Origin of the sequence: Prosthecobacter dejongeii, assembly GCF_014203045.1 — a bacterium.
GTDB lineage: Bacteria > Verrucomicrobiota > Verrucomicrobiia > Verrucomicrobiales > Verrucomicrobiaceae > Prosthecobacter > Prosthecobacter dejongeii.
This window is the reverse complement of record NZ_JACHIF010000001.1, coordinates 517654-574687: the sequence shown is the minus strand read 5'-3', so window position 1 is coordinate 574687 and position 57034 is coordinate 517654. Positions and strand designations below refer to the sequence as shown.

Here is a 57034-nt window from a genome sequence, read left to right as displayed (position 1 = left end):
GGGGTGAATTGTTTGGAAGGGGTCAGATATCGTTGTTTATGAAATTCTCTTTTTCACTTCTCGCTCTGGTTTGCTGTGTGACCGCACAAGCTCAAGAAAAAACCGAGCCTAACCAGTTGTTCCGCCAAGGGGTGGCGGCTTTTTATGACGCGAAACCGAAGGAGTCGGTAGCGGCTTTTGACAAGCTCATTGCGCTAGCGCCTGAGGCCAAACCACAGCTCTGGCAGCGTGGTTTATCGCTCTATTACACGGGCGATTACAAAGCCGGTAGAGAGCAGTTTGAGGTGCACCAAACGGTGAACACGGCCGATGTGGAAAATGCCGCTTGGCATTTCATCTGCGTGGCCCGGGCAGAAAGTGTGGAGGCGGCGCGCAAGGCGCTGATCCCCATCGAAGGCGATGCCCGCATCCCCATGAAAGAGGTGCATGAGCTCTTTGCCGGAAAAGGCAGTGAAGAGGCGGTGCTGAAGGCGGCCGAGTCAGGTGAGGGCGAGGACCTGCGCAATCATCGCTGTTATGCCCACCTGTATCTGGGATTGTATTTCGAGGCTTTGGGAGATGAAGCTAAGGCCAAAGATCACATGCTGAAAGCCGCGAAAGACTACGCCATGGACCATTACATGGGCACCTGCGCTCAGGTGCACGTGAAGGTGCGCGGGTGGTAGTCAGAGACAGCATGTTGCTTTTGGAAAAGATCTAATGAGCTCATTTCCGATTAACTTTAGAAGGGACCTTGGGTGAGAATTGACCCTTTAAAGTGACGAATTGCTGCCTACATGCCCTCACGGTTTGGATCAGGGATTGGATATCTTCCGAAGCTAGAGTGATGCGCCCCGATGTGTCTTCTTTAATGAGGCCAGTCTTCGCAAAGGGGTCTCTACCTCGCTGCAACGACCCCAAAGCGGATAGGATCTGCATCATACTATCCATTTCAGCGCGACCACTCCCCGAGCGATAGTCCACGCCAAGGAGCGAGCCCATGGAGCGGGTGCGCACCACAGATTCGAACATGTCGAGTTGACTGAGACAAGCCTGTTCCAGTTGCTCCTTCAGCGCTGGAGTAGGTCGCGAACCATCATCGAGTCGCATGTTGTATAGGTCTATTTGAAGCGTCAGGTGGCGTGCAAAAGATTCGAGGCTCTCTGCTAGCGGACACAGATCATTCCTTGCTGCAGTCTTCTCCGGGGTCTGACCTGTGGCCATGACTTGCGCGAATAGAAGGTAGAGAACCAGGCAATAGAAAAGGCGGCTCATAGATGTACGATTGGAGTGGATTTTACTATCATTGAGCTCCTGTGGCCAGAAGGGATGATCTTTAATGCCGCCATCTCTTTTCACTTTGCCCGGAGATTGGCAGTCATCTTATTTGCCCATGCGCACGACGGGCATGGGGTGGCCGTTGACCAGGGAGATGTCAAAGCGGTCCAGAACGGCGTAACCACAAGCGTGGTAGAGGGGTTCGCCTGCGAGGGTGGCGATCATTTCCAGGCGCTGAAATCCCGCTTCATGAGCGGCGTCTTCGCAGAGGTGGAGGAGGTGACGACCGATGCCTTCACGGGCATGGTCAGGGTGGACGAAAAAGGCGCGAATCATGGCGGGCTCGGTCTGCGGGTCGCGTAGGGGATCGGGGCCGGTTTTATTTTGATCGCTGCCGTATAGGGTTCGGCGGCGGCTCCAGCCTCCGCAGGCTACGGGGAGGCCGTCCGTTTCGGCGACAAAGTAGGTGCCGTCATGGATCAACTGGCTGTCCACGCCGAAGACGGTGCCCAATGCGCCGGCGATCTGCGCGGGTGAATAGTAGGCGGCCTGCAGGGTGCGCGTGGAGAGAGCAATGAGAGCCTCCAGCGCGGGAATATCGCTGAGTTGAGCAAGGCGATAAGTAAGGCTCATAAGATGTGTGGTGAATCACGAAATAACTGGAGCAAAAAAAACGCCCCAGAGCCAGGGGCTTTGGGGCGTCTCAAGAGGAGAAAGTAAGAGGCCGAGTGGCAGCTTACTTCTTCGGTTTTTCAGGCAGGCCCTGGCCGGGTTTAGGGTCCAGGTTGGCCTTCAGATCGGCCTCGGTGACAGTGGAGGCGACGCCGCCGGCAGGAACTTCGGCCTGGGCGGTCCAGAGGATGGCGTTGAGCACCAGCTTGCGCTGTTCGTCATTGCCCCAGCCCTGGTGGAAGTGGCCACCGGTGAAGCCGAAACCGCGACCGCCGCCATCGCGTTCAGCCGCCCAGGCGACGTGTTGCTTTTCCTTGTTCTTCACGGACTCACGCACGGTGGGGTTGCCGCTGTGGTGGCCATCGGGGCGGGACATGGTGGAATCTGGTGCCACGGCGCTGAGCACCGGCGTCACGCGGTCCATGCCTTTGCGAAAGCGCATGTAGAAGTACCACTCGTCATTGGTGCCAAAGGGCTTCACACCGCTGGAGATGGGGTGGGCAGGGAATTCGCTGAAATTGGCATCCCAGTGCGGGTTGACGCTCCAGTTGATCTCAAAGCAGCCGCCCATCCAGTCAATGAACTCCTTGCCACCCAGTTCGATGGTGGGCTCCACGGCGTAGTGGAGGGTGAGGAAACCGCAGCCGCGTTTCATTTCTTTATCGAGCTGTTGGAGGCGATCGGCCTGCAAGGCGGGGTGGCCTTTGCCGCCATCGGAGTAGATCACCACGGTAGCGGCTTTCGCCAGTTCATCGGCGCTGGGCCATTCGCCATTGAGGTGGTGCTTGATTTCCACTTGGTCGGCGGCGCCTTGTTCCAGGCACTTTTTCAGCAGCAGGATGCCTGCATTGTGCTCATGCTGGCCAGGGCCATGGGAGGGCTTGCCGGCGATCATGACGATCAGTTTTTTATCAGCAGCGGAGGCCGTGGCGGCAAGGACCAGGGCGAGAGAGTAAAGGAGAAATTTCATCAGGGTTGGGGGACGGAATGCAAACGCCGCAGAGGGCACAGGCATTTCATGCAGTGAGGTGGAATCCGCAGCAATCAAAAAACCGCAGGCCCGTGGTTTGGGCAGCGGTGGGAGCGCCAGGCGAGTAGCCCGCACAGGCCAAAGCCGAAGGTATTCAGCGTGCCGTGGATGGCCCACATGGTGGGCATGGGCAAGGCCCAGGCGGGAAACAGGCTGCGCAGGCCAAAGGTGAGCGCCAGCAGCATGGCCACCAGCAGGCTGAGACCGGAGATGAAAAACAAAGTGCACACGCCAGCGGACTGGCCTTTTTTAAAAGCCATGCGCATCTGCAACAGCGCCACGCCAAGAGCCCCAGCGACGAGAACGCTAACGGCCACGGGCTCGATCCACGGCAGCACTTTAAAATGAGTGCAGGTGATGCCGATGGCCACCAGGGGTACCCCAGCTAAGATGAGCCCGCAGCAAAGGCGGGAGGCGTGGCCCGGCAATGCCTGCCCACACAGGCCCGCCATCAGCGGCAGGGTGTAGCCCGCGTGATGAAAATGCGCCGCCGTGAGCAGGACGATGAGGGCATCAAAGCCCCAGGGCATCCAGTTGGCGCGATTGGCCACCAGCCATGCCGCGCCGATGGCCGGAAAGAGACGTGCGCCATCCAGGCAGATCTGAGCCAGGGAAAAGCGGCGCATTTGCAGGCCCAGCCAGAGTACCTCTACTGCGATACCCAGCCGATAGACCAGCCAAACTGCGGCGAGCAGGGCCATTTCGAGTCCTGGCGGTCTCACCAGCGCCTGCCAAAGGAGCAGCAGAAAACCCAGGCCGATGAAGGCAAAATGAGGACGATCACGGGCCGCTGCACGCATGGCCAGCGGCTCCCCCAGGGGCAGCAGCAGGCCGATGGAGATGAGCAGCATCCAAGAGATCCAGCTTGGCTGCCAGGGATTGTGTCCCAAGGCCCCGCCGATGAAAAGCAGCAGCACACTGGTGCCCTGCGCCACCTTTTCCCACCGCTGGCAGGTGGGCTCAGTCATGGCAAAAAGAGTGCTCATGCGCACATGCGTTTCATGATGGCCTGGGAGTCCCGCACAAAGCGGAGCTGCCATCAGCGGGCGAGGGGGAATCCTAGCCAGGCCATCCAATGACGTGGATGAGAAAAAGCGCGGATCTCATACCACACGCTGCCATCGGGCCGCCGGACGACCTGGAAACGCTCTTCACCACACTCCGTGTGCTCGGGCAGGGTGCCATAGACAAAACCGTGGCTGTGGGCAGTATCGCAGCGCTGCAGGATGCGGCAGGGATTCACCCACCACAGGCCGCAGATGTAAGTGACCATGGCGACGACTTGCCCTGGCACCTGAGGGGCCTCCAGGGGATGCACCACGGCCCAGGGGGGAAACATGTACCAGGCATCCAGCGCGGCACAGGCACGCTGGTAAACCTCTTCACCCCGGCCTAACAGGACTTGGTGTTCATCGTCGATGAAATCAGCTAAAGGGGGGCTATCCACTCCCAGCCGATGCCGATAACTCAGAGGAGCCTCATGCCAACTGGCGAGGTGCTGTTGCAACTCCCGAAGAGTGAGTGGCCGATAGGCGATCATGGAAGCAATGTCGCGAGGTAAGGGCAGGGGACAAGGCTCGAAGTTCCCCAATAAATCGTTTGAAGCCACCCTTATCCTCCGTGTGAGGTGGGGCCTGCATTCTTGTTTTGCTGAGCGACTCTCTCCAGGCCATAGTTTGACGATGCCCCCCATTCGCGCCATCCTTTTTGACTTCGACGGACTCATCGTGGACACGGAAAGTGTCGGCTATCACACTTGGCGGCAGCTCTATGCAGAGCATGGGCATGAACTGGCAGTGGAGACGTATGCGCAGGCCATCGGCACGGAGTTCAATGATCTCTATGATCCCCGCCGGGATCTGGATGCCCTCATGGGGCGTGCCTTGTCTTGGCCCGCATTGGAGGTGAAGCGCTTAGAGCATGAGCGGGAACTGCGCAAGACATTGAACACCCTGCCTGGAGTGGTGGACCGTCTTACGGAAGCGCGCGAGCTGGGCCTGCCCTGTGCCGTGGCCAGCAGCAGCCCCCTGTCCTGGGTGGGAAACTGGATCGAGCAACTGGGACTCCGCCAGCACTTCCACCACCTCACCACCGTGGATGATACAGGCAAGGTGAAGCCAGACCCCAGCCTCTTTCTCCATGCGGCCAGTCGCCTGGGCGTGCACCCGCATGAGGTGCTCGTGTTTGAAGATTCCCTCAATGGTCTGCGTGCCGCCCGTGCGGCGGAGATGCGCTGCATCGTGGTCCCGGGGCCGATGACGCAGCATCTGGACTTTGAGGGTGCGCTGCAGCGTGTGGGCTCGCTGGCGGAGGTTTCTCTGCGTGAGCTGGTGGGGTGAGTTTTGCTGCTTTTTGTTAGGCTGATTTTAACAATGATTGTTCATCCTTCATGATCTCGCCCCTGCCACTCGCTGCGCGTTACACCCGTTTTCGGGATGAGGTGTTCTCTGGCCTGGAGGAGATCACTCTGCCAGGTTTTGCGCAGCCTCTGGGCGAGCTGGATGTGCAGAGCCTGTGGTTCGGTGGGGCCTTTGGCAGTTCCTTCACGAGTGTGGATGGTAAGCCCGTGCACATCGTGGACTATGGCATTTGGAATTCCAGCGCCGGGCCTGACTTCACCGGCTGCACGGTGGAGGTGGATGGGCAAAGGCTGAGTGGTGACATCGAGCTAGATCCCGATGCACGTGACTGGGAGCGCCACTCGCATGGGGCCAATCCGGACTACACCCGTGTGGTGCTGCATCTGTTTTTAGATGGGCCTGAGGAACGCTTTTTTACCCGCACGCGAGAGCATCGAGAAGTCGTGCAGGTGCGGCTGGACGCCACCACTTTACCCGAACATGCCCAACCCAACCGCAGCCTGGCCGCCGCACGTCTAGGCCGCTGCCACACTCCTCTGAGTGAAATGGCCCCCGCACACATCCAGTCCATGCTGGAATCTGCCGCGCAATATCGGTTAGAACGTAAAAGCCTGCGCCTGCATCGCTATGTGGCAGCGCATGGTCGGGAGCAGGCCATCTATCAAGCCCTGGCGCAGACGCTGGGGTATCGGAATAACCAACAGTCTTTTAACGTTCTGGCTCAGCGCCTCCCCGTACAGAGGTTGCAAAAAATGGCGGCAGAGGAGAGTGAAGCGCTGCTTTTCGGCGTCAGTGGTTTTTTAGAAAGCGTGCGTTATGAAGACACCCTGCCAGAGACCCGCACCTACCTGCGGGGTTTATGGTCAGCCTGGTGGAAGCAGCGGGATGCTGCGCAACGCTGGCTGCAGCCGCCCCAGGCTCTTTCATGGAAGTTGGCAGCCATCCGGCCTGGGAATCATCCGCAACGTCGGTTAGGTGCCCTGGTGGCGATGCTGAAGCAGTGGATACGCATCTCCGGTCCGCTGATGGATGCGGGGCGTTGGTCCCAGGAAGGCTGGCGCGAGACGCTGCTGTCCCTCACGCATGATTTCTGGTCCACCCACTACACACTGCTGGCGGAAGGGGCTACAAAACCACTGGCGCTCATCGGTGAAAGTCGTGTGCAGGAGATGCTGGCGAATGTGGCCTACCCCCTGCTGATGCCGGAACGCACCCGTCTGTGGGCCGAGTATCTGGAGTTGCCCGCTTTGCTGGATAACCAAAAGGTGCGACGCGCGGTGCAGCGTCTGTTTGGCGAAAGTGCGGTGGGTGCTGCCTTTCAAAAGAAGCTGCACCATCACCAGGGTCTCTTGCAGGTCTATGAAGACTTTTGTCTGGAAGATGACTCGGCCTGCGCGGACTGCCCCTTCCCAGAACGGCTCAAACAGTGGGCGTGAATAGGGAGTGGGAACGGATTTCCTTCTCGCCTAACCCAAAGTGAAACTTGGTGCCGCTCTTCAACTTTCCGACTTAGGCCATGGGGCAGCTCAGCCAGAGAGTCGTCGTATTGTTCTCTGAGGCGATGCCGATTTGCAGATTCATCTGGTGGGCCAGCATGGAGGCAATGGTGAGGCCCAGGCCGAGGTGATTGCTGTTTTTAGAGCCGTGGAAAGGGCGAAAAACTTCGGCCAGTTTGTCCTGGGGGATTTGTGATCCGATATTGCTGACGAGGATGTCCACGCGGCGCTGCTCCACGGGGGTAATGACGCCTGGACCGGCGATCTTCAGCATGGCGCGTCCATTGGCCTTGCCTGCTGCTTCGGCGGCGTTTTTCAGCAGCTCAATGAGGATGTCTTTAAACTTGGTGGGGTCCACCAGCACGGGGGGGAGCCCTTGCTGCACGTCGGCTTCCAGTTGCACGCCGTTTTTGCTGAAAGGTTCCAGCAGGGCACCTTCGACAACGGTGAGATACTCGTTCAAACTCAGCGGTTGCAGGGTAAGTTTGGCACAGCCACCCGCAGAGCGGATGCGCTCACTCAGGGCCGACACACCTACGGAGGCTTCGCGGATGTGCTGCATGTTTTCTGCCACGCCTGGGTCCAGATCATCCGTCATCAGGATGAGGCTGCTGAATCCCTGGATCACGGCCAGCAAGTTATTCAGTTTATGGGTCAGCCCACGCAGCAGTTCCTGGTGAAACCCATCGCTGTGTTCATGACCAAGTTGAAGAGTGCTAGGGAAAACGAATTGCATGGGGGGAGACAGATGGCGCAGTTATGCAGCTTAGCATCGGCCTGAGCAAACGCATTTTCGGTCAGGTTCAGGGATGAGTGCGTGAAAAAAAGGTGAAACGACACGGGCTAGGGCGCTACAGTGTGAGCACAGAAAGCTGGAAATGAGGGGTTTAAGATCTCGATTTCCATAAAAATCCATATTTTTAGGTATTTCTGTGTTTATAATTATCAGATTTACTGGAATTTTTTTGCCAAATTGACGGATTGCCCTACAGTATTTTGCAATCTGTGATCGTTTCGTTTTGAATCTGGCTCAGTCTGAGCTTCGCCGTGACGATCCTGCTCCCTGTTTCTGTTCACTCTCAAATGGTCCCTGAAATCGAAAGCTTTGGTCATCTGATGATCGCTCGCCGCGCCGGTGGAGAACCGGTGGGGTTGGTGCGTTCACCTGACGAAGTGGTATTTCTGGCATTTGATGCCTCGATCAAGCGACTGGTGGAGTTGCATATCCTGCGCAGTGGTCGCACGCTGGATTCAGTCGCGAAAAAGTCCGCTTTTGAACGGGCTAAGCAGGCCTCGGAGATTCGAGGCCCGTCCTTCATGCGCATTTTGGACGTGGGGGAGGACCAGGGGCTGGTCTTTTACACCAGCAACCTGAACGATGGCGAATTCATCGAGGACTACATCAAGCGTCGTGGTCCCTTGCAGCCTGCAACGGTGTTTTCCCTGGTCTTTCAGCTTTTGGATGACTTAATGCAGTTGAAAAAATATCGCCGCCTCATCTCCCAGATGCGGCTGGACCGGGTGGTCATGACCACCTTGGAGGATACCTTTCTGCAACTACGGATCTATGATTACGGCCTGTCCACACCCGAAAGTGAAGAGGTGACGGGCGCTAATCTAGTCATCCAAATTTGTGAGCTGATGTTCTTGATGCTTACGGGCAAACCTTTTGCAGGAGATCATCCAGACCGCTTTCCCTCCCTGACGGCCCTGCCCATGAGCCTGCGCACGACCATGCGGGCGGCACTGACAGATCCAGCTAATTGCCCCACCTCCATCGAACGCGTGCGAGATGATGTGAGGGAGGCCATCGGTGCTTTTGTCAGCAGCATCAATGCACGTAACCCACGCAAGCAACTGGTCATCATCACCGCCCTGCAGCCGCGCTCGCAGCTCCAGGACATGCTGCTGGAAAACGTGCCTGTAGAGGTCATTTTGGGCAATCGCTTTCGTGCTGAGGGGGAGGATCATGTGCGCCGCTATCCCTTTTCCATTCCTTGTTTCAATACGAAGAATGAGCAGCCTGTGACGGTGCATCTCCTGCCGCCGGCCCGCATTGTGGAAAAGTCTCAGTATGAGGCGGTTCCTCTGCAAACTTGGCGGTTCAATGCAGAAAAGCACCCCAACATCCTGCGCAGCCTCAGCCTGTGGGAGAGCCCGGACTGGACCTTCCTTACGGAGGAAAGGGAGCCAGGCTTTTCCCTCAGCCGCCTGCTGGCAGAGCGCATCACGCTGAATCACCAAGAAGTGGCCGTGCTGCTGCGGCAGATACATGCCGGTCAGGAGCAGGCCCTGGAGTGCGGAGTGCAGCGGCTGGATCTTCACCCTTCAAACATCGTCCTGCGGGTCGGGAAAAATGGACCTTTGATGAGCCGAGAGCATGATCGCCTCATGCAAAAGCGGCTGGATGCCTGGCCTGTTTTTCAGGTGAAGCTGCGCGCGCACCTGACGATGCGGAATCTCTATGAACCGCCGCTGGTGGATAAACCCGAGCATGGGGAGCACAGTGAGGTGCATCTGGCAGACCGTGACTACCGCAGCCGCGCTTTTGTAGCCCTGGCGGCCTACCTTCTCACCGGTCAGCGCCAGACCAGCGGGCATTTGAATTTTCCAGAGGCTATGCCAGAGCTTTTGGCAGACTTCATTCGGGAGTGCTTGGAGAAATCTCGCCACCATGGCCAGGTGCCCAGCCCGGCAGATTTTCTGGCCCAATACGAAGGGCTCATGAATGCCACGACCTCTGGCCCAGACCTCGCAGCGCGCCTACGAGGCAGCAACGTCCGGCTGGAGGACATGGAAAGTGTGGGCAGTGTTTCAGACTTCGACAACGAATGGGCAGGGGATGACGATGTAGAGACTGAGGGGGAACTGCTCACGACGCCCATTTCCCGGCGGCTCAAGCCCACAGATTTTAGCCGTCCAGCCTCGTCGAATTCGCTGGGCTGGCCCGTGTGGGCCGCTGCCGCAGTGGTCATCTTAGGCCTTGCAGGTTGGTGGCTTTTCGCTGGGAATTCATCGGCATCTCCAGCACCCGTGCAGGGGAAAGTGGCTGCCGCAGTAGAGCCTCCTAAGGTAGCTGAGCCTGCTCCTGCAAAGATACCTGAGGGCCCTCCAGCCACAGCCACCCTCGCCACCGCTGTTCCAAGTCCAAAGCCAGCTCCTGAGTCCCCACCCGTGGTCAAAGTGCCGCCTGCGCCAGTGGTGAGCACACCTGCTGCGGGGAAGCCTGCGGCCGAAATGCCGACTCTTACAAATCCTGCGAAGGAATTCCCCCCCGTCAAAGCCAGCACGGCGGCCACCGCTTCACCCGCGCCAGCGCCCCCTGCTCCTGCCCCTGCCCCTGCCCCTGCCCCCAAAATCACCCCTCCAGCGCCACAGGTGGTGCCAAATCCCGTCATCATTCGCAAGGCTCTAGTGCCTTCACCTGAAGAAATCGCCCGTTTTAAGCAAGGTCTGGCACCACCACCGCCACCCCAGTTGCCTGCCCAGGTCACGCCACAGACCCCCGAAAAACCGAGGTCTGGATCCATCCCTACGATCAATGTCGCCCAGCCTATGAGCGGCCCTGAGACTGCCGAGGCACGCCAGTAGTGGAGTGCCCATCTCCCTCTCATTCGAAAGGGAGCTTAGTGTTGAAAATGGTGGTAGGGCTTAGCCCAGCCCTGGTACCTGCCATCCCTCCCGGTAGGCACGTTTCACCAGCTTGTTCGCAGCTTCGTGGTTGCTGATCTGGCAGGTCTCGCGGTCAAATTCCAGCCACTGGCCAGGGAAGCGATCCGTAATCGTGCCCACAAGCACACTTTCGGTTAGGGGGCCGCCATGGCTGAAATCGGCGCAGCTCTTTTTACCGGCCAGGATGGCGTCCACCCAGTCATGGTAGTGATCCTGCCCTTTTAGCCCTTTCGGGTATTTTTCAGCCGGGAAATTTTCCTCCGGAAGCACGAAGGGGCGCTGGCCGTAGGGTTTGAAGATGCTGCCTTCTGTGCCCACCCAAAAGGTGCCGGACTGGGGAAACTTGGTCAGCACTTTCGGCATCTTCACCTTGGTCATGTCAGGGTCCATGCCGCCGTCATACCAGGTGACACGCAGAGTATTTTCCGCCGTGTATTCGCTGCCGGGGAAGTCCAGTTCCACGATGCGTTTTTCACCCCAGAGTGCGCCCTGGCTACCACCATGGGTCAGCCGTGCGCGGGTGGGGGTGGTGAGCTTCAGTGCGTCGAAGGTGGTATCAAAGTGGTGGCAGCCCATGTCCCCCATCTCCCCGCAGCCGAAGTCGAACCAGGCACGCCAATTCTGGGGGTGGTAAGTGTCTTTCAGGTAAGGCACCGGATTGCGCACGCCGCACCAGAGATCCCAGTCCAGCCCTTCGGGCAAGGCATCGGCCTGGGGGCGCAGCTCGGTGTTTTTGGGCCACCAGCTCAGCGGTTTGTTTTCCCACATGATGACCTCCTTCACTTTGCCGATGGCCCCGCTCTGGATGATTTGCACCGTCATGCGGGCCTCAATGCTGGAGCGCCCCTGGTTGCCAAGCTGCGTCACCACGCCTGCTTTTTTGGCCTCCTCCGTGATGACCCGGCACTCGTGCAGCGTGGGGGCCATGGGCTTTTGCAGATAGACATGTTTTTTAGCGCGGAGTGCGGTCACACAGGGGCCTGCGTGGCTGTGATCCGGCGTGCCGACGGTGACTGCATCAAACTTGTCTCCCAGATTCGCCAGCATCTCCCGCCAGTCTTTGTGCTGACTAGCATTTGGGAAAAGCTTCACGGCCTGCGCTAGATGGGCCGCATCCACATCGCATAGGCCGACGATCTTCACCTTCTCATGCGTGGCTACGCTCTGCAGAGTCCTGCCGCCCATGCGGGCCACGCCAATGCTGGCGACCTGAAGCATGGAATTTGGCGAAGCACTGCGCAAGATGGCAGGAAAGCCGAGGGCGGAAGCGGCGGTGGTCTGGAGAAAGCGGCGACGATTCATAGGTCGCCAAAACAAACGCCGTTCCAGGGTGGGTTTATCAACTCACAAGATCGGTGCAGCATCAAACAAGCTGCGGAGAGCATAGGAGGCAGCCTTCGGCTTCCTTGGTCGCAGTATGGAAGTCTTCGCTGTCACCATTTTCATGAGCCTCGCTTTTGCGGTGCTTTTTGCCGTCCTGTTTTTTGCTGAACGCACCCAGCGGCAGCGTCGCTCACTCGAGCAGATGTCCCTCATGCCTTTGGAAACTGATGCTGCCGACCGCTGATCTGCCATGAATACTCACGCTAGAAAACAGCTCATCACTTTTGATGATCAAATCGTCCGTCAGTTCATGTGGGCATCCATTCTATGGGGCATCGTGGGCATGCTGGTGGGCGTGGTCATCGCTTCCCAGCTCAATTTTCATCAGCTCAATCTCACCTCTTGGCTATCCTTTGGTCGCCTGCGCCCGCTGCATACAAATGCGGTGATCTTTGCCTTTGTGGGGAACATGATGTTCGCAGGCATCTACTACTCCACCCAGCGACTGTGCAAAGCACGCATGGCTTCCGATGTGCTGTCGAAGCTGCACTTCTGGGGTTGGCAGGGTATCATTGTGGCGGCGGCCATCACACTGCCGCTGGGTTTCACCCGTGGGCAGGAATATGCGGAGCTCATCTGGCCTATCAACATCGCCGTGGCTCTCATCTGGGTGGTCTTTGCAGTTAACTTCTTTTGGACTTTGGCTCGGCGCAATGAGGCATCGCTCTACGTGGCGCTGTGGTTTTACATCGCCACCATCATCACCGTGGCGATGCTCTACATCGTCAACCACCTCTCGATCCCCACCAGTTGGACTCATAGTTATACTCTTTTCGCAGGGGTGCAAAATGCGTTGGTGCAGTGGTGGTATGGGCACAATGCCGTAGCCTTCTTTCTCACCACGCCCATCCTGGGCATCATGTACTACTTCCTGCCCAAGGCAGCGGAGCGGCCTGTGTACTCTTATCGCCTGTCCATTGTCCACTTCTGGTCACTGGTCTTCATTTACATCTGGGCGGGTCCGCATCATTTGTTAAACACGGCCCTGCCGAAGTGGCTGCAGATGCTGGGCATGTTCTTCAGTCTCATGCTTTGGGCCCCGAGTTGGGGTGGCATGTTGAATGGGCTGCTCACACTTCGTGGGGCCTGGGATAAGCTGCGCACAGATCCCGTGGTGAAGTTCTTCATCGCCGCCGTGACCTTTTACGGCATGGCCACCTTCGAGGGTCCGCTGCTTTCCATTCGCGCGGTCAATGCCCTCTCGCATTATTCCGATTGGACCATCGGCCACGTCCATGCCGGGGCTTTGGGCTGGAACGGCCTCATGGCTGCGGGCTTGTTTTATTGGCTCACTCCAAGGCTTTACGGCACGAAGCTACACTCCGTCTCGATGGCCAATTTCCATTTTTGGATCTCCATCGTCGGCATCCTCCTCTACGTCGCGGCCATGTGGGTCTCCGGCATCATGCAGGGGCTGATGCTAAACTCCACCAACGCCGCAGGCACCGCGCTGACGTACCCAAATTTCATCGAGACCCTCACCGCCATCCGGCCCATGATGGCCTTCCGCACCATCGGCGGTGGCATGTATCTGGTGGGTATGGGCCTCATGCTGTGGAATCTCTGGATGACTGCCCGCAGTGGTCAGCCAGTGAATGAAAGCCGCGAAGTGGCTGTCATCGAGCGCGCGAGCGTGGATAACATGGGTGCAAAGGAAACCTTCCTTTCAGATCCGGTGACCTATTTCTTTGGCGGTCTGTTCCTCCTCATGGGCTGGATTTTTCTTCCTCGTGGGGCTGATATCACGGCCCTGGTCTGCGCCCTCATCTTTGGTGCCATCGCCGTGCGCAAGTTTGCCACTTCCCATCACACCTGGTCCCAGTGGTATGAACGTTTGTTAGAAAACTGGTTGCCCTTCACGGTGCTGACCTTCATCGCCGTGGCCCTCGGTGGTCTCATCCAGATCATCCCCACCGTTATGGTGAACCGGGCCAAGAACATGGAGGACCGTATCCAGCAGGTCTATACGCCGCTGGAACTTACAGGCCGTGACATCTACGTGGCGGAAGGCTGCTATAACTGCCACAGCCAGATGATCCGCACCATGTTGCCGGATGTTCTGCGCTATGGTGACTACAGCCGCCTGGGTGAGAGCATCTACGATCACCCTTTCCAGTGGGGATCCAAGCGCACAGGGCCAGATCTAGCCCGTGAAGGTGGGAAGTATCCCCATAGCTGGCACTACAATCACATGATGGAACCCCGCAGCACCTCGGTCGGCTCCAACATGCCCGCTTACCCGCATCTCTTCACGGAAAAGTTCGACCAAAAGACGCTGCCGAAAAAAATCGCTGCCATGGTTCATCTCGGTGTGCCTTACCCGATGATGACAGCGGTGGAGATCAAGGAAAACGCCATCAAACAAGGCATCGAAATCGTCAATACTCTGAAGGCGGACAAGATCAACGCGCTGCCTGATACGAAGATCGTCGCCCTCATCGCCTACCTGCAAAAGTTAGGCAAATACGAGACGCCTGAGGTGGAAGGGAAACTGCCTCCTATACCTGCGAAGCCCGAGCTCATCCCCGGTCCTATCAATCCTGACAAAGGCCGCTCCACGGCGACTGGAGAATAACCTCCACGCATTCTCTGCCATGTACAAATACGTCATCTACGAAAGCTGGCTCGACTGGGTGCCCTACGTCGCCTTTGGCGTCACTGCCCTCGTCTTCATCACCTTTTCCATCCACGCCCTCATCATGCGCAAAGACCGCGCCGAGCATCTTTCCAGCCTGCCTCTGGACAACTAGCCATCTTTCCTCGCCATGCCCCCAGACCCCTCTCATCAAGGCCCTATCCTCCGTCCTCATGAATACGATGGCATCCAGGAGTATGACCAAAAACTGCCTAACTGGTGGTTGTTCAGTTGGTACATCACCATGGTCTTTTTTGTCATCGCCTGGGTGGGTTATTACCAGTTTGGACTGGGCATGTCCGATGAAAAAAACATCGAGACGGCCATGGCCAAAATCGCCGACTACCAGAAGAAGGAACTGGAGCTGATAGACGATGACAAGCTCTGGGAAATGTCGAAGGATGAGAAGATCATCGCCGCCGGGGCCGCCACCTACAGCACCACCTGCGTGGCCTGCCACGCGGCCGATCTGAGTGCCCATATCGCTGGGGCGAAGTTGCCAGGACTGCCCCTCAATGACCAAGAATGGAAGCACGGCGGCACCCCCACGCAGCTCCTCACCATCGTCCGCAAAGGAGCGCCCGATGTCACCAAAGGCATGCCCCCCTGGGAACCCCAGCTAGGCCTCCAGCGCGTGGTCGAAGTCGTCGCCTTTGTCCTCAGCAAACATCAAAAAGGCGAGCCTGTAACGCTGGCCACCGACTCGCCATTGAAGGTGGCTAATCCGTGAAGAGGCTTGAGTTATAGGGGGAACTTTTGGGAGAGGTTGACTAAATTGAGAGTGGATTTTTGAGGATTATCGGTGATGATTGATTCATCATGAGTATGGCTACATTAACCGAGACACTGTTTGCCCTGCCGATTGCCGAACGGGTGGCCATAGCAGATCGACTCTATGCGAGTGTGCCCGAAGATTGGCAAAAGACGGTGGATCATGCATGGTTAGAGGAGGCCGAATGGCGGGCTGCTGAAATGGAGACGGATTCCTCCACCGAGCTCTCTCATGAAGAGTTTCTCGCAGGAATTGACATCCATCGCACGCGTCAATGAGACTGACCTTCCACACCCGTGTTCAGGGTGAAGTGAACGAGGCTGTGGGATGGTATGAGAAACAAAGTGAAGGTCTAGGAAGCGATTTTTTCACCAAAGTTCTGGAAGGTCTCAAGCAGGTCGAGGCACATCCAGAAAGATGTGGTTTTTGGCTGACATCTAAAAGTGTTCGTCGGTTTAAATTGAAAAGATTTCCTTACGATCTCCTTTACGAAATCAGGAAAGACCGAATCAAGATTCTCTGCCTCCGTCACGAGAAACGTCACCCCAACTTTGGAGCTCAAAGACATTAGTTTTGAAGCGCTATTCTAAAACGGTTTTGGCCTGGAGAGCGTGATGGGCGCTGGCAAAAACCGAAGAGTCCTCACAAGATCCGCCCTTCCATCCGCAAGGTGCGCGGAGCAAAAAAGGTGGCTTCACCGAGGGTGAGGCCACACATGAAATCCCCCTCTTTGGAATCGTTGTCATCCATTCATGAAGATGGATCGCACCGCACGATTCATCCGGCAGATGTGCAGGGTCGTTTCACGGCTTGGCGGCGTTGGTCCGCTTTGCTCCTTTTGGTCATTTACATCGCGTTGCCGTGGATTCCCATCAATGGTTACCCGGCTGTGTTTTTAGACGTGCAGGAACGCCGCTTTCATTTCCTGGGTCTCACCCTAGCCACGCAGGATCTGTGGGTGGGCTTTTTCCTCATCACGGGCCTGGCCTTCTCGCTGTTTTACATCACGGCACTTTTTGGGCGCATCTGGTGCGGGTGGACCTGCCCTTACACCGTATTTTTGGAGCATGTCTATCGCCGGATCGAGAGATGGGTAGATGGCGATGCCACGGCCCGCCGCAGGTTGGACGAGGCTGCCTGGTCCATGGGTAAAGTCACGCGCCGGGTGGTGAAACATGGTATTTACCTGCTCATCTCCGCCATCATCGCACACATCTTTTTGAGCTACTTTGTTTCTCTGAAAAAGCTCTATCAAATGATGCAGGGTTCTCCCACCCAGCACCTCACCGTGTTTGCGGTCATGGCTTTCCTAACAGGATCTTTGTACTTCGCCTTCAGTTGGTTCCGTGAGCAATTTTGTGTCATCCTTTGCCCCTATGGCCGTCTTCAATCCGCGCTCACAGATGATCACAGTGTGGTCATCGGCTATGACAGAAAGCGCGGTGAGCCACGTGGAAAAGCGGGCAGCACTGCCGGAGCCTGCCTGGACTGCCGCCGCTGCGTGCAGGTGTGCCCCACGGGCATTGACATCCGCAATGGTCTGCAACTGGACTGCATCGGCTGTGCGGCGTGTGTGGATGCGTGCGATGACATCATGCTGAAGCTCAAGCGCCCGACGGGACTCGTGCGATACGATTCCCATGCTGGCCTGCAGGGCGGTCAAACAAAGTGGCTGCGGCCTCGCATCCTGCTCTACACGGGCCTGCTTTTTCTCGGCGTGGGAGCGTTCACTTTATCTGCCCTGCAACTTTCACCCCTGCGCGCCAGCGCTGTACGCATGGTGGGTGCACCGTTCTATGTAGCCAATGGCACGCTGCGTAATCAGTTCCTGGTGCGGGTGATTAACAAACGTAACAGCCCAGCCTCTTACCAACTCAAATTGGTCGGCTCACTGCCTGCGCAACTCGCCACCATTGGCCTCACGGAAACGCTGTCGCTAGGGCCCCTGGGCGAAGAGCAAAAGACCCTCGTTTTGTCCCTGCCTGAAGCCAGTTTTACCCAGCCCTTCAAGCTTCAGGTCCAAGTCACCGATATCAACCGTGGAGATACCGTGACCACGCGTGTCATGGAATTCCTGGGTCCCGATTCACACCTCCAATCCGATGCCCCTCTCAATCCGAAAGATTTTATTCAATAAGCCCTGGCTACTGCCCGTGCTAGCCTTCATCACCTTTGTGACAGGCTGGCTGGCCTTCATCATTTTCGCCATCCAAAACCGCCCGCAGGAAGTGGAGCGTGTCTTGCAACTGGCCCGCTGATTCCCGCCCTCCCAATGCCTGTCATTGATACCAGCGCCGCCGCCTTTTTAGCCGGGCTCGTCACCAGTGTCCACTGCGTGGGCATGTGTGGTCCGCTGTCCTGCTCCTGGGCTGTTTCGTCCAAGCCGGGTGCGGCAGGTTTCCTGCGAAACACCGCCCTCTATCACGGGGGGCGTCTGCTGTCTTACGGCCTGGTTGGGGCCATCGCAGGTGCTGCCGGGTTCATCCCGCTGAGCTGGTTCCAGCACGGGGCAGGCATCGTCTTGCCCTGGCTCATGGTCATCGCCTTTGCCCTGGTTGGCATGGGTTTGGACAGATACCTGCCCAAGCCGCAAGTCCTCAGCCGGGGCTTGCGGCACATTCAGACAGCCGCTTTCCGGATGAAAAGTGGGTGGCGGGCCAGTTTGTTAGGCCTGGCCACTCCCTTGCTTCCGTGTGGACCTTTGTATGTCATGTTCGCTCTAGCCATGGCCAATGGGAGCTCCTTTAAAGGGGCGGAGTTTGCCATCGCTTTTGGCCTCGGCACGCTACCGCTGCTCTGGCTGGCCCAAACGCAACTTCATTGGTTAGGTGGTCGCCTCCAGCCCGTCACCCTGCGCCGGGTGCAGCGGGGCCTCGCCCTCATTGCCGCCGTGGTCATGGCCTGGCGTCTGCGCGGCACCCTGGACTTCGGCAGTGATGCTGTGCCCAGTTGCTGCCATGCGATGATGTAGATCACAAACTCCGCAGCATCATCAAGGCTTCCGTTAATTGCTTGTGGCCTTGTCGTTCGTTCAGGCGAGGAAATTTACCGTGCACCATCACCATTTGGCCATTCCGCGTTAGCATCAGTTTACGCTCTTTGATCTCCACATCGGTGATGCCGGCATGGGCGGCGGCTAGGCGGATGGAGGCGCAGGTGATGAGGTTCTGCACGGCGTGGGGCAGCTTGTCGCCGAACTGGTCGCGCCACTGGCTTTCCAGCTCGTCCAATTCCCTGCGCGTCATCACCTCGCCCAGTTGACGGTAGGCCGTGATGCGCAGCCGGGTGTCTTCCATGAAGGTGCTGGGCAAAAACGCAGGGGTGGCTCCAGGCGCAGCCTGCACCATGAGGGCCTCCGTTTGGACCAGGAAATCAGCCCGCAGCGCCACCTCGATCGGGCGTGCCACGCGGCGCCCCTGCATCTTGTTCACCGCCTGCTTCAGCATCTGGCAGTACATGTCAAAACCCACCGCAGCGATGTGGCCGCTCTGCTCCGTGCCCAGCAAATTTCCAGCGCCACGGATCTCCAGGTCGCGCAGGGCGATCTTGAAACCACTGCCCAGTCCCGCATACTGCTTGATGGCATTCACGCGCTTGCGGGCATCGCCCGCAGTCACGGCATCGCGCGGCAGCAGCAGGTAAGCGTGCGCCTGCTGGCCGCCACGGCCCACACGACCCCGGAGCTGATAGAGATCCGCCAAGCCAAACCGATCCGCGCGGTCAATGATGATGGTGTTTGCATTGGGGATGTCCACGCCGCTCTCGATGATGGTGGTACACACCAGCACATCCGCGCGCCCATCCACAAAGGTGTGCATCACATCCTCCAGCAGTTCTTCATCCATCTGCCCATGGCCGATGATCACCTTCGCCCGAGGACAAAGCTCGCGGATGCGCTGAGCCACTTTCTCGATGGTCATGACCCGATTGTGCAGAAAAAAGATCTGCCCACCCCGATCCAGTTCCATGTCCACGGCTTGTTTGATCACACGCTCGTCATACGGACAGATAAGCGTTTGGACTGCTTGTTTGTTAGGCGGCGGCGTCTCGATGGTGCTCATGTCCCGCATGCCCATGAGGGCCAGATAAAGCGTGCGCGGGATGGGCGTGGCGCTGAGCGTGAGCACATCCACAAAACGAAACAGCTCTTTGAAGCGCTCCTTATGCTTCACGCCGAATCGCTGCTCTTCATCGATGACCACGAGGCCCAGGTCCTTAAACTTAACGTCTTTAGAGATCACCCGGTGGGTGCCCACCACGATGTCCACATTGCCCTCGCGCACGCCTTGGATGATCTTCCTTTCACTCTTTTTCGGCGTCAGTCGGCACAGCATTTCCACCGTCACGGGGAATTCGCTCATGCGCTCGCGGATGTTCACCCAATGCTGCCGGGCGAGGACCGTGGTGGGCACCAGGATGGCCACTTGTTTGCCACTCATCACCGCCTTAAAGGCTGCACGAATGGCCACCTCCGTTTTGCCAAAACCCACGTCTGCACACAGCAGGCGATCCATGGCTTTGGGCGATTCCATGTCCTGCTTGATGTCCTCCACGCAGCGCAGTTGGTCCGGCGTCTCGCGGTAGAGGAAGGAGTTTTCAAACTCGACCTGCCACTTCGTATCGTGAGGGTAAGCAAAACCCGTCACTGATTGACGCTCCGCACTGATGGTCAGCATCTTTGCGGCAAATTCTTCCACGCTCTTCTCCGCGCTCTTGCGGGTCTTTTGCCAAGAGGCCCCACCCAGCTTGCTCAGGGCAGGGGACTTGCCGCCCACACCCACGTAGCGCGTCACCATGTGTGCCTGCGCCACGGGCACGAAGAACTTCGCCTCATCCGCATAGTGCAGCACCAGCACCTCCTCCCGCCTGCCGCCTGGGCTGATGCGGGTGGATACGCCAGCAAAGCGGGCGATGCCGTGGTCCGCATGCACCACCAGATCCCCATCCTTTAGCTCTCGCAGCACATCGCGCGCCTTCCTCAGCGTTTCGGGATCATCCAGTTTCGATCCCCGCACCCGCCGTGTGTGCTGGTGGCGGCCAAAGATCTCCGCCCCGGTCAGCACGGCCAGTTTAGCAGATGGAATGGTAAAACCGCGATACAGCAGGCCTAACAAACTGTCGGGTGGCGTTATCGTGAGCGTGCTGGCCAGTTCTGCAAAGCGCTCACGCTCTGCTTCATTGTGGAAAAAAATGACGGTGCGCCAGCCCATGCCCTGCCATTCCTTCACCTGCATTTGGAACTGCTTTCGCCGCGCCTCATGCAGCACAAAGTCGGACGCATCAAAGACACCCAACGGATTTTCATGGATGGCCGTGGCGTAGTCCTCCACCATCTCTCCCGGTGCAGCATCTTCCACGATGCGCACCTGGCAGGGCCGCGATGCATCCGGACCGATGACGAGCACGAGATCCTGCGGCTGAAAGTAGTCCGCCACCTTGCCTTCATCAGCCTCGGCTTCGCTGATCTGCAAGATGATGCCCGCGCGCTCCATCCGGCGGATGGAGGCCTGATGATGAATGTCAAAGGCGCGGATGGACTCGATCTCGTCATCGAAAAACTCCAGCCTCAGAGGTTCCTCCGCCTGCCAGGAAAAGAAATCCACGATGCCACCCCGGCGGGCAAACTGACCGCGCTCCATCACCACCGGCACGCGCTCATAGCCAGCGCCATCCAGGTCTTCGAGGAACTTTTCCACGTCCAGCTTTGTGCCTACTTCCAGGGTGCGGCGCTGGTTTTCGATCTCCTTGGCCGCAGGCACCTTTTCCGCCAGACTATCTGCGCAGATCACCAGCGCGCGGGGGCAATCAGGCCCAAGTTCGCGCCAGCGGCTGAGCACTGAGACTCGTTCCGCTAGGCTTTCTGGGTCAGGCAGCACCTCCAGGTCTGACGTGCTATGGCGGGGGAAATACAGCGCAGGGCATTGCCACACCATCAGCTCTGCATGCACCTGGTCCTGGGTGCGCACATCTGGGCAGAGCACCCACAGTTTACGTCCAGGCTGAGTCTGCGCCAGATGCCCCATTACGAGCGCCACGGCAAAGGCCCGGGCCTCAGGGGTGACGTGATCCAGCACCACTTCCTTTTTACCGCCGAGTCCCTTGAGCTTTTTGGCAAACTCCTTCACATCCAGTACCGCTGCCACCAGGGTGTGCATATCCTGCCGCTCCAGGCTGGGGGCACTGGGGAGAGGTTTTCGTTTTGCAGGTGCGGTTTTACGGGCCGCCTTTTTAGCCGGAACGGTGTCTGACACGGAGCAGTGGAAAATAAACGCCCACCAGCGTAAGGAGGGCGCAGAATCTGGAAACTCGCAACTTTTAGCTGTGCTGGCCAATCGGACAGACTCTCTTGCGCAAATGGCCTTATGGGCCACGTTAATACCGCTGATGACCACTCCCCCTCCAGAAAAGTTATCTTCGGGAGCCACCTCCCTGTGGTCTGAGGTGCGTGCTATCCTGGATCTCGTTCTCGACTTCTCCTTTCAGAAGTTTGTCACACCCCGCCTCATTCGCGTGCTTTACGCACTCAGCCTCATCGCGGCCACGTTTGCAGCTTTAGGTTGGATGTTCAGCGGCTTTGGTGTCGGTTTGTTTTACGGGCTTTTTACGCTCGTCACTGGGCCGGTAGCTTTTGTCATCTACGTGCTCACCGCCCGCGTCTTCATGGAGATCATCCTGGCCATCTTTCAGATCGCCGAAAAGGTACGCAAGGACTGACTTCGATGTGCCTGAGGAAGGGGGGAGAGAGGTCATCTCACAAAAAAATTTCCTCACCACAAACTCTCCTGACATACCGTTGTCAGTGCCCTCTGCAATGTCTGGGGCAGACATGTTATCCTTCGTCATCTTCGGCCCTCGCAGTCACCAGCTCCCTGTACCTGCCGTCGTCCCCATTCTTCCTCCCGCCCCCAGCCCTATGCCAGATCCCGCTCCTGCCCTCAAAGATTGGTTTGATCCCGCCCGCTACCGTCACATTGCCCAGGAAGTCGGCGCCATTCATCCCGGCTTTGATGCTAAGAAGTTCCTCAAGCTGGCGCTGGTGGATCTCGACTCTCTCTCCCTCATGCAGCGCCTCCGCCGCACCACGGAAAGTCTCCATGCCACCCTCCCTAGCGACTACCCTCGCACGCTGGAGATTCTCCGCCAGCTCGCTCCTCGTCTGGGGCACAGTTTCGTCAGTCTCATCCTGCCTGATTACGTCGCTCTTTATGGCCAGCCGCATTTTGATCTCTCTCTAGACGCGTTGAAGTTTTTCACCCCCTTTGGTTCGTCCGAGTTTGCCATCCGCCACTTCCTTCAGAGAGATCTCCCCCGCACTTTGGTCGTCATGGAAAAGTGGTCGCGAGATGAAAATGATCACGTCCGGCGCCTCGCCAGCGAAGGTTGCCGCCCGCGCCTGCCGTGGTCCTTCCGGCTTGAGGCCCTCATTGCCGATCCTACCCCCGTCCTCCCCATCTTGGAAAACCTCCGGGCGGATCCTAGCCTTTACGTCCGCAAATCCGTCGCGAATCATCTCAACGACATCACCAAAGACCATCCGTCGCGTGTGTTGGATCTGCTGCACACCTGGCCCATTCAGGAAAATCCGCACACCGCCTGGATCGCCCGCCACGCCCTGCGTACCCTCATTAAAAAGGGCGATCCTCAGGCACTCGGCCTCATCGGTGCCAGTGGCAAACCCGACGTGAAAATTCACCACTTCACCGTCAGTCCAAAACACATTCAGTTAGGTCAAAAGATCGGACTTAGCCTGTGCCTTGAATCTCAAGCTACTACTCCTCAGCGCCTCGTGGTGGACTACGCCCTGCACTATGTGAAAAAGAGCGGCAGCACCTCCGCCAAAGTCTTTAAATGGAAAGAGATCACCCTGGCTCCCGGCGAAACCCTCACGCTGACACGCCAGCAAACCATCCAGGATTTCACCACCCGCCTGCATCATGCTGGCCATCACGCCATGGAGATTCAGATCAATGGAGAGACCTTGGCGAAGAGTGGATTTGAACTGGAGAAATAACCTGGACCTGAATCGTCATACGGTCATCCTGTCCGACGTCCTTTCCATCAGCAAATGAGAATTCGCGCCCCATCCAGAGCCTGGTAAAACGGTCGCCTCTGGCTCGTAGGGCGGTGTGTGTCCGGCGCAAAATGAGGTCGCAGCTCTCCTTTCCTCATCGCCGGATTACCCGCCCGTCTCTGAAGGTGTAGGCGTCTTGGGCGCTGCCACATTTCCCAGATAGACGGGTTATCCGGCGGTGGCACGCGTGCAGACGGCGCCATCTCTCGCGCTGGACAAACCCCTCCTACGACCAAGCGACTCGTCCATCGTCATGGGTGGATTCATGTGTCATTGCGAGCTTGGTAAAAGGTCGTCTCTGGCTCGTAGGGCGGTGTGTGTCCGGCGCAAAATGAGGTCTTAGCTCTCCTTGCCTCATCGCCGGATTACCCGCCTTTCTCTGAAGGTGTAGGCGTCTTGGGCGCTGCCACATTTCCCAGACAGACGGGTTATCCGGCGGTGGCACGCGTGCAGACGGTGACATCTCGAGCGCCGGAAAAACCCATCCTACGACTGGGCAGCTCGTCCATCGTCATTTGGGGCATTTCGCTACGCTCATACAGACTCAAAGCGCCTAACAAATATTGAAATGTGAATGCCGAGTTAAAGCTCCACGATGTCCAAGATTCGAAGTTCATTCACGGCACCATCCGCCCAGTAAGTGAAGAGGCATCCCTCTCAACGTTTGGCCAAAGGTTTCGGTAGGTGAATCTTTTTGCCTGCATCCATTTCCGCCATTCGCCGACTCATTTCCTTTTGCCAAGCCGGTGTCTCTTGTTTCATCCGATGCAAAAAGGCTGACATCTCCACACGCTCTTTCTCACTCAACTGGGAGAGTTGCTGTTTCAACTGAAGAAGGGCCGCCGCGCTCACGCCTCCATCTTCCATGGTTTGTCGGACGAATAAAACCCTTTTCATGCGTCGCAATTTGGGAATCGGCACCCGCCGTCCTTCATGGTTGAGCGCCTCATCCAACAGCGATTCCAAAGCCTGACTGGCCCGCCTTCCAAAAAAGGTCTGCACCGCTGCTTCAATCGTAGAATCCACCGAAGCAAATTCGCCGCTGGCAACTTGCTCTCGAAGAAATTCTTCCGTGGGTGCACTTATGGTCGTCGGTTTACACAAAGAGTTTTCTCTGCGGTGTGAAAATTCAGGGGGTGCCTCAATTGTGCAATTAAAGTTTCTGGCAGCTTGGTAGTGAAGAGTGACGCGGATGGGATTCAAGGATCCTCGCTGGAGGGGAAAAGCTTTACACCGCAGAGTTAGGAACACCGCAGAGAAGAATTAAAAAAGGTTTTCTCTGCGGTGTTAAAATTTTCACCAATCTGTGGAGGTTGCCCTCACCCAAACAACACCAGCTGCCCGGCATCCGCATTATTCGTTAGACGCGGTTTCTTTACCTTCGCGGGCACGCTCGTCGGCATGGGCACATCGGTCACGCTTTCGGCGGGTTGATGGCCGGATTCCAACTGCGCCAGCACTTCCTTCGCGCGTTGAATGACATTTTCCGGCAGGCCGGCGAGGCGGGCCACCTGGATGCCGTAGCTTTTCTCCGCACAGCCGGGCAGGATCTTGCGCAGGAAGATGATCTGCTGGTTCCACTCCTTCACGGCCACGTTGTAGTTCTTCACCGCGCTGCGGCTCTGGGCCAGGGCGGTGATTTCATGGTAGTGGGTGGCAAACAAAGCGCGCGCACCGATGTGGTCGTGCAGGTGCTCAGCCACGCTCCAGGCGATGCTCAGCCCATCAAAGGTGCTGGTGCCACGACCGATCTCGTCCAGGATGACGAGGCTACGCTCCGTGGCGTTGTTCAGGATCAGGGCCGTCTCATTCATCTCCACCATGAAGGTGGACTGACCTCGGGCGAGGTCATCGCTAGCGCCGATGCGGGTAAAGATGCGATCCACCAGGCCGATCTCCGCACTGGTGGCCGGGAGGTAACTGCCGATCTGCGCCATGAGGGTGAGCAGCGCCGTCTGCCGCAGGTAGGTGCTTTTGCCCGCCATGTTCGGGCCCGTGATGAGGATGAGGCGGCTTTCCTCCGGCTCCAGCGTCACGTCATTGGGCACGAAGCGTTCGCCACTCGTCAGGTTCTGATCCAGCACCGGGTGGCGGCCATCGCGGATGAAAAGATGCCGCGTGTCATTGAGGATGGGACGGGTGTAATTGAATAACCGCGCCGTCTCCGCCAGAGAGCACAGCGCATCCAGCACGGCCAGCACAGCCGCCGTTTCCTGGATCTCTGCCAAATGCGCCAGCACCTGACTGCGCAGGCCGATGAATTCCTCATACTCCAGCGCCTTGCTGCGTTCCTCTGCACCCAGGATTTTATCCTCCATGCGCTTGAGTTCATCCGTGATGTAGCGCTCGCTATTCACCGTCGTTTGCTTGCGATGATAGTCCGCCGGCACGCTGCCTACATTCGCTTTGGTGATCTCGATGAAATAACCAAACACAGCGTTATATTTGATCTTCAGGCTCTTGATGCCCGTGCGCTCGATCTCGCGATTTTGCAGATCGGCGATCCACTGGCGGCCTAACGTGGAGGCATCGCGCAGCTCATCCAGCTCCGGCAGGTAACCGGGGCGGAAGACGCCGCCTTCCTTGATCTGCATGGGCGGCTCCTCCACCAGCGCCTGCTGGATCTGCGTGGCCAGGGCGGAGAGATCATGCAGACTCACCAGCAGCCGGGCAAAGTCCGCACTGTGCGCCTGCTCCAGCGCCATTTTTAGCGAAGGCACCACCTCCAGAGATGCGGCCATGGCCAGCAGATCACGCCCATTGCCACTGCCCTGACTGAGGCGGCTGCTGGTGCGCTCCAGATCCCGCACCTCTTTGAGTAACGTGCGTAACTGGCCTAACAACAAGGACTCCGCCAGCAGTGTGGCCACCATGTCCTGCCGCTGCGTCAGTTGCACCAGATCCCGCAACGGGTGCAGCACCCAGTGACGCAGCTTGCGCCCACCCATGGGTGTACAGGTGCGGTCCAGCGCACTCAGCAAAGTATGTTGGGCACCTCCGCGTGCCGTCACCAGCTCCAGGTGGCTCTGGCTCGCCGCATCAATGAGTACAAAATCACTCGTCTGGGCCACGCGCAGACGCTGGATGTGGTCCACATTTCGCCGCAGTTGGAATTGCAAGTATTGTAGGATGCAGCCCGCCGCACACAGCGCCGCTGTCAGCCCCTGACAGCCAAAGCCATCCAGAGACTTCACCTTAAAATGCTGCGTCAGCGCATGGTCCGCCTGGTCTTCTAAAAAGAGGTACCCCTCCACCGCCAGGGCACAGGTCGGGCTGCCTAGCGCCACCAACAGGTCCCGCTGCTCCTCACTGTGCAGCAGCTCACTCGCCTGGATGCGCTCCAGCTCATCCACCAGGTCCACCGCCTCTTTAAATTCCGCCACCTCAAATTCCCCCGTGGTCAGGTCCACATAGGCCAGGCCGAGCTTTTTCGCCGTGCGAAAGACTGCGGCCAGGTAGTTCGACCGATTCGATTCCAGTAGGTTCAGGTCATGCACCGTCCCCGCGCTGAGGATCTGCGAGACGGCCCGCTCCACGATCTTTCCCGGCACCGGGTCCGTCGTCTGTTCCGCGATGGCCACGCGCTTGCCCGCCTTGATCAGCTTCGCAATGTAGCCCTGGGACGCATGGTGCGGCACCCCACACATGGGCACCCCATTGCGCTTGGTGAGAGACACATTCAGCAGTGGGGCCGCCGTCTTCGCATCTTCAAAAAAAAGCTCGTAAAAATCCCCCAGGCGGAAGAACAGCAGCACATCCTCGGGAAGCTCCCGCCGAATGGCGAGGTACTGCTTCATCATGGGGGTAGCGCTGGCGTCAGACATGGCTCAATCAGGCGGCCCCGGCTTGGCTGTCAAGGGGTCAACGGCCCCGCAGGGAAGTTCGTGCCTGGGGGGATGAGCAGACCTAGCCAAGTCCCGAATCCTCCGGCCCCCACCCTCACATTCCCCACCGCAGAAGCGCTGCCGATGAACAAACAAGTTGCGCAAGCCGCAGACTCGCCTATTCTCGCCACCCTTTTTCAACCCCGAACCTTCTTTTTCTTACCATGTCTCAGCATCGCAGCCTCAAAACCGCCGGTTCCGTTGGTACCAAGCGCAGCGTCCTTAAGCGTGGCGAGCGTATCAAGCTCATGAAGGCCCGCGGTCAGTGGAAAGACGGTCGCCTCCCGACCGGTCTGCCCAAGACCAAATCCGAATAGTTTGCGCGGGTTAAACCCCGCAGTCACCCACCGTGCGCCTCAACCGTTATCTCAGCCTGTGCGGCCTCGGCTCCCGCCGTGGTTGCGAAGTACTCATTCAAGAAGGTCGCGTCTCCATCAATGGGCACGTGATCAAAGACCTGGCCACCCAGGTCTCGGATGAGGATCGAATCATCGCCGACGGCAAGCCCGTCAAAGCGGAGACAGGCGTGGTGATCGCCCTGCACAAACCGCGCGGCTACATTTGCAGCCGCAGCGATGAGCGGGATCGCATGACGATCTACTCGCTCCTGCCCAAGCAATTCCAGACCCTCCACCACGTGGGTCGTCTGGACAAAGACAGCGAAGGCCTGCTCTTGATGACCAACCGGGGGGAACTTTCCCACCGCCTCATCCACCCCAGCATGGGGGCAGAAAAAGAATACGAAGTCATCGTGGATCAGCCCATGGACCAAGCCACCATGGCCAAGCTGGTCAAAGGCATGCTCACCGAAGAAGGCCACGCCAAGTGCGAACGCGCCTGGATGATCACCGAGTATCGCGCCCACGTCGTCCTCAAACAGGGCCTCAAGCGCCAGATCCGCCTCATGTTCTACCAGCTCGGTTTTGAGGTCGAGCGCCTCACCCGCACCCGCATCGGCTGGCTGGAACTCAAAGGTCTGCAAAAAGGCGGCTGGAAACAGCTCACCGAAGTCGAAGTGGATCGCTTCTTCTCCAAGGACGGCGTCACCGGCCGCCCTGCCAAGATCGCCAAAACAGCCGCCGTGGCCGATGCAGGCGACGAAGAAGCCGGCCGCCCTGTGCGCCGTGCCCCGGCCAAGCCCCGTAGCGGGCCCCGTGGCAAAAAAACTTTCGGCAGCGAAGACCGCCCCCGCAGCGGCCCGCGTGGCAAAAAATCCTTCGGCAGCGAAGGCCGCACCCGTAGCCCCCGCGCCGCCTCTGAGGCCGGTGAAGACCGCCCCTTCGGCGCACCCCGGTCGAAAAGAACTTTCGGCAGCGAAGATCGCCTTCGTGGCCCCCGCTCCAGCTTCTCCGAAGGCGAAGATCGCCCTTTCGGTGCTCCCCGCGGCCAAAAACCTTTCGGTCGTGAAGACCGCCCCCGAAGCCCGCGTGGAGGCTATTCCGAAGGCGAAGACCGCCCCCGCAGTGGCTCCCGTCCCCCTCGTGGACGCGCCTCTTTTGGCGATGACGAGGCCCCCCGTCCCCGGGGAAAACGCCCAGAAGGCGACCGCAAACCCCGCAGCAGCGGCGGTGCTGGTAAGGCCCGCTCCACCCGTGGAGACAGCCCCAGCAGGCCACCACGCGCCTCGGTGAAACGCGCTCCAGGAAAAAATGGCCCTCGCGGCCGGGCATAAATTGCGCTCAGCGCAACAGCGCTTGTCTTTATCCTTGCCACGGCAGTCAGAGGGGCTAACCTCGACTCCGCTAATCGCACCTACATCCCTGAATGGACGACACAAAATCTAACGAGAAGGAGGCCACAGCTTTGGACCTGAAGCAGATCAAGCAGATCGTGGCCCTCATGGCCGAAAACGATCTCAGTTATTTTCATTTCGAAAACCAAGGATCCAAGGTCGAACTGCGACGTGGATCTGACTTCCAGGCAGCCAAAGAGCTCCTGAAGCATCTCCCCGTGGCCTCCGCCGCCGCCCCGGTCGCCGTGGCTGCAGCCCCTGCCGCCCCCGCTGCGGCAGCCCCCGCCGCCCTCGCTTCCGCGCCAGCCGCTGCCGCCGCAGAGCCCGCAGGCCCCACCATCAACAGCCCCATGGTCGGCACCTTTTACCGCTCCGCCGCCCCCGGTGAAAAACCCTTCGCCAACATCGGTGACTCCGTGGATGAAAACTCCAACGTCTGCATCATCGAGGCCATGAAGGTCATGAATGAGATCAAGGCCGAAGTGCGTGGCACCATCGCCCGCATCCTCGTCGAAGACGGCAAGCCCGTCCAATACGGCCAGCCGCTGTTCGAATTGAAGGCCTAGGCCGGATTTTCTCGCGACACCTTCTTGAATCGCACGGCTCACCCCTCCCGGGTCCGCTAGATCAAGAAGGTGCCGACTCAAAAAAATCACAAGTCACGCACGCACTTCCTCTCCCGTCCCTCATGTTCAGAAAAGTCCTCGTCGCCAACCGTGGTGAGATCGCCGTCCGCATCATCCGCGCTTGTAAAGAGCTCGATGTCAAAACCGTCGCCGTATATTCCGAAGCCGATGTGGACTCCATGCATGTCCACCTCGCCGATGAAGCCATCTGCATCGGCCCCGGCCCCAGCAGCGAGAGCTACCTGAAAATCAGCCGCATCATCAGCGCCGCAGAGATCGCCAACGTGGACGCCATCCACCCCGGCTACGGCTTCCTTTCCGAAAAAGCCGAATTCGCCGACGTCTGCGAACAGTGCAAAATCAAATTCATCGGCCCCAGCTCCCGCGTCATCTCCATGATGGGGGACAAAAACGTCGCCCGCGCCACTGCCCGCAAAGCCGGCGTCCCCGTCACCCCCGGGTCAGACGGCCTCATCCATAACGAAGAAGAAGCCCTCATGTGGGCGCGCAAAATCGGCTACCCCGTCATCATCAAAGCCAGTGCCGGTGGCGGTGGCCGTGGCATGCGCCCCGTGCTGAACGAGGCCACCCTCATCTCCAGCTTCCAGGCCGCCTCCCTTGAGGCCCTCAAATGCTTTGGCGACGGCTCCATGTACATGGAAAAGCTCGTCGAAAAGCCCCACCACATCGAATTCCAGATCGTCGCCGACAGCCAGGGCAACGTCGTCCACCTTGGCGAGCGCGACTGCTCCATGCAGCGGCGTAACCAAAAGATCATCGAAGAGTGCCCCAGCCCCAAGATGACCGAAGACCTCCGCAAGCGCATGGGCGACGCCACCATCCGCATCTGCAAAGAGATCGGCTACGAAAACTGCGGCACCATCGAGTTCCTCGTCGATAACAACCGTGAAGACTTCTACTTCATGGAGATGAACACCCGCATCCAGGTGGAGCACCCCATCACCGAAGAAGTCTATGGCTGCGACCTCATCAAAGAGCAGATCCGCATCGCCGCTGGCCTCCCCCTCAGCGAGCACGTCGTCAACGCCGTCCCCCGTGGTCACTCCATCGAGTGCCGCATCAACGCCGAAGACCCCTTCCGCAACTTCGCCCCCAGCCCCGGCAAGATCAATCTCTGGTACACCTCCGGTGGCCGCGGCGTCCGTGTGGACAGCCACGTCTATTCCGGCTACGACGTCCCGCCGTATTATGACTCAATGATCGCCAAGCTCATCGTCAGCGGCGCCACCCGCGAGATCGCCATCCGCCGCATGCGCCGCGCCCTGGGTGAATTCGTCGTCGAAGGCATCAAAACCACCATCCCCCTCCAGAGCAAAGTCCTCACCACCAGCGACTTCCAAAACGGCCAATACGACATCACCTGGGTCGAAAACTTCCTCCGCCAGGAAGGCCTGAAGGGCTAGAGTAACAGCATTTAACACCTTGAAATTCAAGGTGTTAGTCACGCTAAAAAGCACCCAAAATCCGCCACTCCCCCCGAGGACTCCCCCTTTCCAAGGAAAGATGGGTCATGTTGGGGCTGGTAACCGATAGGAGTATTGTATACTGCACAGCCTTTGATAAGGCTAGAAGACGCCCTTGAATTTAGATGTGGCTAGGTCACGCAAGGAAACGCGAAGCGCACCCAATTTTTGCCTTCCTGCTATGCACCTGATCTCCTATTGGGGAACGGGAAACCTGGGGCTACGCAAATCCATTGAAGTGCTTTGGCGATGCCCAACGGGTCAGAATTGTGGCAATTTTTGCAGCCTGACAAGATGTCCCTTTGAAGATTAGACTTAACCGACTACAAGTTTGTTCAGATACCCTCGGCGGATCATGAGTGGCACCCAAGGCTGGCCGCGGTGGATACCTGGGCACCACAAGGCTGTACATGTAGAAACCGGTATATTGAAAATAGTAGCGAGCAAGCCGCGCTTGCCGTCATAGCCAAGGGCGTCGCGAGCACAGCTTTCCTTATCGGCGGGAGTCAGATTGTCAAAGGCCACCGCGTTAGCACGAGTCCAACTGAGCACATTGCGTCCGACCTCCTCTAGATAATGAGACAACTCGCAGTCCGCCTCAAGGCAATTGGAGTCGAGGCCTTCGTGGAAATATAGTCCTTTGAAGTTGCCAATCTTGATTTCAGCGGCCACTTCTTTGAGCCGATCCTCGGCTTCCTGTGTGCCAACAGCGACGATGGCTGCCCAAGGTATTTTGCGAAGGGCAATTTGGTCCTGCGGGCGCAGAGCATGCTGGAAAATACCGCGCTCGGAACGCATTTCCGCAGGCCATTCTTCACGTGGAACTCCCATCCAAGATCGGAGTTGGCAGGAAGCTTGGCTGCCAGAGACGATATTGTCGTCGCAGAGGACCAGTAGCGATTCGGACTTCATGGCGTCGAGCGCATCTTCAATACTTTTGCAAATGGTCCAGCCATTTTTGTCAGCCTTGGATTTCAATTCTTGTTCGAAGAGCATCCGCGTCAGGCTTCCGCTGTCTGGGGAGAAGCCAGTGATGACAAAGGCCGCTTTTGGATGCTGTTCCGCAAGGCGGTCAAGATTCTTGTCCATTGCCTCGGCCAGCCGAGCGCGATCAAGAATTTGGATGCGCTTAAGAGCCGGGAGAAGTTCCTTGCGCAGGCGTGGAGGGAACTGGGTCACAAACGCGTGCACAGATTCCCGCGTTACCTGCCAAGAGCCTTCGCCGCTGAACCCCTTGAGCTTCGCGGCAATTCCTTCAACCTCAGGACAGTCGGAGGGATGAGGAAAGAGGCGCGGGCAGTCATTGAAATAATCAGCATGGTTGGCCGCCTGCCTGATACTCTCAAGACGCTCCATGTTGACTCCGGCGCGGCGAGCAGCCGTGTCGAGATCTACCATCATACCGGGAATGAACTTGAAATGAATAGGCCGATTCGAATCTCCGAGCGAGGCATCAAACTGGTAGTCGCTGATGGGGCCGTCCAAGCGGGCCAGAACCTTAGCGGCAGCAAGCGCATTAAATTCTCGCCATGCTGGCGGGCCGACAACATAGGCCTGTGATTTGAAAATTTCCAAGGCGTCGCTCTGCTCGTCTGCAATATTGCGGTCGGAGGAAAACATTAGTTCCCCGTTTTCTACGATGAGGCAGTCCTTACGCTGTGCATGAATACCCCGAATAGGCAGAAACATCGGGGCATTGGCGGGACTTTTGGGAACAATATCCTGGCGATGCTTGGCGACGGCGGCCGAAAGTAAGGCTGCTTCCGCTAGGATTTTTTCTTCAAGATCAGAAGGCTCACGCAAGCGTTCAAGCAGGTGCCCAACTGTAGCTTTTACAAGGCTGGCGGACGTATGGCTTGGGGAATGTTGAAGGAAATGGCTGAGATTGACGCGTGCTGTTACGAGTCGCTTGCCAATGACAAGCGCACGCTTGGGCAGCTGACGGATACGGAGGTTTTCTCCGTATCGAGCGACGTCGGGGCTGTTGCTTCGAACCATTGCCTGAAGTAGACTATCGTCGCTGTCAGCCCAGAGGAGGAGGACGTTACTCTGGCGTTCACCGTTGGTGCCAAGGCCGTGGAGTCCACGCTCCAGTAGGGCTTCAGCACAGAGTGTCACTTGGTGTAGATAGACGCGGTTGTAGAGACTTGTGCGAGCATGGGCCAGTTCCTCAAGCGTGTCGACGCCCGATGCGTTCACGATTAGGATCATCGACTCTTCCGGCCCGCCAGACTGGCCAGTTAAGCGCTCAAGCTTGGAGCGAGGGACTCTGAGGAAGGCAGACCGGAGGAACAGGCGGGCAAAGTCAATGCCGACTGGGATGCCGCACGCCTGTGCGTCGCGGTTAATGTAGTCGATTTTGTCAGCATCAATCGCGGTGGCGGAAATCAATTCGGCGGCACCTCGTTCGTCTACAGTAGGCGGCAGCCCAATAATTAGGGAGGCAACGCGGTAGATAAAATTTGAGTGCCCCTCGGGCCGCACCGCCTTGCTGTAGAATCGCTGGAAGCGCGGTGAGAGGACCACCAAGAGTGACAACGCCTCGGCGAGCTTAGGATTTTTTCCGAAACGCACCTCAATTTCGATCATAAACTCATCAATTGAGGCAGGACCAACCTTGAACTGCGTGCTATGTGTGGTGACTGCGCGCTCGGTAGCGTGCGAGAACGGCATATGACCAATATCATGAAGAATTGCTGCATGAAGCAAGTCGGTGGAAAGATCCGAGGTTAGGGGCCAGTAATGGTACCCGTGCATCCTTCCGCCGTTCGCTTCTGCCTCCTTCTGGTTCTTGCGGATTGAGGCTAACAACTGATGGATCACCGAATACATGCCCAAACTGTGGACAAAGCGGGAGTGCTCTGCGGAAGGGTAGGTCAAGTAGGTGAGGCCCAATTGACGAATACGACGAAGCCGTTGGACAACAGGACTGTCGAGGAGAAGCTGCGCGCTGCGGTCGAGTTCAACCATTCCCCAGACATTATCCTTAACGACCTTAGATCGGCGGGGTGTGGTCCTGGCGTGGTCGATCATCCGATCTACGTAGTTGTCCGTGAATCCGACCTCATCGAACGCTCCATTGACCGATTTTTCAAGGCCTTCGATACGCGAATACCAAGCTTGCGATAGTTCGGCGAGCAGGTCGGCGGACATTGGTCGTCAGGCGGCTGCGCGATAGGCGTCCCCCGCCTGAATCACGATGTTGCGATCCGCAGGGGCCAGCTGTTCGAACAACGAAGTGGCAAAAGCCTGCGGAATGTCGAAAGATATCTCCTCGTAAAAGGGATTAGGCGCGGCGGTGAGGCTCAGTTGCATGTTGCGTAAGGCTGTCTCCATACCGTCCAAAGAACCCGTATTGCTCGGAAGAAGTTCGTTACGCAAACGGACCAAGCCGCGGAAATCCTCAAGGTTGTGTCGAGGAGCAGACGCTACGATCTCGTCTAGCTTGGCAATAAGAGCAAGAAAACGCTTCCGGTCCTCTGGGGACCTAGGACGAGTAGAAGTGACGCCTTTCTGTACAAGATAGGCGACCAAACCCCTCAAGAATATGGTTGTACGATCCATGAAATTTTGGAAATCAAGGTCTTAAAACCCGGAATTCCGAATCTAAAGTGCCTGCGATAAAATGGAGCTATAAAAATGGTATTGCAAGCAAAGAAGTGGCAGCATGTGTTGCATACTTGGCAGGCGTGCATTGCAATTCGCTTCAGCAAGCCTCGCGCAAGTGACCATTGAGGCCGCGTACATCTTAAGCTATATGTTGATAAATATATCAGAAATAATGCTGGGGTTCTCGCGTCTTTCTGTGAGAACAGACGCCCCCTCCCATCTCGTCCAGAGCGCCGGAATACGTCAAGGTCTCCAACGGGCAGAAGACTCTAGCACTATAACAGTTCTGGCCGCTACCACGGCGCAAAAAGGTAAGATTGGTATAGCGGACGGTGCAAGGCGAAGTGCTTTCCATGATTAGGTTTGATACGATTGACGACCAATTCTGCCGTTTTCCGCCGTCCTGAAGCCTCTTTTGTCAACTCCTAGGGGAGCCCGTCAACTCCCCCATGCTACACGACTCCAAAGCATCGCCGTCGCCAGCTCCTGAATTTCTCAAAGTCCCGGGAATCCCCGGCCTCTATCGAAACGCACGTTCCGGCTTATATCTGGGAGTTAAAAGGGTGCAGGGGAAACGCAAGGAGCGGTCGCTGAAGACCAATGACCGCAAGATTGCAGAACGTCGTCTCAAGGCCTGGATCGACGAATTGGGGAGGGTGGACAGTTCGGTGGAGAAGACCACGCTCGAAGACCTCTTCAAACGCCTGCTGGCGGTGGATGCGGGGAAGTCTGCCAGCTCCATCGACATCATCGAAGGCGTCAGAAACGATTTCCTCGGCTGGTGGCCGTATGGCAGCAAGTTCCAGGTCCGCAACGTCCGACCCTCCCATCTGGAAGAATGGCTGGCCATCTTGGGCAATCGTGTCAGCAACAGCAGCTACAACCGCTATGCCGGGGTTCTCAAGCAAGCCTTTGAGCTGGCAGTGAAGGATCGCATGATTGCCAGTTCACCCTTCGATCTGGTCAAAACCAAATCCAAAAGGCCGAGTCCTGTCAAAAGGCAGATCCCGACGATTGAGCAGTTCGAAGCCATCATCCGGGAAGTCAGAGCGGCACCTTTCACCATCCATGCGCAAACCAGTGCTGACTTCCTGGAGTTTCTCGGTCTGGCAGGAGTGGGGCAGGCCGAGGCATCTTCGCTTTGCTGGGGAGACATCGACTTTGAACGGGGACAGATGACCTTCCGACGGCACAAGACAGACATTCAGTTCTTCGTGCCGATCTATGAACACCTGAAGCCGCTGCTGGATAAGCTCCTCCAGAAGGCAGGAAGCCCTGTTTCTGCGCGTCAGAGGCTGTTTAAAATCAAAGACGCGAATTGCGCCCTCACCAACGCCTGTCGTCGCCTCAAACTGCCGCACTTCAGCCAGCGTAATTTGCGTCAGTGCCTCATCCGCCGGCTTTGGCAAGCAGGCATCGACCGCAAGCTCATCGCCAAGTGGCAGGGACATCAGGATGGCGGGCAACTGATCCTCGACACATACACCGAAGTGTTTGGCTCAGACGATGCCGACTACGAGCGTCAGCAACTGGCCAAGCTGTCGGGAACCAAACACACAGCACCATGATGGCCTGAGAAATGGACGTCGCGAAAATGGTGATTCCGCCACGCACGACGCTTACATGGATCGAGGCTTTCCAACTCGTAAAACCTCCAAGGTGAATCCGGCCCCATTATCGAAGGGTTGAACGTGGGCGAAGATCTCCACCACGGGATAACGCACCGTGGCTAGTCCATGAGCTGCATACGCTTCTGCGAAGATCTCACATTCGACAATGCCCGTGCGGTCACAAATGGAGATGAACTTCATTGGCTCCCCGTCAGCCTGCAAATGAGAGCGTGTCACGACAATCAACCCACAGACGGTCACTCTCTGGCGATGAAATCGGGAGAGGTCCGAAATGGGGCAATAGGAAGGCCAGGCAATTTCGGGCCATCGTTCCAGGGGATGCCCGCTGATAGTGAATCCTAAAAGCTCGCTTTCATCGGCCAGCATTTGCAGCGGCGATGGCTCGGCACGAAAGGTGGCTTTGACATCTTGGGCATTCACGTCTCGAAAGAGCCAGTCGGTCCCGCCTGCATCGGCACGGCTAGCACGTAGGCAATGCCAGAAGTGTTCTGTGCGCGTGCCTTCAAGCGGGTCAAAAGCACCGACTTGGATCAAGTTCAAGGCTTCTGGCCCTTGAGGCATCACCCTTTCACAAAAGTCTCGGACACTGATGAAACGCCCTCTTTCTCTCTCGGCTTTCCATCGTGCCAGGGTGGCAGCACTCACATCCTTGATGCATCGAACGGGCACACGAATTGCCTTCCCGAGAGCGGGGGCGGATGTTCCGCAGGGGCTATCTGAAATCTCGACGGTGTAGCCATCGGCAGGGTTGTTGATGTCAGGATGCAAAAATCCAATGCCCAGGCGGCGGCATTCAATGGTGTAAAGCAGGGTGGAGTAAAAGCCTTTCCCGTTGGTCAATACGGCAGCCATGAACTCTGCCGGGTGGTAATGCTTGGCATACGCCCCCTGATAGGCTTCGACTCCATAGGCGGTGCTATGAGCACGGCAGAAAGCATAGCCCTGAAATCCTGCCACCAAATCCCAGACACGGGCAATCGAAGATTCATCCCTTTGGAGCAAACGAGCGGCAGCATTAAACTCCGCCTGCACTTCCTTCACTTTGGCGGCATCCATCTTCACCAGGGCGCGGCGGAGGATGTCAGCCCGTCCTGGGGGCAAGCCAGCGAAGGCTTCGCAGATTTGCAGAATGTGTTCTTCATAAGCGACCACTCCAAAAGTGGAACGCAAAACGGTGGCTAGGCTGGGGTGCGCATAGTCCACAGGCTCCAAACCCTGAGCACGTCGCGCCCATTGCGTTTTCTTCATGCCGTTGGCAGCACCGGGACGAATGACGGACACCAGAGCGACAAGACAATCAATGTCCCGCACATTGGCCATACAGGCCAAGCTGGTCATGGCAGGGCTTTCGATATGATGCACGCCACGGGCATTCCCTGAGGCGATCATTTGCCAAACCTCTGGGTCACTCCAAGGGGCCACGGCTCCCAAACGCGGGGGCCGTTCCGTGCTTCCCAGCCCGCCGATTTCCAGCGATTCAAGATCAAGGTGCAAGGGCTTCGTTTCCGGCCCTTTATTCTCTCGGATGGTGGCCTGTGTATCTCGCAGCACTGCAAGCCCCCCTTGAGCCAGGATGTCCAGTTTGATCAATCCCACGGCCTCTACGGCATCCATATCAAAATGCGTGGTGGGCCATCCCTTTCCACTGATAAAGGTAGGCGTAAGGCTTCGGATAGGATCACGGGAGAGAACGACGCCACATGGATGCATTTTGGCATAGCGTGGCATGGCATCCAGCATGCCCGCCATTAGCAGGGCCGTGCGCAAAGGTTCCTCCTTCCAGGCCATCAAGTCACATTCCCGAGACAAAGCCACCGCGTTGGCGGCGTGTTTCGCATCGGTCCATGGCATATGCTTGGTAAGGAGGCGAATCTCGTTTTCAGCGACTCCTAAAACCTTTGCCACGTCTCCAAATGCGGAGCGGGCTTGAAATGTGTTAAAACCTCCGACAATCGCCGCATGCTCGGGGCCGTAACGATCCAGCAAAAGCCTCACCACGTCATCTTTTCGATCATGGGCGAAATCCACATCAATGTCCGGCAGCTTTTGCAGCGCCATTCGGTCACGGTTCAAAAACCGTTTGAAATACAACTCAAAACGAATCGGGCAGACGTTGCTGATGAAGAGGCAATAACAAACCAGGGAATCAGCCGCGCTCCCTCTGGTAATCCAGCCGATGCCTAACGAACGACACTCTTGCAGGAGATGCCAGACGGTGAGGAAGTATTCCTCATAACCGACCTCGGAGATGATGGCTAATTCTTCCCGAAGCTGGGCTTCATGCTCCCTGGCCTTGTCGCCATAACGCTGGCGCAAACCTGCATGGGCAAGTTGGTCAAGCATGGCAGCAGGCGTGGAACCATCGGCAGGCGTGTATCTGGGGAAGCGTAGTGTTTTGAAATCAAAAGCGAACTCGCAGCTTTCAATGATTTCCTGTGCAGGTTTGCCAGGGCCAAAAGCAAAATCACCCCGGCGCTTTTCAGGATGCGATTCATGCAAAAGCGTCAGCGTTCGCATGCTTTGCAGGATGTTGTAAAAGACCTTATCCCCAGGCTTTCGATACCGCATTTCAGGCTGCGATTCCCCCGGCATGATGATCAACCCCGAGGAATGCTCATGCAGCATCTTCTGGCTAATCTTCGAAGCTGAAAGCAACTCGCAGAGGTTCGCATACCCCGCCTGATTTTGCACATAAGCCAGCAAGGTCTTTTCGTGGCACCTGAGCTGCGCACCGATGATAGGCTTGATGCCTGCGGCGGTGGCTGCTTGGAAGAATGGGACGGCGGCATGCAGATTTGGGTCCATCACTGCGAGGGCTGGCATGTCATGCTCAACCGCTGCTTCGATGATCTGTGAAATGGTGAGCGTGGAATCCAGGAAGCTAAAGCAGCTACGCACATTCAGAGCGGGCACGGCATGGCCTTTAGACTGCTTCACCACGATCTCGGGGCCATCGTTAGCCCTCTCTTTGAGAACGCGGTTAGTTTCTGCGGCTCGGGGGGCGGAAACGTTAGGCGTGGGCAATGTCTGCCGGGGGGCGTGCTTATGCTGGGCAAGCCATAAATCATGCCCGCGCATGATGCTTCGATCTTTTCGGCGGAGGTCGTCAATGACAACGGCTAGCGTATGTAGGCGCTCCCTTTTTGCATCGGATTGTTCCAAAGGCAGCACGCTGGAAAAGCCCCCTTCGTAAACTTTGGTGAAGCGCAAGCCCACTAACCGCACACTGACTCGACGCTCCCAGGCTCGGGTAAGCATGGCCTGCAACAGCGGGTAAATGTCGTGCTCCAAATCGGTGGGTTCGTCCAGGCTGCTGGCGCGTGTCACCTCGTCCATATCGTTATACCGTAGGCGCAAGGTGATCGTGCGAATGCTTTTCCCGTCTTGCCTGACTCGACGCATGAGAGAGTCAGCCATCGCCCTGAGTCGCGCTAGAATAAAGGCCGTGTCCGTGGTGTCTTGATTGAAAGTCTCTTGCTCTCCATAGCCTTTTGCTTCGGGGGCATCACAGATGACCGGGCGCGAGTCCAGCCCGTTGGCATAGCCTCGCAACTGCGGGGCATTTTTGCCCACGAGTAAAGCCAGTTCCTCCAGCGGTGTGGCGGCGATGTGTTCCACCCTGCGAAGGCCAGCCGTGTTGAGTTTTGCCGCTAGCTGCGGTCCGACTTGGGGCAGCCATTTGTTTTCCAAGGGCCATAGAAACCCCTGTTCGTAGCCAGGTGACACTTCGATAAAGCAGTGCGGTTTGCGTAGCTTGCTGGCGATCTGTGAAACGAGTTTATTCACTCCGACACCGACCGACACCGACAGCTTTAGACTCTGCGAAATCGCCCGTTGAATGCTGGATGCCGTGTCGCCTGCTTTGACCTGCTTCGCTCCATTCAAATCCAGATAGCATTCATCAATCGAAGCCACTTCCACAATCGGGGTGAAGTCATACGCATACGAAAACATGAGACGGGAAAACCTTTCGTATTTGTCGAAGTCCCCCGGCAGCACGATCAAACTCGGGCAGAGCTTGCGGGCCTGAGCGGTAGGCATGGGCGTGTAGATGCCCAGACGGCGGGCCTCATAGCTGGCGGAGGCAATGATGCCGCGACGCTCGCCCCCCACTGCTACGGGCTTGCCACGCAAAGACTTGTCGGCGGCCTGCTCCACGGAGGCAAAAAACGCATCCGCATCAAAGTGCAGGATCATCCGATTACCTTTCTGAGAGCCGTAAAAGTGCGATGAGAACCCCTTGAATCACTAGCTCCTGAGCAGGGATCAAATCGGGGTATTTGGGATTCGATGCCCGCAGATAAGGCACGCCAGCCTGCAAAATGAACCGCTTGAGAGTGGTTTCACCATCAATGAGAGCTGCAACAATGTCTCCATGCCGGGGCTCCCGAAACTCCATGATCACCACATCTCCCTCCAAGATGCCCGCCCCCTTCATCGAATCTCCGCGCACTTTGAGGGCAAATGTCCTGGCATTCTTCGGTAATCTCAGAGTGTCGAAATCCACATCCAGGCAGTAATCCTGGCGCCCCTCCTGAACCTCCGGTCTTCCCGCCACAATGCTGCCAAGCAACGGCACACGACGGAGAGGGAGGCGGTCGGCGAGAGTTTGCCAGAGCATCTGTAGCGATAAAACTTGGCGTGAGGTGAGCATGGCTGCACCAAATACTGTTCATTAGAACATTTTCAAGAACCTCCTGTGTTTTTTCACCCGCTCCCCAGAGAGAACACGACCGTTGCGTCCAAGAAGGACATCAACCATTGGTTGATTATGTGAGGCAGCAAGATGCAGGCCGAACATACCTAAGACAAGATGGAACGCCGTCGCTTTTGCCGAAAGGCGGCTACCCGATGGCGACGCCCACATACCACTCGATCAATTCCAATTTCGTCCGTAATGAATTTAGAGCTTATCCATGAATCGTTGAGGGAGCTTTCAGATGAAGTGCTTCAGAGTGCTCTGTGGACGGGCAAGTCGGACGGGGAGCAATCTTCCTTCACTGAAGCAGTTTGCGTACTGTTCAACGATGCTGGATTGGAGAAAGCGTTGGACTTTGGAAATTTGGATAAGGATTATTCAAAATCACTGTGCCGTCGGGCTCGGCAGCTTCGTGCGCTGGTAAATATGATCGATGACATGGGAACGCCTGAGCAGACGCTAGGTCACGCCACAATGGACGCGCTGCGTGATGCTGCACGTGAACTCATGGAACTGTTCACCACCGAAACAAGGCACCAAACACCCGGTTCTCCTCCAGCATGAACTTCGAAACAGTGCCAAAGCATCGGACACATTAACGTAACACCATGATGCGAGCAGAACTCAAACGGCTTCACTATCCAGATATGGACATCGAGTCCTTTTGGCCGGACGATCCAGAGTGCTTTCATTTCCTCATGCAGGCCATGATTGGGCCAGAAGGCACTGACACAGAGGAGTCGTTCGATTTTGAGGTATCCACGCCCAAGTGGCTGTTGCAGCACCGCGCTTCACAATGTGCCGTGTTCGGCCATCACATGATACTCGCCTTCGATTATGACCTAAAAGCCATCGAAGCACGAGTGAGAAGCCTTTGTTCTAGGACCACTGGAGAGACTTGGGAACAAATAGCCTCAAAACTATCGCAATTTGGAAGATGGGAATTTGAAGATTATCGTCCATGATAATCCGCGTCACTCAATTCGCCATTTCCCCAGAGGGAACATGACCGTCGCACCCAAAAAGCACCTCATCAAATGGTTGATGCGGAGGACCGAGGTGATCACAATTCCAATCCCAATTCAGGCGTCTCATTTCCGTCCGCGACCGGCAAGTCACCCGTTTGAGGAACGGGCGGGCTAATGGGAACTAAAGATTTTGCAGATTTGTTCTTTGGCACCACGGAAGCAGGAGCCACACGGTAAGCCTCCAGGCGGTCACTCTCATACGGGCGGATCAAAGCCCGAACATCCTCAGGGGCAAGGCCATCCGACATCCAATCCATGGCCTCCTCACCTTCTAGGATCAAAGGGCACCGATCATGGAATTTGCCCAGATAGCGCCCCGGCGGCGTAGTGACGACGCTCATGGAAGTGATGACGGGGCCGCTTTCGCAATCCTCTGGATAAGCGCTTTCCCAGGAATCCCAGATGCCCGCAAACATCAAAGGGGCATCGTCCACCTGATGAATGAAGTAAGGTGTGGTGCGGTCTGGCCATTCATGCCAGCCCTGCACAGGTATCAGGCAACGGCGGCTCTTGATGGGCGTGCGGAAGGATGCGAGATCGAAAATCGTTTCGGACCTAGCATTGAAGGTGAGGCGGAACTTTTTCACCACCTCTGCTTTCGTCCCCTTTGCCCAGGTGGGAATCAGGCCAAATCTCATGCGTTCAGCGGTGAGTTGCCCAGCATTCAGGGTGAAGACATCCGCGTAATCAGTCGGACACAGGTTGTGAAGGAAAGCGTTTTGGGAACGTACATCCTCCTGGGGCTTCGCCTTGCGTCGCTTGGCAGGTTTCGCTTCCCCTTCGATCACCAGAAGAGGGAGCTGGGCCAGTTGATTGAGACGACTGCACATGGATGAAATAACGAAGTGGAGGTGAGAGCTGTCGATCACCAATTTGCAAGGATTCAGGCAATCACATCCTGCCGTGAGGACCCCCAACTTTTCCGGGATGTAGCCAAATTTTCCTTCATGGACTGCAATGAAACGACTGACCATCATCCCCCGCTTTTCCTAGCTTCTGGCATCGAGACGACGGAGGTGTTTCGATCTTACTGGAAGCTGGCAGCTGAGCGTCAGAAGATCTTCTTCAAACGCTTCCACGGCGAGCCTGCTCCCTGGTCAAATGATCCCATCCTGCTTCAGCACAAATTCACCAATGCCTATCGGGCCAGCGACCGTGTCAGCCAATATCTGATCAAACATGTCATCCACGAGGGCGAGCAATCTTCCAAAGAATGGTTTTTCCGCATCCTGTTGTTCAAGTTCTTCAACAGCATCAACACCTGGGAATGGCTCTCCTGCAAACTGGGCGGCATTCACTCAGACGAGTTTTCTTTTGAGGCCTACGACGAGGTATTGACGGCAGCCATGGAAACCGGACGTAGCATCTATTCAGCAGCCTACATCATGCCATCAGGCGGCATGGGCTCGCCTTACAAACGGAAGCACAAGATGCACCTGGCTCTGTTGGCGAGAATGCTGGCCTACGACCTGCCCGACAAGATCGCCCAGGCCCCAGACATGCGGAGCGTCTTCTGGCTGCTGAGGCAGTATCCGAGCATTGGGGATTTCCTGGCGTATCAGTATGCCACCGATCTCAACTACAGCCCGCTCACCAACTTCAGCGAGATGGATTTCGTCTGCCCAGGGCCGGGAGCGCTGGATGGCATCCGCAAATGCTTCTCTGACAAGGGCGGCTATAACGACGAGGACCTTATCCGCATCGTGGCCGACCGACAGCAAGAGATGTTCTCGCAAATGGGTCTGGAGTTTCAGGACCTGTGGGGAAGGCCCTTGCAGCTGATCGACTGCCAGAACCTGTTCTGCGAGGTGGACAAGTATGCCCGTGTGGCCCATCCCGAGATGAACCAGCTCACTGGTCGGACAAGGATCAAACACAGGTTTGAGGCATCAAGGGAACTGCTGCTGCCCTGGTATCCGCCAAAATGGGGCATCAATAATCGCATCTGGGGCAACCGGGAGGGAGGAGAATCAAATTCTACTTCATGGACAATCCATTTAAACCCGGAGACAAAGTTTTAATCATGCGCAAAGGCGTGGAACTCGAAGCCACGGTTCGCACCACCTTCAACCATGAAGTGCAGGTCCGTGTGGCCGATGGCGAGCTGTTGTGGCGCACGGTCAAAACCGCGAGGCTGATAGCTGCGTCTGCCGAGTCGCCAGAGGTGCCACAAGCTAGCCAGGAGCCTTCCTCTCATGAAGCGGACGTCTCCCATACCCAGGCTTCGTCAGAGGATGCTTCCGCGACCACCGATACGCCAGAAGCTCCCGCTCTCGCAGAATCCGAATCTGGCGACACGTCCTTTCCGGCACAGACCGCAGAGCTGGCAGAACAAAATTCTGCGCCTGCTCCATCCAGCCGGAAGGACAAGCGTCGCCACCGTCATTCCCACAACCGCTAACAGGAGGATCATCACCATGGCTGAAGAAAAATTCAGATGTCTATTCTCTCTTGGAATGCTGTGCTCAACGCCGCTGGCCCTGGAGTTGGTTGGCACGGAGCAAATCCGCGATGCACTAGTGCGCCATATCCAGGGTGACTGGGGAGAGGTGTGCAAAGACGATTGGCAAAGCAATGATGAGGCCGTCAAAGAGGGCACACGATTGCTCTCGGCCTACACCAGCAAGGAAGGCAACAAGTTCTGGATCATCACTGAGGCAGATCGTTCAGTCACCACGGTACTGATGCCAGAGGAATACTGATCCTCAGGAGACGAACCTTCCAGCCAGACACTTGCCTGTGCGATACAGCTGTAACACTGCGCAGAAGCCTAGCTGGGAGGTGCAGCAGAAGGGTGGCTCCGATCATGTGAAGAGCAAAAGTTTCACCTTGGGGCTGCCCAAGGTGAACTTCTTTTTTCTGGTGGAAATACCGATGAAGCAGGATTGGCGATGGCACCAAAATCAAACGATCTGAGTCTCAACCAGACGGTTCATTCACCCAGTTCGATGTCTGGGTCACTCTTCCTCTTCCTGCCAAATTTCAGAGACAACCCAAGACCCTGGGCAATGCGGATCACCAGCCAAAGTGTCGGACGGGATCTGTCTGCCTCAATGTGGGTAATGGCGGCCCTGCTCACGCCTATCTGCTGGGCAAGAGCGTTGGCGGATATGCCCTGCCTCTCCCGTTCTGCCTTCAAAGCGAGAACGACTTGTCTCTCCAAAGGATCAGACTGGTTAGGAGGGGGGTATGCCACATTTGATTTTTCCCGTTGCCTAAACATCCGCATTGGTAATATGTTACCAATCAAGCGGCGATCCCAAGCTGCTTTCGATCTGTGGATCAACCTCATCGCTTCGGAGACAACTTCCAACTTCCTTCGTCCCGTCCTTGCGGGCCTTTCACCACCTCAAACCAAACTCTTCAATGATCTTCTCCCGCTCCGCCTTTGCCATCGGCCTTGTGGCATTCGTAACCTGCTGTAAGCCTTCAGAACTTTCCAAAGCCCCTGAACCGGAATGGCCCACGGAACAGGAGATTCGTGTTAAGGTTCCCCAATTATCTGGGGCCAAAATTCTCCAGATCAAGAAAGGAACCATTTATCAAAGCGACGGCAGGCAAGGTCCAGAGGGCAATCTCGTGTTTCCCATCCGCGTGGACTTTGAGCGATATGAATACCACTACCAGCTGCACAAGAACGCTTGGCAGTTAGGCAAGGTCGAAGTCGAATTTTACAAGAACCATTTTGGTGAATGGCTCTTCGATTATTAGAAGCCGCGTAAAGCAAACATTGTTAGACCTTATACCTCAATATGGCTCTTGTCCCGTGCCCAGAGTGTCAGCACAACGTCTCCGACAAAGCTGCTCAATGTCCGTCATGCGGGTATGGGGTGGCTGCTCACTTCAATCCTCCTGTTCTCTCTCCCTCACTTCAGCAAGTAGAGTCATTGGTGATCTCTTCCAAATCTGGAAGCACTGATGAAGAAAAGCGTTTCAGGATAGATGCGCTGCAAATTGTCACCACCTGCGAGCAGGCTTTGCAATCTCCGCGTATGCTCATTGATTCTGTTCTGGCAGAAGCAGATGGAAAGCTGGGAGGCTTGCGAGTCAACTACCGAAGCTTCCTCGGCATGGAGAAATATGACAAGGTGGAAGGTTATCTAATGTGCTTGATCAACAGCGTAAAGCATGTTCAGAACACGGATTCATCCACATCTCATCAAAGTGATGATTTGCTGGTAGGACTGATCGACAAGGGCAACCGCATGATTCGGATGGATCAAGCAATGCGAATGCCCACAGCCTATATTCACGATCTCAAGATCATACTGGGAGCTGGTTATGGCGACATTGGTGAAGTGGATAGGATGCTTCGAAATCTCTCCAGGCCGCCTCTCAAAAGGCTGAGGAACAAAGGGAGCGGATGTCTGGTTCTGCTGGCAGGTATGCTCGCTTTCAGCTGCTGCATCGCCTTCGGCATCGTTTTGCTATAACAGAGACATTATCCGCCAGCAAGTTCCTCAAACACCGTCTCTGCCCAGGAAGAATCAAGCGGGAGCGGTTCTCCATGCTAGGGAATCTGAAAGCAATGTCAGATGCTTTGCTTTCATGCAGCGAGCTTCCAGGAAGGGCTTTGATCCTGACATCACACAGCAGAGCATACTATGTGGGTGTGATTCTATGCACTGAAAGCACCACCAGAATTCCACCATGACACACCTGGGTATGTGTGGCCCCATTCCACAGGGTTGCGAATGTTGGTGCTGTCTCAATTCCGATCTCTCTGGGAACGTAAATATGATTCAGTAAGGCTCACGAAGTGGTCCTCAGGTTTTAACATGGAAAGCCGATTTGCTTAAGCGCTGAAGCACAGAATCGGAAGAAGAGTTCGGAAATCGCAGAGGAGAATCCGAAGGGCAATCTCGATGATGGAGGGTGCGATGGTGAGGACTCCTGGACGAATTCCGGCAGGATGCCGGAAGTTGAGGCAAGATTCTTCCTCAGCCGACGCCCACTGAAATCAGAAAAAGGTCCGTATCGCTTTCCATAGTAATGAGATGCTTCCCCAGCTTTGGCATTCGGTCTTCTCGAAGCAACCTATCGAACAGCGCTTTGGTGGATGTATCCAATGGTGGAAGAATGGCGACCATCAGTCAGACGCACTTTGAAGAGGACTTCATCAGTCATCGGGTCTTTCGTCTTCCCCAAGATTTCACAGGAAGTGCGAGCCTTCACCCGGATGATGTCTCCAGAATTTTCAAACCGTTGGAGCACCCTGTCAGTCACCCGTTTCATCATCGGTTGGTAAGCAGGCAACAACTGGTCACGGACAGGATTGTTACCAAGCTCTCGGTTCAGAGTCCACATTTCAGGAGAGCGCATCACGGCGTCGTAAGCTTCTTCCAGCACTTCCATACTTGTGTAAAGAGCAGCGCCATCCGTTGTCACCGTGACATGTTTGGGATTGAAATTCCAGGGCAGGAAAAAGATGACGAGCAGTCCCAGTATGATCACCATCCAGCCGACGATAGTTCTTTCCTGCCTGTCGATCATCTGCGCTTTCTCGTATCCAAGCTCACTGACAGTTTTCAAAACAGAAGCAAATTTAGCAGCAATAGCGTCTGCGACGTCTGTCCAGGCATGGGAACCAGTGACTTGGAATGTCATCAGAGAAGCATCGTCCTGAGGAGCAATCTGGACGGAGACATTCACTTTCGCCAGTCGGTGGCGGACTTGGGCGCGGATGAGGCCTTTCTCAGGATTGCGGTATCGAACCTTTCCGAGAAGCTCCAGAGCTTTCAGAGCATCAGTAAAAGCTTCAGCAGCGGATTTGGGGTATTCGTGTTCTTGGGTCATGGGGAAGTAGAATTTGCTGCGAAGGCATTCTGGGCCTCAGTGGGTGAGGAAAGAATCGAATGAGAGCCGAATTCAAATCAGGCATTTTAATGCCCGTGATTGCCTCGTCAATGTGGGAATGTTCAGAGGGTGCCACGCCCCTCTCAGACTGACCCGGTGGAACGCGCTCTTGTTCTCATCCTCAAGCGTGAGCGAGAGCGTGTCGGCATCTCAGCGACAAAGCTGGCAGAACAGATCGGGATCAGCCGCACGACGATCACGCATTTGGAGAACGATGACGCCAGGCCAACCTTCTGGGTTCTCCGTAAGATCGCAGCAGGGCTGAAGGTGGACATTAGCGAGTGTGTCGTGGAAGCGTTAGAAGCAGAGGTGAAGGCGAAGCCTAACAAAAAGCGCTGAAAAGCTTCAGTTTTTCAGCGGTGGGGGAAAGGGGCCTCGGCCACATGAATTTTAAGCCTCCAACTGCCACATCTTTTCCAGCGCTTCTTTTTCATGGAGCCAAGAGTTGCCGTTTACGTCAGGGTTAGCACCGATAGCCAGAATCACGAAAGCCAAGAGGCGGAACTGCGAGAGTATTGCCAGAGGCGAGGCTGGAAGAATGTGACGTGGTACCGCGACACAGCCTCAGGTGCCCGTCAGGATCGGCAAGGACTCGCAGACCTCATGACCAAAATCAGGAAGGGCAAGGTGGATGTATTGTTGTGCTACAAGTTAGACCGCCTCGGACGCTCGCTCAGCCACCTGGCACAAATTCTGGCAGAACTGCAATCCTGCCGAGTGGCTCTCATCTGCCCCAGCCAAGGCATAGACACAACGGATGGTAACCCAGCAGCGCATCTTCAGCTTAATATCCTCGGTGCCGTTGCCCAATTCGAGCGGGAAATCATTACTGAACGTGTGAGTGCAGGTATAAAGGCGGCCCAAGCGCGGGGCGTCAAATTTGGCAGACCAGCAGCTTCAGATGCTCGGAAGCAACAGGTGCTTGCTTTGGCCGCAGAAGGGCACAAGGCCAAAGCTATTTCAAAAAGCACGCGTACGCCGTATTCGTCAGTCACGGAGATCATTCGCTCTGCTCAAAACCAGTACTGAGTTCTTGCGACTGGTCGAGCATGGATATTTGTGCAGGATGGCAAAGAGGAAAACTGATCAGCGACGTAGCATCCACAGGATCAGCCACTTGGTGGAACTCGACAGGATCAGTTCCACGACAGAACGCTGGTTTGTCGAAGAACCGTTCCAGGATATTTCAGCATGCCTGGTTCTGGAAGAGACGAACGGGCAGACCGTTTGGTGGGGCTGCGCAGCGTTAGTCCCGAGCGATGCCCCATACAACACTTGTGAGGTCAGACCTGATTTGTGTTCAGCTTTGGGGATGGTCACAGACTCTCTGGTTTGTGCTGTTCAGGACCTAGCATTTAGCGAGTTGTGTCAGCTTTCGGATCGTAGCTGGCGAGACCCGCTTTTCTCAGCAGGGCCGGGCAGCCTGTCGGAGGTACTAGACAATGCAATCGTTGGTCAGGAGATCCTCGTGTGTGATGGCAACATCAAAGCCCAGGATCTGATGGCTTGGATTCAGAAACAGCAGGAGGCTCATTGGTGGCATCCGCTGGTGTTAACCAAGTGTCCGCTCAGCTTCTACGAAGAGGATAGATGGAAGCTGGTGCAACGGTGGGAAGAATGGAAACGAAACGGTACGCCCATCAAAGCTCAGTGTAAGGAATACAATCTGGAATTCAGCGATGACAAAACTTTGGCAGCGTTTCGAATACACCTGAAGTATCAAGGACTGCCTTCATCGGACAAAGCCCTAGGTAAGAAGAAGCGGTCGAGATGGCGTAAATCCGGAGACCAGAAAAAGAGTCACATTCAGGAGGACAGAAACTGCCAATGATTACTGCATCACAGTCCGGGGTGTAGTCTGCTGCCACCAGCGACCTCCTCGATGAAGTTGGGTAAGTGGGATTTTTGAAGGACAAAAAGCGTTTGTGTCCTTTAAGTTTTATATAGGTCTATGCACGACATAGATCAAACCCAAAAATCCTCACATCAGTCCAGCCCTCAGCTCTCCCAGCCGGAGGCTCATCCTGATAAACAGAACCACGGTGCAGAAACTGCACTTCCAGTCATCGCGGCCCCTGTGGACGCGCAGCCTGTCAAATACAACATCGTCCTGCCCGGTCGCACGCCACGCGGTACCAACCCCGATGGAGACGCCATCACCACCCGCCATCACGTTATCTGTGTGGCCGGTGTCTTGGCCGATCTGTCAAACGGTGGCTACGACCAAGCTCGCATTGGCGAGGCTGGCCCCGACAAGCCCTGCCGCCCGCAGAAAGTTCACGTCGCCATTTCCCAGATTTGCCCCTGGGTCATCAATGCCGAATATCTGAACTTCACCGGGTCGAGAACGCTGGCGGAAAAGGGGCTGGAGCGCACCTTCAAGGAGTGGATCGCCAACCGCACCTACTTCTTCAGCTACAAGCTGCCGCGCTCTTCGGAGCATCCTGCCCGTCGTAGCCGTGGTATCGCCTCCATCTACATCTACAAGGTGTTTTACGACACATTCGTCGAGGACATCCAGGCTCGCCGCCTGATTTCCGAGGACCGCGCAAAAGCGTTCTGGCAGAGCGTGGCGGTTGATGTTGCCTTCCGTTGGCCGGGACTGGCAAACACCTCTGTCAGCACCCAGGCGAACGGCTCTAGCAACGCTGCCTCGACCCCGGCACAGGCCCAGTAAAACAACTATGCCAGCCCTGCGGGGCAACTCCAGGGCTGGCTTCATTTTATCAAATTCTTCAATTCATGAAAATTCAGAATCGCAAATCAAAGTCACTAACAGCGCCTATGATTCCCAGTTCAGATCAAACTGGCGAGGTGCTCCTTATCAAAGCCGACGAAGTGTGCCGCAGACTTGGGGGCATTAGCAGCAGGACTCTGCGCAGGCTGGAGGACCGCGGACTCATTCGCAGTTTGCCACTACTCAGGCACCGCCTCTTTGCGGTCTCCGACGTCAACAAACTGGTGGAGGGCCTGATCAAATGGTAAACCCAGACACATCTCAGCAGACGGGTGCCAATGCGCCAGTAGGGGCCAACCTGATCCCTCATTCCGAGCTGCTCAGCTCCTGCGCCATCAGCATGGTCGATCCGTACAAAGGGCACATCCACTGCCCTGGAGAGGAACTCCACACGCAGCCGACGGCTCCCAACCATTGCACCGTGTACGACAACAACGGCATCCTGCGCATTAATTGCTTCCACCAAAGCTGCCGCGAGGTCGTCGAGGGGTACAACCGCAAGTTGTGGGCGCGTTGCACCAGAAAGAAGGCTGGCAGCCAGCTTGCGGGTGCGATCTCGCAGGCAGTCCCATTGCCCCAGGTCCTGGCAAGTCCTTTGGCATCTCAGCCGGGCAAGGCCACTGTGGCGCTTGACAGAATCCTGCGGGAATTCCCCTGGAGCTATCAGGACATCGTCAACGATCCCGTTGGCCAGGTCACGGTTCCAGTCGCTATCCACCATCAGCTGCTGCTCAGCCTTTTCCCGCCCGATGACATCCTGTGGGTGGGGTGGAGTGTCCAGCAATCTGGGTATCCCAACAATGCTACCAACTTCCGTGCTGCAAAGGACTGGATGGGGGAAGACGAGTGCCCTGGTGCCTTCATCTGCCCAAACGCGTTCAAACCTGGTGGCAAATCTCGCTGTAATGCAGATGTGGTCCAGAAACGCTTTCTGGTCGTGGAGTCAGACACCCTGTCAAAGGACGACATGGGGGCAGTCTTCCGATTCCTGGCGGTTTTGGGCTACCAGGTCAAAGCCGTGGTCGATACGGCAGGCAAAAGTCTCCACGGCTGGTTTGTCCATCCAGGCGATGCCGACGCCGCCCGCCTAAAGAGGGAATTGTCCCCCTTGGGCTTTGATTCGCAAATGTTCTCAGTCAGCCAGCCTGTCCGCCTGCCAGGAGCTGTCCGCAACGGCAAGTTCCAGAAACTCATCTACTTCAACCCCAATGCCTAACAATCATGTATTTTAACAACACCCCTCAGTCACCACCGCCCGAAGTTCCCTCTGCCCTTTCATCGTCAGGCCAGAAAGACTGTACAGAGAAGAATCCCGTCACACCAACTGTCTTGTCAGAGGACGCGCCTCCCCGTTCGGCAGTGGCCCACGGCCACATCACTGCAGCCGAGACTGCTTTGGCAAAGCAGATCCGGGCGGAACTCAATGCCGAACTGGGACTCACGCCAGACGGCCAGATTCTTGCTGCCCCAACTCAGCAGAAAGGAGGACGAAAGAAGAAGGAAGTAGTTCCGCTGTCCGAGGCGGCCTTCGAAGCGCTCCTTCAGACCGTTTGCTACGACAACTCCACGCGACTGTTCTGGAAGCAAACTGCTGAGGGAACGTGGCTCAGTCTCAGTCAGCGGGACCTTGTGCTGCATCTGAAGCGGAAGGGCATGGCAGAGCGTCCTGGTGATGACGAATGCATTTCGCAGGTGGAGGAATTCATCTGCCGGATGCAAGAGGAACGGTTCATCCATATGTGCGGTGACATTGGCGGCCACCGAGCGGGCTACCATACCTTTGGCAAGACCCGCATTCTGATTCTCAACGAGCCGAACTTCATTGATCCAGTTCAGGGTGACTGGTCCATGCTTGAAGATATCTTTCAAAAGATGTTTGGCCGGGAGCAAGTGCCCTACATCTATGGCTGGATCAAAGTGGCCTTAGACATGTTCCGGCAACAGTCGTGGATGGCGGGCCAAGTTCTGGCACTCTGCGGAGAAAAGCAGTCTGGCAAGAACCTCTTCACGGAATTGCTCAACCATGTCTTTGGTGGTCGCAGTCCAGGAAAGCCTTACAGTTACATGACGCAGGGGACAGACTTCAACAGTGATTTCATTGGTGCAGAACTGCTCACAATCGAAGACGAGGTGTCGCACACATCGATTCAGTCCAGACGGGCATTTGGTGCCAAGATCAAGGATCTTGCCGTCAACAAGAACCGCCGCCTCCATCGTAAGAATGCTGAGGCCTTGGTGGTGGCGCCATTACAGCGACTGGTGATCAGCCTCAACGATGAGCACGAGCGTATGCGGGTATTACCGCCTCTGGAGTCCGACATTGAAGACAAGATCATGCTGATCAAAGTCTTCAGGCACCCCATGCCGATGCCAACGACCACGGCTCTCGAACAGAAGTCTTTCATGGCTGCTCTCATTGCCCAACTGCCTGCATTCTTGCACTTCTTGGATTGTTGGCAGATCCCTCCCAAACTTGTCGTTAGCCGCTTTGGGATCAAGCACTTCCATCATCCCGACCTCGTGGCAGCTCTCCAGGAGTCCGATCCCGAAGAGAGCCTTCTGGAGCTGATCGATGACGTGCTGTTTCCGGCTGATGGCTCTTCGGAGCCATGGACGGGTTTAGCAAATGAATTGGTCCAGAAACTCAACAACAGTGGCTCTCAGCGTCTTTTCCGCGGCATAGGAGATGCCTTGCGGGACATCACTCAGTGTGGGACCTACCTGGGACGATTGGCCAGTAAGAAACCCGAACGCATTCGTAAGTTATCGATGAGCGGAGGGTCCCAGAAATGGATGATTGGTGCTCCTTGTTCTGAAGGATGCAAAAAACTCCAAGAGCACGCCAGTAAGATTCAGTCCGTTCGGAAGAGGATTGACGAAATAAAGCAGGCAGCTTTGCGAGGCGCCGATGTGGGACATGTTGCTCACCCCAAAAGCACTGAGGAGGAAGTCGGCGATGATCACAAAGTAAGTTTGAATGCTTGCTCACCCCCAGATCGTCAGTCTGTCTATGTGGAGGGAGAGGGCTGTCCTGGCGATGGTGTCAGCGGGGATGCTGGCAAGATGGAAGTGGCCTGCGGCCCAGAGCCTGATCTGCCAGCCTCGTAGCAGCGAGTCTGCGTAGGCTGGTCCACCCAGCACTGCATGGCGGGAGTCGGTTTTCGAACTGGCTCCCGCCTTTTCGTATCCAGCTTCATCACCTGAGGTGGGCTTGGGGGGCTGTTTTGTACATTTGGAAAGGGGGAAGTGGAGGAGGAAGGCTAAGGGCCTAAGGGGTAGGCAGAAAAAGTGGCAAACGGCGGGGAAGGGGCGAGACAACCCACCTTGCCCACCGCAACCTTGGCAAAGGTGTTTCTTCGCTGCCACTCAGGTTGTTGAGTCCTTGCGCTGCTTCTTGATGAAAGCCACGGCGGCTCCGGTGCGATCCAGTCCGGCGCTGCAATGAATCAGCACAGGTTTCGGCAGGCCTTCATACAGCTGGAGAACCTGCTGAAGCTGGCGTTGTGACAAAGGTGGACTACGATGATCCCCCACTGGGACGTGGCCAACTTCGAAGCCAGCCAAACGGTATGCCTGCAAAAGGCCCCCTGGCAGGGCTTGGTTGTAGAGGCGCAGGTGCTGGGCCGCGAGAAGGCAGAGAATCGAGCGAGCCCCCTGGACCTTCGCTTCATCCAGCCACACTTTCACGACTTCCTTGGAAACAGGGGCGTTGCGCCCGAAGTCATAGCCGGGACGAGCGCAGGCGAGGAGCTTGGAGGGAATTTCGACGCGGATCACTGTCGAAAAATGCACCTGGAATTCGGCCCAGGCAACTTGGTTAGGATTTGGGCGAGATTGGATGGGTTAGGCGTGTGCCTTTGCCAAAGCTTCACGCCTGGATCAGCCCACGCCTCAGCATCCAGACCAGCTTCTCGCCAAACTGACTGCGCAGGCCAAAGGTGTTCTCCGGTCCATTGTGGAAGTAGAAGTTGGGGTCAGCCATCGACAAGCGCAGGGTTTGGGCCAGGAGCGGAAGGTCCGAGCGTGGCTGGAAGCACCTGGGCAACTGCCAGCCATTCCAATGGACAGTCCACTGGTGCGGAATGGGCTTGCCTCGCTCCGCCGCGTTTTCCGCCAGGAGTTTTCAGACAAGCGTCGGCCCCTTCGCCCGACAGCGGGTGTTGGTCACCTAAATGGTCCTGCCCTCATTCACAGGAATACAGAGTCCAAAGTCATTGCTCGTCAACAAATGCCAAGACGGCAAGTCACAAGGCAAGTGTCTGATGGCTCAAGTCAGGAGCAAAGGCAACTGGATCAATGATTGGACTGTTTCACTGCAACAGAGAATGCTGTTTCATTATCTGGCTCCTGTGCATAATGACTCTTACAGACCTTTTTGCATCAATGCCCGTTTCCCCGTCCAACTTCCGCTATTCAGGCCACGAAACTTTTGTTTGTCGGTACGCCTGGCTGCCAAAGGCAGTGCAGCATCTCAGTGATGGGCGAAACTCGAGGCTCTTCAGTGACGAAAATGATGCCATGGTCCGGCTGGGTGTAGGCAAAAATATGGTTCGCTCCATCCGGTTCTGGGCTGAGACGGCGGGTGTTATCGAGTCTCTTGGCGACCACAAAGGGTATGCGGTCACTCCATTCGGCCAGGAATTGCTAGGGCACGATGGGCATGATCAATATCTAGAACACCCATCGACCCTCTGGCTCCTACATTGGAAAATCGCCACAAATCCAAACGGTCCGATTTACCAGTGGGTACAGATGCTTAATCACTGGCATCGTGCTGAGTTCACCGAGGGTGAAGCGATGGGGTTCTTGAAGAAGAATCTGCCACCGAAGGCGCAAAGCCTCTCAGACCGGACGACTGAGGACGGCCTTCGGGTGTTTATCAACACCTTCATACCCACAAGAGGACGCAAAGGTGAGGTCGCCGAGGACAACCTCGACAGTCCGTTTGTTGAGCTTGGTTTGCTTCGACGTTGCGGTGAGCGCACCGACATTAAAAGCGGTCAGCTCGAATGGATCTATTCCTTTGCAATCGAAGACAAGCCAGGTATTTCAGCTGAGCTGTTTGCCTATTGCCTGAATGATTTCTGGCGGAATGAACATGTCAATGAGCAAACCATCTCATTTGGCGCGGCAGCAGTCGGTGAAGGAAGTCCTGGGCAGATCTTCAAACTTCCAGAAGCATCGGTTCGACACTATCTCGACCAGATCAAGCAGACAACAAAAGGAGCGATTACGTTCCAAGAGTCTGCCTCGCTTCAGCAGGTAACCCGTTCTAGCAAGGCTGATTCGTTCGACTTTCTTGAAAATATCTACATCCCCGCCTGATGGCATCGCGCTCCATAAATAACATTCTTCGAATCAGTCCCCGCTTTCTCCGGTCGGCGCAGCTTGAACGTGATTTCCGCGACCCCGAGGCTCTCGGTGGGTATGTGTTAACTCATGATACGCGAGCGAACCTTTCTCGCTTGTTGAAGGGCACGAGATCAGTGTCTGGTCAGCGTTCATGGCGTGTCACAGGCGACTTTGGCTCCGGCAAATCGAGCTTTGCCTTGTTGCTTGCGAATCTGCTTTCCCCCAGCAGTTCCGATCTGCCTAAACACCTACGAGGACTGCCGGTTGAAATGGGCCTAACACGCTCTCGCCGTGGGTTCCTTCCAGTTTTGGTTACAGGCTCCCGCCAGCAGATGTCGATGGCATTACTGTCTGCTCTGTCGAACTCACTCCATCAGAACATTGATGGAAGGAAAAAACTCAAAGTCAGAATGGCGGTGGACGAAACGCTGGCCGCTCCGAAGTCCAATCTGGACCACCGTGTAATTGCGTTGCTGATGCAGGCATCAACGGAGCTTCGGCAGCATGATCTCTTCGATGGTGTTCTCGTCATCATTGATGAGCTGGGTAAATTCCTCGAATATTCCGCGTTGAACCCCGAAAAGCAGGATGTGTATTTTCTTCAGCAGTTGGGGGAGGCATCATCCCGTAGCGGTGAAAACTGCCTGTTCACTATAGGTCTCCTTCATCAAGGATTCAGCACCTATGCGGACAAGCTAACAGAGCAGGCTCAGCGTGAATGGGAGAAAGTGGCGGAGCGTTTCGAGGAAATCGTCTTCGCCCAGCCGTTGAGCCAGGTCGCATCGCTTTTAAGCGCAGCTTTGAATGTGAAGGAGGATGAGTTTCCTCGTGGATGGAAGTCAGAAGCCCATACCGACATGCGGGTGGCGGTCGATCTTGGGTTGTTTGGAGCCAATGCTGGCAAAAGCGCTCTCGTTGAGCTTGCCCCCAGCTTGTATCCCCTGCATCCAACAGTCCTTCCGGTGCTGGCGAAGTTCTTTCGCCGTTTTGGTCAGAATGAGCGCTCGTTGTTCAGCTTCCTGTTATCGTCGGAACCCCATGCCTTGCA

General features: G+C 56.5%; 53 protein-coding genes (1 of these 53 cut by a window edge). 34 read left to right on the top strand and 19 right to left on the bottom strand.

The genetic code is table 11. From position 1 onward, the window contains the following. Positions 1 to 38: 38 nt before the first annotated feature. Entirely contained in the window at positions 39 to 665 is a 627-nt protein-coding gene (locus tag HNQ64_RS02140; protein WP_184204745.1) for a tetratricopeptide repeat protein, read from the top strand. A 40-nt stretch (positions 666 to 705) separates the two neighbouring features. On the opposite strand, the gene HNQ64_RS02135 is transcribed toward HNQ64_RS02140, so the two are convergent. The 5 genes from HNQ64_RS02135 to HNQ64_RS02115 all read right to left on the bottom strand — a co-directional run bounded on the left by HNQ64_RS02135 (position 706) and on the right by HNQ64_RS02115 (position 4499). After that, positions 706 to 1254, bottom strand: coding sequence for a hypothetical protein (locus tag HNQ64_RS02135; RefSeq protein WP_184204743.1), 549 nt, complete (start codon positions 1252 to 1254; stop codon positions 706 to 708). A gap of 108 nt (positions 1255 to 1362) precedes the next feature. Beyond that, entirely contained in the window at positions 1363 to 1890 is a 528-nt protein-coding gene (locus HNQ64_RS02130; protein WP_184204741.1) for a GNAT family N-acetyltransferase, read from the bottom strand. Between the two features lie 103 nt (positions 1891 to 1993). After that, the gene (locus HNQ64_RS02125) at positions 1994 to 2899 is read right to left on the bottom strand and encodes a ThuA domain-containing protein (protein ID WP_184204739.1); all 906 of its coding nucleotides are present in this window, start codon (positions 2897 to 2899) and stop codon (positions 1994 to 1996) included. Between the two features lie 74 nt (positions 2900 to 2973). Next, the gene (locus HNQ64_RS02120; RefSeq protein ID WP_184204737.1) at positions 2974 to 3945 is read right to left on the bottom strand and encodes a YndJ family transporter; all 972 of its coding nucleotides are present in this window, start codon (positions 3943 to 3945) and stop codon (positions 2974 to 2976) included. A 53-nt stretch (positions 3946 to 3998) separates the two neighbouring features. Then, positions 3999 to 4499 (bottom strand): DUF1990 family protein, encoded by a 501-nt coding sequence (locus HNQ64_RS02115; protein ID WP_184204735.1) that lies wholly within the window; start codon positions 4497 to 4499, stop codon positions 3999 to 4001. Positions 4500 to 4641: 142 nt separating this feature from the next. Here HNQ64_RS02115 and HNQ64_RS02110 point away from each other — a divergent pair, with 142 nt between their 5' ends. Both HNQ64_RS02110 and HNQ64_RS02105 read left to right on the top strand, forming a co-directional pair. Beyond that, entirely contained in the window at positions 4642 to 5298 is a 657-nt protein-coding gene (locus HNQ64_RS02110) for an HAD family hydrolase (RefSeq protein ID WP_184204733.1), read from the top strand. 50 nt (positions 5299 to 5348) lie between these two features. Further along, entirely contained in the window at positions 5349 to 6755 is a 1407-nt protein-coding gene (locus HNQ64_RS02105) for a DUF2851 family protein (RefSeq protein WP_184204731.1), read from the top strand. 73 nt (positions 6756 to 6828) lie between these two features. On the opposite strand, the gene HNQ64_RS02100 is transcribed toward HNQ64_RS02105, so the two are convergent. After that, positions 6829 to 7551, bottom strand: a complete 723-nt coding sequence (locus tag HNQ64_RS02100) for a sensor histidine kinase (protein WP_184204729.1) — start codon at positions 7549 to 7551, stop codon at positions 6829 to 6831. 311 nt (positions 7552 to 7862) lie between these two features. On the opposite strand from HNQ64_RS02100, the gene HNQ64_RS02095 reads away from it, so the two are divergent. Further along, positions 7863 to 10406 carry a protein kinase family protein gene (locus tag HNQ64_RS02095; protein ID WP_221305312.1) on the top strand — a complete coding sequence of 848 codons (2544 nt, stop codon included), beginning with the start codon at positions 7863 to 7865 and terminating at the stop codon, positions 10404 to 10406. A gap of 60 nt (positions 10407 to 10466) precedes the next feature. Here HNQ64_RS02095 and HNQ64_RS02090 read toward each other — a convergent pair whose 3' ends face one another. Beyond that, positions 10467 to 11789, bottom strand: coding sequence for a Gfo/Idh/MocA family protein (locus tag HNQ64_RS02090; protein ID WP_184204725.1), 1323 nt, complete (start codon positions 11787 to 11789; stop codon positions 10467 to 10469). 115 nt (positions 11790 to 11904) lie between these two features. On the opposite strand from HNQ64_RS02090, the gene HNQ64_RS02085 reads away from it, so the two are divergent. From HNQ64_RS02085 to HNQ64_RS02045, 8 genes are all read left to right on the top strand, one after another. Continuing rightward, the gene (locus tag HNQ64_RS02085; protein ID WP_184204723.1) at positions 11905 to 12054 is read left to right on the top strand and encodes a hypothetical protein; all 150 of its coding nucleotides are present in this window, start codon (positions 11905 to 11907) and stop codon (positions 12052 to 12054) included. 6 nt (positions 12055 to 12060) lie between these two features. Next, positions 12061 to 14445 carry a cytochrome-c oxidase, cbb3-type subunit I gene (ccoN, locus tag HNQ64_RS02080; protein ID WP_184204721.1) on the top strand — a complete coding sequence of 795 codons (2385 nt, stop codon included), beginning with the start codon at positions 12061 to 12063 and terminating at the stop codon, positions 14443 to 14445. 19 nt (positions 14446 to 14464) lie between these two features. Then, positions 14465 to 14620: a hypothetical protein gene (locus tag HNQ64_RS02075; RefSeq protein ID WP_184204719.1), complete on the top strand. Its 156-nt coding sequence runs from the start codon at positions 14465 to 14467 to the stop codon at positions 14618 to 14620. A 15-nt stretch (positions 14621 to 14635) separates the two neighbouring features. Continuing rightward, the gene (locus tag HNQ64_RS02070) at positions 14636 to 15235 is read left to right on the top strand and encodes a cbb3-type cytochrome c oxidase N-terminal domain-containing protein (RefSeq protein WP_184204717.1); all 600 of its coding nucleotides are present in this window, start codon (positions 14636 to 14638) and stop codon (positions 15233 to 15235) included. Between the two features lie 95 nt (positions 15236 to 15330). Further along, entirely contained in the window at positions 15331 to 15555 is a 225-nt protein-coding gene (locus HNQ64_RS02065) for an addiction module protein (protein ID WP_184204715.1), read from the top strand. 437 nt (positions 15556 to 15992) lie between these two features. Then, positions 15993 to 17414 carry a cytochrome c oxidase accessory protein CcoG gene (gene ccoG, locus HNQ64_RS02055; RefSeq protein ID WP_184204711.1) on the top strand — a complete coding sequence of 474 codons (1422 nt, stop codon included), beginning with the start codon at positions 15993 to 15995 and terminating at the stop codon, positions 17412 to 17414. Further along, positions 17380 to 17535 (top strand): hypothetical protein, encoded by a 156-nt coding sequence (locus tag HNQ64_RS02050; protein ID WP_184204709.1) that lies wholly within the window; start codon positions 17380 to 17382, stop codon positions 17533 to 17535. The genes ccoG and HNQ64_RS02050 overlap by 35 nt, the downstream gene beginning before the upstream one ends. A gap of 14 nt (positions 17536 to 17549) precedes the next feature. Beyond that, entirely contained in the window at positions 17550 to 18248 is a 699-nt protein-coding gene (locus HNQ64_RS02045) for a sulfite exporter TauE/SafE family protein (protein ID WP_184204707.1), read from the top strand. 1 nt (position 18249) lies between these two features. On the opposite strand, the gene mfd is transcribed toward HNQ64_RS02045, so the two are convergent. Next, on the bottom strand, positions 18250 to 21528 hold the full coding sequence (mfd, locus tag HNQ64_RS02040; RefSeq protein ID WP_343075871.1) for a transcription-repair coupling factor: 3279 nt from the start codon (positions 21526 to 21528) through the stop codon (positions 18250 to 18252). A gap of 133 nt (positions 21529 to 21661) precedes the next feature. Between mfd and HNQ64_RS02035 the strand changes: the two genes are divergently transcribed. Together HNQ64_RS02035 and HNQ64_RS02030 are read left to right on the top strand one after the other, a co-directional pair. Beyond that, positions 21662 to 21991, top strand: a complete 330-nt coding sequence (locus HNQ64_RS02035; protein WP_184204705.1) for a DUF4282 domain-containing protein — start codon at positions 21662 to 21664, stop codon at positions 21989 to 21991. 199 nt (positions 21992 to 22190) lie between these two features. After that, on the top strand, positions 22191 to 23288 hold the full coding sequence (locus HNQ64_RS02030) for a DNA alkylation repair protein (RefSeq protein ID WP_184206114.1): 1098 nt from the start codon (positions 22191 to 22193) through the stop codon (positions 23286 to 23288). A gap of 488 nt (positions 23289 to 23776) precedes the next feature. Here HNQ64_RS02030 and HNQ64_RS02025 read toward each other — a convergent pair whose 3' ends face one another. The 3 genes from HNQ64_RS02025 to mutS form a co-directional block, all read right to left on the bottom strand. Beyond that, positions 23777 to 23965 carry a hypothetical protein gene (locus HNQ64_RS02025; RefSeq protein ID WP_184204703.1) on the bottom strand — a complete coding sequence of 63 codons (189 nt, stop codon included), beginning with the start codon at positions 23963 to 23965 and terminating at the stop codon, positions 23777 to 23779. A gap of 40 nt (positions 23966 to 24005) precedes the next feature. Then, positions 24006 to 24551 (bottom strand): hypothetical protein, encoded by a 546-nt coding sequence (locus HNQ64_RS23775; protein WP_221305311.1) that lies wholly within the window; start codon positions 24549 to 24551, stop codon positions 24006 to 24008. Positions 24552 to 24667: 116 nt separating this feature from the next. Continuing rightward, positions 24668 to 27172 carry a DNA mismatch repair protein MutS gene (mutS, locus tag HNQ64_RS02015; protein ID WP_246430913.1) on the bottom strand — a complete coding sequence of 835 codons (2505 nt, stop codon included), beginning with the start codon at positions 27170 to 27172 and terminating at the stop codon, positions 24668 to 24670. 224 nt (positions 27173 to 27396) lie between these two features. On the opposite strand from mutS, the gene HNQ64_RS02010 reads away from it, so the two are divergent. The 4 genes from HNQ64_RS02010 to accC all read left to right on the top strand — a co-directional run bounded on the left by HNQ64_RS02010 (position 27397) and on the right by accC (position 31014). Then, entirely contained in the window at positions 27397 to 27549 is a 153-nt protein-coding gene (locus tag HNQ64_RS02010; protein WP_184204702.1) for a small basic protein, read from the top strand. Between the two features lie 32 nt (positions 27550 to 27581). Next, positions 27582 to 28904 carry a pseudouridine synthase gene (locus HNQ64_RS02005; protein WP_184204700.1) on the top strand — a complete coding sequence of 441 codons (1323 nt, stop codon included), beginning with the start codon at positions 27582 to 27584 and terminating at the stop codon, positions 28902 to 28904. Positions 28905 to 28996: 92 nt separating this feature from the next. Beyond that, entirely contained in the window at positions 28997 to 29530 is a 534-nt protein-coding gene (accB, locus tag HNQ64_RS02000) for an acetyl-CoA carboxylase biotin carboxyl carrier protein (protein ID WP_221305310.1), read from the top strand. Positions 29531 to 29652: 122 nt separating this feature from the next. Then, on the top strand, positions 29653 to 31014 hold the full coding sequence (gene accC, locus HNQ64_RS01995; RefSeq protein WP_184204698.1) for an acetyl-CoA carboxylase biotin carboxylase subunit: 1362 nt from the start codon (positions 29653 to 29655) through the stop codon (positions 31012 to 31014). Positions 31015 to 31389: 375 nt separating this feature from the next. On the opposite strand, the gene HNQ64_RS01990 is transcribed toward accC, so the two are convergent. Then, positions 31390 to 34227 (bottom strand): phosphoribosyltransferase-like protein, encoded by a 2838-nt coding sequence (locus HNQ64_RS01990; RefSeq protein WP_184204696.1) that lies wholly within the window; start codon positions 34225 to 34227, stop codon positions 31390 to 31392. Positions 34228 to 34233: 6 nt separating this feature from the next. Continuing rightward, positions 34234 to 34410: a hypothetical protein gene (locus tag HNQ64_RS01985; RefSeq protein WP_184204694.1), complete on the bottom strand. Its 177-nt coding sequence runs from the start codon at positions 34408 to 34410 to the stop codon at positions 34234 to 34236. A gap of 722 nt (positions 34411 to 35132) precedes the next feature. Here HNQ64_RS01985 and HNQ64_RS01980 point away from each other — a divergent pair. Further along, a complete protein-coding gene (locus tag HNQ64_RS01980) occupies positions 35133 to 36251 on the top strand; it encodes a tyrosine-type recombinase/integrase (RefSeq protein ID WP_184204692.1) in 1119 nt (372 codons plus the stop codon). Positions 36252 to 36302: 51 nt separating this feature from the next. On the opposite strand, the gene dnaE is transcribed toward HNQ64_RS01980, so the two are convergent. Continuing rightward, positions 36303 to 40511 carry a DNA polymerase III subunit alpha gene (dnaE, locus tag HNQ64_RS01975; protein WP_184204690.1) on the bottom strand — a complete coding sequence of 1403 codons (4209 nt, stop codon included), beginning with the start codon at positions 40509 to 40511 and terminating at the stop codon, positions 36303 to 36305. Positions 40512 to 40515: 4 nt separating this feature from the next. Beyond that, positions 40516 to 40968, bottom strand: a complete 453-nt coding sequence (locus HNQ64_RS01970) for a LexA family protein (protein ID WP_184204688.1) — start codon at positions 40966 to 40968, stop codon at positions 40516 to 40518. Positions 40969 to 41211: 243 nt separating this feature from the next. On the opposite strand from HNQ64_RS01970, the gene HNQ64_RS01965 reads away from it, so the two are divergent. Further along, positions 41212 to 41577 (top strand): hypothetical protein, encoded by a 366-nt coding sequence (locus HNQ64_RS01965; protein WP_184204686.1) that lies wholly within the window; start codon positions 41212 to 41214, stop codon positions 41575 to 41577. A 44-nt stretch (positions 41578 to 41621) separates the two neighbouring features. After that, complete coding sequence (locus HNQ64_RS01960) at positions 41622 to 41978, top strand: immunity 8 family protein (RefSeq protein WP_184204684.1); 357 nt, start codon at positions 41622 to 41624, stop codon at positions 41976 to 41978. A gap of 98 nt (positions 41979 to 42076) precedes the next feature. Here HNQ64_RS01960 and HNQ64_RS01955 read toward each other — a convergent pair whose 3' ends face one another. Beyond that, positions 42077 to 42871 carry an SOS response-associated peptidase gene (locus HNQ64_RS01955; RefSeq protein WP_184204683.1) on the bottom strand — a complete coding sequence of 265 codons (795 nt, stop codon included), beginning with the start codon at positions 42869 to 42871 and terminating at the stop codon, positions 42077 to 42079. A 117-nt stretch (positions 42872 to 42988) separates the two neighbouring features. On the opposite strand from HNQ64_RS01955, the gene HNQ64_RS01950 reads away from it, so the two are divergent. The 3 genes from HNQ64_RS01950 to HNQ64_RS01940 are packed head-to-tail and all read left to right on the top strand — an operon-like array spanning position 42989 to position 44743. Beyond that, positions 42989 to 44062, top strand: a complete 1074-nt coding sequence (locus HNQ64_RS01950) for a nucleotide kinase domain-containing protein (RefSeq protein ID WP_184204681.1) — start codon at positions 42989 to 42991, stop codon at positions 44060 to 44062. Beyond that, the gene (locus HNQ64_RS01945; protein ID WP_184204679.1) at positions 44026 to 44442 is read left to right on the top strand and encodes a prolipoprotein diacylglyceryl transferase; all 417 of its coding nucleotides are present in this window, start codon (positions 44026 to 44028) and stop codon (positions 44440 to 44442) included. The genes HNQ64_RS01950 and HNQ64_RS01945 overlap by 37 nt, the downstream gene beginning before the upstream one ends. 55 nt (positions 44443 to 44497) lie before the next feature. After that, positions 44498 to 44743: a hypothetical protein gene (locus HNQ64_RS01940; protein WP_246430912.1), complete on the top strand. Its 246-nt coding sequence runs from the start codon at positions 44498 to 44500 to the stop codon at positions 44741 to 44743. A gap of 230 nt (positions 44744 to 44973) precedes the next feature. On the opposite strand, the gene HNQ64_RS24420 is transcribed toward HNQ64_RS01940, so the two are convergent. Continuing rightward, entirely contained in the window at positions 44974 to 45264 is a 291-nt protein-coding gene (locus tag HNQ64_RS24420) for a helix-turn-helix transcriptional regulator (RefSeq protein ID WP_408004355.1), read from the bottom strand. A 143-nt stretch (positions 45265 to 45407) separates the two neighbouring features. On the opposite strand from HNQ64_RS24420, the gene HNQ64_RS01930 reads away from it, so the two are divergent. Then, complete coding sequence (locus HNQ64_RS01930; RefSeq protein ID WP_184204673.1) at positions 45408 to 45752, top strand: hypothetical protein; 345 nt, start codon at positions 45408 to 45410, stop codon at positions 45750 to 45752. A 119-nt stretch (positions 45753 to 45871) separates the two neighbouring features. Beyond that, entirely contained in the window at positions 45872 to 46474 is a 603-nt protein-coding gene (locus HNQ64_RS01925; RefSeq protein ID WP_184204671.1) for a hypothetical protein, read from the top strand. Positions 46475 to 47078: 604 nt separating this feature from the next. Here the strand turns inward: HNQ64_RS01925 and HNQ64_RS01920 are convergent. Next, entirely contained in the window at positions 47079 to 47837 is a 759-nt protein-coding gene (locus tag HNQ64_RS01920; RefSeq protein ID WP_184204669.1) for a hypothetical protein, read from the bottom strand. A gap of 129 nt (positions 47838 to 47966) precedes the next feature. On the opposite strand from HNQ64_RS01920, the gene HNQ64_RS01915 reads away from it, so the two are divergent. The 6 genes from HNQ64_RS01915 (at position 47967) to HNQ64_RS01890 (ending at position 53742) form a co-directional block, all read left to right on the top strand. Continuing rightward, positions 47967 to 48236, top strand: a complete 270-nt coding sequence (locus tag HNQ64_RS01915; RefSeq protein WP_184204667.1) for a helix-turn-helix domain-containing protein — start codon at positions 47967 to 47969, stop codon at positions 48234 to 48236. Positions 48237 to 48329: 93 nt separating this feature from the next. After that, a complete protein-coding gene (locus HNQ64_RS01910; RefSeq protein WP_184204665.1) occupies positions 48330 to 48926 on the top strand; it encodes a recombinase family protein in 597 nt (198 codons plus the stop codon). Between the two features lie 88 nt (positions 48927 to 49014). Next, on the top strand, positions 49015 to 49728 hold the full coding sequence (locus HNQ64_RS01905; protein WP_184204663.1) for a hypothetical protein: 714 nt from the start codon (positions 49015 to 49017) through the stop codon (positions 49726 to 49728). Positions 49729 to 49848: 120 nt separating this feature from the next. Then, a complete protein-coding gene (locus HNQ64_RS01900) occupies positions 49849 to 50574 on the top strand; it encodes a hypothetical protein (RefSeq protein ID WP_184204661.1) in 726 nt (241 codons plus the stop codon). Between the two features lie 400 nt (positions 50575 to 50974). Further along, positions 50975 to 51850, top strand: coding sequence for a hypothetical protein (locus HNQ64_RS01895; RefSeq protein ID WP_184204659.1), 876 nt, complete (start codon positions 50975 to 50977; stop codon positions 51848 to 51850). Positions 51851 to 51963: 113 nt separating this feature from the next. Beyond that, complete coding sequence (locus tag HNQ64_RS01890; protein WP_221305309.1) at positions 51964 to 53742, top strand: DUF5906 domain-containing protein; 1779 nt, start codon at positions 51964 to 51966, stop codon at positions 53740 to 53742. A 258-nt stretch (positions 53743 to 54000) separates the two neighbouring features. Here the strand turns inward: HNQ64_RS01890 and HNQ64_RS24235 are convergent, their stop codons facing one another. After that, a complete protein-coding gene (locus HNQ64_RS24235; RefSeq protein ID WP_221305308.1) occupies positions 54001 to 54426 on the bottom strand; it encodes a phosphatase domain-containing putative toxin in 426 nt (141 codons plus the stop codon). Between the two features lie 564 nt (positions 54427 to 54990). On the opposite strand from HNQ64_RS24235, the gene HNQ64_RS01880 reads away from it, so the two are divergent. Together HNQ64_RS01880 and HNQ64_RS01875 are read left to right on the top strand one after the other, a co-directional pair. Continuing rightward, positions 54991 to 55959, top strand: a complete 969-nt coding sequence (locus tag HNQ64_RS01880; protein ID WP_184204653.1) for a DUF4007 family protein — start codon at positions 54991 to 54993, stop codon at positions 55957 to 55959. Then, a protein-coding gene (locus HNQ64_RS01875; RefSeq protein ID WP_184204651.1) for a hypothetical protein crosses the window boundary here: on the top strand, positions 55959 to 57034 show its start. It continues 2347 nt past the right edge of the window; the window shows 1076 of its 3423 coding nt (coding positions 1-1076); the start codon lies at positions 55959 to 55961; its stop codon lies beyond the right edge, outside the window. Before HNQ64_RS01880 ends, HNQ64_RS01875 begins: the two co-directional genes overlap by 1 nt.

Bases quoted from the DNA above. Each gene is read 5' to 3' on its own strand.
- HNQ64_RS01880 (WP_184204653.1), top strand. From the start codon at position 54,991: ATGACTCTTACAGACCTTTTTGCATCAATGCCCGTTTCCCCGTCCAAC.
- ccoN (WP_184204721.1), top strand. From the start codon at position 12,061: ATGAATACTCACGCTAGAAAACAGCTCATCACTTTTGATGATCAAATC.
- HNQ64_RS01950 (WP_184204681.1), top strand. From the start codon at position 42,989: ATGGACTGCAATGAAACGACTGACCATCATCCCCCGCTTTTCCTAGCT.
- HNQ64_RS02105 (WP_184204731.1), top strand. From the start codon at position 5,349: ATGATCTCGCCCCTGCCACTCGCTGCGCGTTACACCCGTTTTCGGGAT.
- HNQ64_RS01920 (WP_184204669.1), bottom strand. From the start codon at position 47,837: ATGACCCAAGAACACGAATACCCCAAATCCGCTGCTGAAGCTTTTACT.
- accB (WP_221305310.1), top strand. From the start codon at position 28,997: ATGGACGACACAAAATCTAACGAGAAGGAGGCCACAGCTTTGGACCTG.
- HNQ64_RS02115 (WP_184204735.1), bottom strand. From the start codon at position 4,499: ATGATCGCCTATCGGCCACTCACTCTTCGGGAGTTGCAACAGCACCTC.
- HNQ64_RS02070 (WP_184204717.1), top strand. From the start codon at position 14,636: ATGCCCCCAGACCCCTCTCATCAAGGCCCTATCCTCCGTCCTCATGAA.
- HNQ64_RS02035 (WP_184204705.1), top strand. From the start codon at position 21,662: ATGACCACTCCCCCTCCAGAAAAGTTATCTTCGGGAGCCACCTCCCTG.
- HNQ64_RS02125 (WP_184204739.1), bottom strand. From the start codon at position 2,899: ATGAAATTTCTCCTTTACTCTCTCGCCCTGGTCCTTGCCGCCACGGCC.
- HNQ64_RS02045 (WP_184204707.1), top strand. From the start codon at position 17,550: ATGCCTGTCATTGATACCAGCGCCGCCGCCTTTTTAGCCGGGCTCGTC.
- HNQ64_RS01945 (WP_184204679.1), top strand. From the start codon at position 44,026: ATGGACAATCCATTTAAACCCGGAGACAAAGTTTTAATCATGCGCAAA.
- HNQ64_RS01990 (WP_184204696.1), bottom strand. From the start codon at position 34,227: ATGTCCGCCGACCTGCTCGCCGAACTATCGCAAGCTTGGTATTCGCGT.
- HNQ64_RS02075 (WP_184204719.1), top strand. From the start codon at position 14,465: ATGTACAAATACGTCATCTACGAAAGCTGGCTCGACTGGGTGCCCTAC.
- dnaE (WP_184204690.1), bottom strand. From the start codon at position 40,511: ATGATCCTGCACTTTGATGCGGATGCGTTTTTTGCCTCCGTGGAGCAG.
- HNQ64_RS02050 (WP_184204709.1), top strand. From the start codon at position 17,380: ATGCCCCTCTCAATCCGAAAGATTTTATTCAATAAGCCCTGGCTACTG.
- HNQ64_RS01930 (WP_184204673.1), top strand. From the start codon at position 45,408: ATGATCTTCTCCCGCTCCGCCTTTGCCATCGGCCTTGTGGCATTCGTA.
- HNQ64_RS01970 (WP_184204688.1), bottom strand. From the start codon at position 40,968: ATGCTCACCTCACGCCAAGTTTTATCGCTACAGATGCTCTGGCAAACT.
- HNQ64_RS02120 (WP_184204737.1), bottom strand. From the start codon at position 3,945: ATGAGCACTCTTTTTGCCATGACTGAGCCCACCTGCCAGCGGTGGGAA.
- HNQ64_RS02030 (WP_184206114.1), top strand. From the start codon at position 22,191: ATGCCAGATCCCGCTCCTGCCCTCAAAGATTGGTTTGATCCCGCCCGC.
- mutS (WP_246430913.1), bottom strand. From the start codon at position 27,172: ATGTCTGACGCCAGCGCTACCCCCATGATGAAGCAGTACCTCGCCATT.
- HNQ64_RS02085 (WP_184204723.1), top strand. From the start codon at position 11,905: ATGGAAGTCTTCGCTGTCACCATTTTCATGAGCCTCGCTTTTGCGGTG.
- HNQ64_RS01960 (WP_184204684.1), top strand. From the start codon at position 41,622: ATGATGCGAGCAGAACTCAAACGGCTTCACTATCCAGATATGGACATC.
- HNQ64_RS02025 (WP_184204703.1), bottom strand. From the start codon at position 23,965: ATGAACTTCGAATCTTGGACATCGTGGAGCTTTAACTCGGCATTCACA.
- HNQ64_RS01965 (WP_184204686.1), top strand. From the start codon at position 41,212: ATGAATTTAGAGCTTATCCATGAATCGTTGAGGGAGCTTTCAGATGAA.
- HNQ64_RS01895 (WP_184204659.1), top strand. From the start codon at position 50,975: ATGGTCGATCCGTACAAAGGGCACATCCACTGCCCTGGAGAGGAACTC.
- HNQ64_RS02135 (WP_184204743.1), bottom strand. From the start codon at position 1,254: ATGAGCCGCCTTTTCTATTGCCTGGTTCTCTACCTTCTATTCGCGCAA.
- accC (WP_184204698.1), top strand. From the start codon at position 29,653: ATGTTCAGAAAAGTCCTCGTCGCCAACCGTGGTGAGATCGCCGTCCGC.
- ccoG (WP_184204711.1), top strand. From the start codon at position 15,993: ATGAAATCCCCCTCTTTGGAATCGTTGTCATCCATTCATGAAGATGGA.
- HNQ64_RS01985 (WP_184204694.1), bottom strand. From the start codon at position 34,410: ATGGAGACAGCCTTACGCAACATGCAACTGAGCCTCACCGCCGCGCCT.
- HNQ64_RS01980 (WP_184204692.1), top strand. From the start codon at position 35,133: ATGCTACACGACTCCAAAGCATCGCCGTCGCCAGCTCCTGAATTTCTC.
- HNQ64_RS01910 (WP_184204665.1), top strand. From the start codon at position 48,330: ATGGAGCCAAGAGTTGCCGTTTACGTCAGGGTTAGCACCGATAGCCAG.
- HNQ64_RS02100 (WP_184204729.1), bottom strand. From the start codon at position 7,551: ATGCAATTCGTTTTCCCTAGCACTCTTCAACTTGGTCATGAACACAGC.
- HNQ64_RS02110 (WP_184204733.1), top strand. From the start codon at position 4,642: ATGCCCCCCATTCGCGCCATCCTTTTTGACTTCGACGGACTCATCGTG.
- HNQ64_RS02130 (WP_184204741.1), bottom strand. From the start codon at position 1,890: ATGAGCCTTACTTATCGCCTTGCTCAACTCAGCGATATTCCCGCGCTG.
- HNQ64_RS01900 (WP_184204661.1), top strand. From the start codon at position 49,849: ATGCACGACATAGATCAAACCCAAAAATCCTCACATCAGTCCAGCCCT.
- HNQ64_RS24420 (WP_408004355.1), bottom strand. From the start codon at position 45,264: ATGTTTAGGCAACGGGAAAAATCAAATGTGGCATACCCCCCTCCTAAC.
- HNQ64_RS02090 (WP_184204725.1), bottom strand. From the start codon at position 11,789: ATGAATCGTCGCCGCTTTCTCCAGACCACCGCCGCTTCCGCCCTCGGC.
- HNQ64_RS02010 (WP_184204702.1), top strand. From the start codon at position 27,397: ATGTCTCAGCATCGCAGCCTCAAAACCGCCGGTTCCGTTGGTACCAAG.
- HNQ64_RS01955 (WP_184204683.1), bottom strand. From the start codon at position 42,871: ATGTGCAGTCGTCTCAATCAACTGGCCCAGCTCCCTCTTCTGGTGATC.
- HNQ64_RS02065 (WP_184204715.1), top strand. From the start codon at position 15,331: ATGGCTACATTAACCGAGACACTGTTTGCCCTGCCGATTGCCGAACGG.
- HNQ64_RS02140 (WP_184204745.1), top strand. From the start codon at position 39: ATGAAATTCTCTTTTTCACTTCTCGCTCTGGTTTGCTGTGTGACCGCA.
- HNQ64_RS01940 (WP_246430912.1), top strand. From the start codon at position 44,498: ATGCTGTGCTCAACGCCGCTGGCCCTGGAGTTGGTTGGCACGGAGCAA.